This is a genomic window from Streptomyces lomondensis (genome assembly GCF_014651035.1).
Taxonomy (GTDB): Bacteria; Actinomycetota; Actinomycetes; order Streptomycetales; family Streptomycetaceae; genus Streptomyces; species Streptomyces lomondensis.
In genome coordinates this window covers 287,354-345,024 of the sequence record NZ_BMWC01000010.1, presented here as the reverse complement: position 1 = coordinate 345,024, position 57,671 = coordinate 287,354, and the positions used below count along the sequence as shown (strand labels likewise).

41 protein-coding genes (2 of these 41 running past the window's edge) are annotated in these 57,671 nt (G+C 71.9%); 14 read left to right on the top strand and 27 right to left on the bottom strand.

Annotated features, from left to right (window positions below; translation table 11 throughout):
* The 4 genes from dapB to rpsO all read right to left on the bottom strand — a co-directional run.
* Nucleotides 1-303 carry the start of a 4-hydroxy-tetrahydrodipicolinate reductase gene (gene dapB, locus IE255_RS30080; RefSeq protein ID WP_190053534.1) on the bottom strand. 450 nt of this gene lie to the left of the window's left edge, so the window shows 303 of its 753 coding nt (coding positions 1-303); the start codon lies at nucleotides 301-303; the stop codon falls past the left edge of the window.
* Between the two features lie 27 nt (nucleotides 304-330).
* Complete coding sequence (locus IE255_RS30075; protein WP_190053533.1) at nucleotides 331-1,710, bottom strand: M16 family metallopeptidase; 1,380 nt, start codon at nucleotides 1,708-1,710, stop codon at nucleotides 331-333.
* Entirely contained in the window at nucleotides 1,707-3,929 is a 2,223-nt protein-coding gene (locus IE255_RS30070) for a polyribonucleotide nucleotidyltransferase (RefSeq protein WP_190053532.1), read from the bottom strand. The genes IE255_RS30075 and IE255_RS30070 overlap by 4 nt, the downstream gene beginning before the upstream one ends.
* Nucleotides 3,930-4,242: 313 nt before the next feature.
* Nucleotides 4,243-4,530: a 30S ribosomal protein S15 gene (gene rpsO / locus IE255_RS30065; protein WP_010042739.1), complete on the bottom strand. Its 288-nt coding sequence runs from the start codon at nucleotides 4,528-4,530 to the stop codon at nucleotides 4,243-4,245.
* 264 nt (nucleotides 4,531-4,794) lie between these two features.
* On the opposite strand from rpsO, the gene IE255_RS30060 reads away from it, so the two are divergent.
* The 7 genes from IE255_RS30060 to IE255_RS30030 all read left to right on the top strand — a co-directional run bounded on the left by IE255_RS30060 (nucleotide 4,795) and on the right by IE255_RS30030 (nucleotide 15,379).
* Entirely contained in the window at nucleotides 4,795-5,091 is a 297-nt protein-coding gene (locus IE255_RS30060) for a DUF397 domain-containing protein (RefSeq protein WP_190053531.1), read from the top strand.
* A gap of 480 nt (nucleotides 5,092-5,571) precedes the next feature.
* The gene (locus IE255_RS30055) at nucleotides 5,572-9,141 is read left to right on the top strand and encodes an SCO5717 family growth-regulating ATPase (protein WP_190053530.1); all 3,570 of its coding nucleotides are present in this window, start codon (nucleotides 5,572-5,574) and stop codon (nucleotides 9,139-9,141) included.
* Nucleotides 9,142-9,436: 295 nt separating this feature from the next.
* Nucleotides 9,437-11,290, top strand: a complete 1,854-nt coding sequence (locus tag IE255_RS30050; RefSeq protein WP_190053529.1) for an ABC transporter substrate-binding protein — start codon at nucleotides 9,437-9,439, stop codon at nucleotides 11,288-11,290.
* An 18-nt stretch (nucleotides 11,291-11,308) separates the two neighbouring features.
* Entirely contained in the window at nucleotides 11,309-12,358 is a 1,050-nt protein-coding gene (locus tag IE255_RS30045; RefSeq protein WP_190053528.1) for an ABC transporter permease, read from the top strand.
* Entirely contained in the window at nucleotides 12,355-13,266 is a 912-nt protein-coding gene (locus IE255_RS30040) for an ABC transporter permease (RefSeq protein ID WP_190053527.1), read from the top strand. The genes IE255_RS30045 and IE255_RS30040 overlap by 4 nt, the downstream gene beginning before the upstream one ends.
* Complete coding sequence (locus tag IE255_RS30035) at nucleotides 13,263-14,312, top strand: ABC transporter ATP-binding protein (protein WP_190053526.1); 1,050 nt, start codon at nucleotides 13,263-13,265, stop codon at nucleotides 14,310-14,312. The genes IE255_RS30040 and IE255_RS30035 overlap by 4 nt, the downstream gene beginning before the upstream one ends.
* Nucleotides 14,309-15,379, top strand: coding sequence for an oligopeptide/dipeptide ABC transporter ATP-binding protein (locus IE255_RS30030; RefSeq protein WP_190053525.1), 1,071 nt, complete (start codon nucleotides 14,309-14,311; stop codon nucleotides 15,377-15,379). Before IE255_RS30035 ends, IE255_RS30030 begins: the two co-directional genes overlap by 4 nt.
* Here the strand turns inward: IE255_RS30030 and IE255_RS30025 are convergent.
* From IE255_RS30025 to rimP, 9 genes are all read right to left on the bottom strand, one after another.
* Complete coding sequence (locus IE255_RS30025; RefSeq protein ID WP_190053524.1) at nucleotides 15,376-16,329, bottom strand: bifunctional riboflavin kinase/FAD synthetase; 954 nt, start codon at nucleotides 16,327-16,329, stop codon at nucleotides 15,376-15,378. The two genes, IE255_RS30030 and IE255_RS30025, sit on opposite strands and share 4 nt — an antisense overlap.
* 171 nt (nucleotides 16,330-16,500) lie before the next feature.
* The gene (locus IE255_RS30020) at nucleotides 16,501-19,869 is read right to left on the bottom strand and encodes a trypsin-like peptidase domain-containing protein (RefSeq protein WP_229906643.1); all 3,369 of its coding nucleotides are present in this window, start codon (nucleotides 19,867-19,869) and stop codon (nucleotides 16,501-16,503) included.
* Nucleotides 19,870-20,203: 334 nt separating this feature from the next.
* The gene (gene truB / locus IE255_RS30015; protein WP_190053522.1) at nucleotides 20,204-21,109 is read right to left on the bottom strand and encodes a tRNA pseudouridine(55) synthase TruB; all 906 of its coding nucleotides are present in this window, start codon (nucleotides 21,107-21,109) and stop codon (nucleotides 20,204-20,206) included.
* Entirely contained in the window at nucleotides 21,106-21,558 is a 453-nt protein-coding gene (rbfA, locus tag IE255_RS30010) for a 30S ribosome-binding factor RbfA (protein ID WP_114255623.1), read from the bottom strand. The genes truB and rbfA overlap by 4 nt, the downstream gene beginning before the upstream one ends.
* A 47-nt stretch (nucleotides 21,559-21,605) precedes the next feature.
* Nucleotides 21,606-21,899, bottom strand: a complete 294-nt coding sequence (locus IE255_RS30005) for a DUF503 domain-containing protein (protein ID WP_190053521.1) — start codon at nucleotides 21,897-21,899, stop codon at nucleotides 21,606-21,608.
* 201 nt (nucleotides 21,900-22,100) lie between these two features.
* Nucleotides 22,101-25,202 carry a translation initiation factor IF-2 gene (gene infB, locus IE255_RS30000; RefSeq protein ID WP_190053520.1) on the bottom strand — a complete coding sequence of 1,034 codons (3,102 nt, stop codon included), beginning with the start codon at nucleotides 25,200-25,202 and terminating at the stop codon, nucleotides 22,101-22,103.
* A gap of 146 nt (nucleotides 25,203-25,348) precedes the next feature.
* Nucleotides 25,349-25,645 carry a YlxR family protein gene (locus IE255_RS29995; protein ID WP_190053519.1) on the bottom strand — a complete coding sequence of 99 codons (297 nt, stop codon included), beginning with the start codon at nucleotides 25,643-25,645 and terminating at the stop codon, nucleotides 25,349-25,351.
* A 103-nt stretch (nucleotides 25,646-25,748) separates the two neighbouring features.
* Nucleotides 25,749-26,759, bottom strand: coding sequence for a transcription termination factor NusA (gene nusA / locus IE255_RS29990; protein WP_190053518.1), 1,011 nt, complete (start codon nucleotides 26,757-26,759; stop codon nucleotides 25,749-25,751).
* Nucleotides 26,760-26,761: 2 nt separating this feature from the next.
* Entirely contained in the window at nucleotides 26,762-27,262 is a 501-nt protein-coding gene (gene rimP / locus IE255_RS29985) for a ribosome maturation factor RimP (RefSeq protein ID WP_190053517.1), read from the bottom strand.
* A gap of 206 nt (nucleotides 27,263-27,468) precedes the next feature.
* Between rimP and IE255_RS29980 the strand changes: the two genes are divergently transcribed.
* The 3 genes from IE255_RS29980 to IE255_RS29970 are packed head-to-tail and all read left to right on the top strand — an operon-like array spanning nucleotide 27,469 to nucleotide 29,418.
* Nucleotides 27,469-27,990 carry a hypothetical protein gene (locus IE255_RS29980; protein ID WP_190053516.1) on the top strand — a complete coding sequence of 174 codons (522 nt, stop codon included), beginning with the start codon at nucleotides 27,469-27,471 and terminating at the stop codon, nucleotides 27,988-27,990.
* A complete protein-coding gene (locus IE255_RS29975) occupies nucleotides 27,987-28,451 on the top strand; it encodes a DUF4439 domain-containing protein (protein ID WP_190053515.1) in 465 nt (154 codons plus the stop codon). Before IE255_RS29980 ends, IE255_RS29975 begins: the two co-directional genes overlap by 4 nt.
* A 46-nt stretch (nucleotides 28,452-28,497) precedes the next feature.
* A complete protein-coding gene (locus IE255_RS29970; protein WP_190053514.1) occupies nucleotides 28,498-29,418 on the top strand; it encodes an aminoglycoside phosphotransferase family protein in 921 nt (306 codons plus the stop codon).
* Nucleotides 29,419-29,457: 39 nt separating this feature from the next.
* On the opposite strand, the gene IE255_RS29965 is transcribed toward IE255_RS29970, so the two are convergent.
* The 7 genes from IE255_RS29965 to IE255_RS29935 form a co-directional block, all read right to left on the bottom strand.
* A complete protein-coding gene (locus IE255_RS29965) occupies nucleotides 29,458-31,158 on the bottom strand; it encodes a proline--tRNA ligase (RefSeq protein ID WP_190053513.1) in 1,701 nt (566 codons plus the stop codon).
* Between the two features lie 72 nt (nucleotides 31,159-31,230).
* Nucleotides 31,231-31,761: a GNAT family N-acetyltransferase gene (locus tag IE255_RS29960; RefSeq protein ID WP_190053512.1), complete on the bottom strand. Its 531-nt coding sequence runs from the start codon at nucleotides 31,759-31,761 to the stop codon at nucleotides 31,231-31,233.
* A gap of 30 nt (nucleotides 31,762-31,791) precedes the next feature.
* Nucleotides 31,792-32,640: a GNAT family N-acetyltransferase gene (locus tag IE255_RS29955; protein ID WP_190053511.1), complete on the bottom strand. Its 849-nt coding sequence runs from the start codon at nucleotides 32,638-32,640 to the stop codon at nucleotides 31,792-31,794.
* 176 nt (nucleotides 32,641-32,816) lie between these two features.
* Nucleotides 32,817-33,974 carry a flavodoxin-dependent (E)-4-hydroxy-3-methylbut-2-enyl-diphosphate synthase gene (ispG, locus tag IE255_RS29950; protein WP_190053510.1) on the bottom strand — a complete coding sequence of 386 codons (1,158 nt, stop codon included), beginning with the start codon at nucleotides 33,972-33,974 and terminating at the stop codon, nucleotides 32,817-32,819.
* Between the two features lie 168 nt (nucleotides 33,975-34,142).
* Nucleotides 34,143-35,447 carry a M50 family metallopeptidase gene (locus tag IE255_RS29945; RefSeq protein WP_505016480.1) on the bottom strand — a complete coding sequence of 435 codons (1,305 nt, stop codon included), beginning with the start codon at nucleotides 35,445-35,447 and terminating at the stop codon, nucleotides 34,143-34,145.
* On the bottom strand, nucleotides 35,444-36,700 hold the full coding sequence (gene dxr / locus IE255_RS29940; protein WP_190053509.1) for a 1-deoxy-D-xylulose-5-phosphate reductoisomerase: 1,257 nt from the start codon (nucleotides 36,698-36,700) through the stop codon (nucleotides 35,444-35,446). The genes IE255_RS29945 and dxr overlap by 4 nt, the downstream gene beginning before the upstream one ends.
* Before the next feature lie 95 nt (nucleotides 36,701-36,795).
* Entirely contained in the window at nucleotides 36,796-38,733 is a 1,938-nt protein-coding gene (locus IE255_RS29935; RefSeq protein WP_190053508.1) for an acyl-CoA dehydrogenase family protein, read from the bottom strand.
* 336 nt (nucleotides 38,734-39,069) lie between these two features.
* Between IE255_RS29935 and IE255_RS29930 the strand changes: the two genes are divergently transcribed.
* From IE255_RS29930 to IE255_RS29920, 3 genes are all read left to right on the top strand, one after another.
* Entirely contained in the window at nucleotides 39,070-40,083 is a 1,014-nt protein-coding gene (locus IE255_RS29930; RefSeq protein WP_190053507.1) for a LacI family DNA-binding transcriptional regulator, read from the top strand.
* A 103-nt stretch (nucleotides 40,084-40,186) separates the two neighbouring features.
* The gene (locus IE255_RS29925; protein ID WP_190053506.1) at nucleotides 40,187-42,229 is read left to right on the top strand and encodes a glycoside hydrolase family 31 protein; all 2,043 of its coding nucleotides are present in this window, start codon (nucleotides 40,187-40,189) and stop codon (nucleotides 42,227-42,229) included.
* Nucleotides 42,230-42,338: 109 nt separating this feature from the next.
* Nucleotides 42,339-43,526, top strand: coding sequence for a sulfotransferase family protein (locus IE255_RS29920; protein ID WP_190053505.1), 1,188 nt, complete (start codon nucleotides 42,339-42,341; stop codon nucleotides 43,524-43,526).
* Nucleotides 43,527-43,553: 27 nt separating this feature from the next.
* Here the strand turns inward: IE255_RS29920 and IE255_RS29915 are convergent, their stop codons facing one another.
* The 7 genes from IE255_RS29915 to IE255_RS29885 all read right to left on the bottom strand — a co-directional run bounded on the left by IE255_RS29915 (nucleotide 43,554) and on the right by IE255_RS29885 (nucleotide 54,488).
* On the bottom strand, nucleotides 43,554-44,267 hold the full coding sequence (locus IE255_RS29915; protein ID WP_190053504.1) for a glycoside hydrolase family 12 protein: 714 nt from the start codon (nucleotides 44,265-44,267) through the stop codon (nucleotides 43,554-43,556).
* Between the two features lie 34 nt (nucleotides 44,268-44,301).
* Nucleotides 44,302-46,491 carry a glycosyl hydrolase family 95 catalytic domain-containing protein gene (locus IE255_RS29910; RefSeq protein WP_190053503.1) on the bottom strand — a complete coding sequence of 730 codons (2,190 nt, stop codon included), beginning with the start codon at nucleotides 46,489-46,491 and terminating at the stop codon, nucleotides 44,302-44,304.
* Complete coding sequence (locus IE255_RS29905; protein ID WP_190053502.1) at nucleotides 46,488-48,455, bottom strand: beta-galactosidase; 1,968 nt, start codon at nucleotides 48,453-48,455, stop codon at nucleotides 46,488-46,490. The genes IE255_RS29910 and IE255_RS29905 overlap by 4 nt, the downstream gene beginning before the upstream one ends.
* A complete protein-coding gene (locus tag IE255_RS29900; RefSeq protein ID WP_190053501.1) occupies nucleotides 48,455-50,659 on the bottom strand; it encodes a sialidase family protein in 2,205 nt (734 codons plus the stop codon). Before IE255_RS29900 ends, IE255_RS29905 begins: the two co-directional genes overlap by 1 nt.
* Before the next feature lie 132 nt (nucleotides 50,660-50,791).
* Nucleotides 50,792-51,742, bottom strand: a complete 951-nt coding sequence (locus IE255_RS29895; protein WP_190053500.1) for a carbohydrate ABC transporter permease — start codon at nucleotides 51,740-51,742, stop codon at nucleotides 50,792-50,794.
* Nucleotides 51,739-52,776 carry an ABC transporter permease gene (locus IE255_RS29890; protein WP_190053499.1) on the bottom strand — a complete coding sequence of 346 codons (1,038 nt, stop codon included), beginning with the start codon at nucleotides 52,774-52,776 and terminating at the stop codon, nucleotides 51,739-51,741. The genes IE255_RS29895 and IE255_RS29890 overlap by 4 nt, the downstream gene beginning before the upstream one ends.
* A gap of 26 nt (nucleotides 52,777-52,802) precedes the next feature.
* The gene (locus tag IE255_RS29885) at nucleotides 52,803-54,488 is read right to left on the bottom strand and encodes a type 2 periplasmic-binding domain-containing protein (protein WP_190053498.1); all 1,686 of its coding nucleotides are present in this window, start codon (nucleotides 54,486-54,488) and stop codon (nucleotides 52,803-52,805) included.
* A gap of 371 nt (nucleotides 54,489-54,859) precedes the next feature.
* On the opposite strand from IE255_RS29885, the gene IE255_RS29880 reads away from it, so the two are divergent.
* Nucleotides 54,860-57,671 carry the 5' portion of a glycoside hydrolase family 3 C-terminal domain-containing protein gene (locus IE255_RS29880; RefSeq protein ID WP_190053497.1) on the top strand. The gene runs 26 nt beyond the window's last position, so 2,812 of the gene's 2,838 nt are visible here — the first part of the coding sequence; its start codon is at nucleotides 54,860-54,862; its stop codon lies off the right edge, out of view.

Below are 57,671 nucleotides of genomic sequence, written 5' to 3'. Positions count from 1 at the left end.
GCCCGTCTCCGGGGACTGCTTCAGCCAGCCCGTCAGCTGCGCGAGGCGCTCGTCGGTCCAGCCCGTCGTACCGACGACCGCGTGGATGCCGTGGCGTACGCAGAAGTCGAGGTTGGCCATGACCGAGTCGGGGGTGGTCAGTTCCACCGCGACCTGGGCGCCGGCTTCGGTCAGCGTCTCCAGCTTGTCGCCGCGGCCGAGGGCGGCGACCAGTTCCATGTCCTCGGCGGCTTCGACGGCCCGTACGGCTTCCGAGCCGATCCGGCCCTTGGCGCCGAGGACCGCCACGCGCAGCTTGCTCATCTCTTGTGCTTCCTTAACCAGGGATTGTCAGGCGACGGTGTCGTGCAGGCGGGCCGCCTGCTTGTCCTTCAGCGGGCCGATGACCGACAGGGAGGGCCGCCGTCCCAGGATCTCGCGGGCGACCGAGCGGACGTCGTCCGGGGTGACCGAGGCTATCCGGGACAGCATGTCGTCGACGGACATCTGCTCGCCCCAGCACAGCTCGCTCTTGCCGATACGGTTCATCAGCGCGCCGGTGTCCTCCAGGCCGAGGACCGTGGAGCCCTGGAGCTGGCCGATGGCGCGCCCGATCTCGTCGTCCGTCAGGCCGTGCTCGGCGACGTGGTCCAGTTCGTCGCGGCAGATCTTCAGCACGTCGTGCACCTGGGAGGGTCGGCAGCCGGCGTACACGCCGAACAGGCCGCAGTCGGCGAAGCCGGAGGTGTACGAGTACACGCTGTAGGCCAGGCCGCGCTTCTCGCGGACCTCCTGGAAGAGGCGGGAGGACATGCCGCCACCGAGGGCGGTGTTCAGCACGCCCAGGGCCCAGCGCCGCTCGTCCGTGCGGGACAGGCCCGGCATGCCGAGCACGACATGCGCCTGCTCGGTCTTGCGGTCGATCAGCTCGACGCGGCCCGCGGTGCGCAGGGCGCGCCGGCCGCTGCGCGGGGCGACGGGCTCGGCGGTGGGGGACTTGAAAGCGCCGGCCTTCTCGAAGGCGGCGCGGACCTGCCGTACGACCGTGGCGTGGTCGATGTTGCCCGCGCAGGCGACGACCAGGTGGGTCGGGTCGTAGTGCCTTTTGTAGAAGCGGCGGATGCGGTCGGCGGTGAGGGCGTTGACCGTCTCGACCGTGCCGAGGACCGGGCGGCCGAGGGGGTTGTCGCCGAACATCGTGTGCGCGAACAGGTCGTGCACGCAGTCGCCCGGGTCGTCCTCGGTCATGGCGATCTCTTCGAGGATGGCGCCGCGCTCGACGTCGACGTCCTCCTCGAGGATGAGCGAGCCGGTGAGCATGTCGCAGACGACGTCGATGGCGAGGGGCAGGTCGGTGTCGAGCACGCGCGCGTAGTAGCACGTGTACTCCTTCGCCGTGAACGCGTTCATCTCGCCGCCGACGGCGTCGATGGCGGAGGAGATGTCCAGCGCGGACCTGCGCGTCGTGCCCTTGAAGAGCAGGTGCTCCAGGTAGTGCGTGGCGCCGTTCAGCGCGGGCGTCTCGTCACGGGAGCCGACGTGCGCCCAGATGCCGAAGGTCGCCGAGCGGACCGAGGGCAGGGTCTCGGTGACGATGCGCAGGCCACCCGGGAGGGTGGTCTTGCGGACCGTGCCGATGCCGTTCTGCCCCTGGATGAGGGTTTGGGTACGGGCGACGGCCCGCGCCTCCGAGGAGGTGCGGGCCGTCGCCTTGGAGCCACGGGACGTCACTGCTCGGCGTCGTCCTTCTTGTCGTCGGCGGAATCTTCCTCGCCCTCGATCACGGGGATCAGGGAGAGCTTGCCGCGGGAGTCGATCTCGGCGATCTCGACCTGGACCTTCTGGCCCACACCGAGGACGTCCTCGACGTTCTCCACGCGCTTGCCGCCGGCCAGCTTGCGGATCTGCGAGATGTGCAGCAGACCGTCCTTGCCGGGGAGCAGGGAGACGAACGCGCCGAAGGTGGTCGTCTTCACGACCGTACCGAGGTAGCGCTCGCCGACCTCGGGCATCGTCGGGTTGGCGATGCCGTTGATCGTGGCGCGGGCGGCCTCCGCGGAGGGGCCGTCGGCGGCACCGATGTAGATCGTGCCGTCGTCCTCGATGGTGATCTCGGCGCCCGTGTCCTCCTGGATCTGGTTGATCATCTTGCCCTTGGGGCCGATGACCTCGCCGATCTTGTCCACGGGGATCTTGACGGTGATGATCCGCGGGGCGTTCGGGGACATCTCGTCCGGGGTGTCGATCGCTTCCATCATCACGTCGAGGATGTGGAGGCGGGCGTCGCGGGCCTGCTTCAGGGCCGCGCCCAGGACGGAGGCGGGGATGCCGTCCAGCTTGGTGTCGAGCTGGAGGGCGGTCACGAACTCCTTGGTGCCGGCGACCTTGAAGTCCATGTCGCCGAAGGCGTCCTCCGCACCGAGGATGTCGGTGAGGGTGACGTAGTGCGTCTCGCCCTCGATCTCCTGGGAGATCAGGCCCATGGCGATACCGGCGACCGGGGCCTTCAGGGGCACACCGGCGTTCAGCAGCGACATGGTGGAGGCGCAGACCGAGCCCATGGACGTCGAGCCGTTGGAGCTGAGCGCCTCGGAGACCTGGCGGATCGCGTAGGGGAACTCCTCGCGCGTCGGCAGGACCGGGATCAGGGCGCGCTCGGCGAGGGCGCCGTGGCCGATCTCGCGGCGCTTGGGGGAGCCGACGCGGCCGGTCTCGCCGGTGGAGTACGGCGGGAAGTTGTAGTTGTGCATGTAGCGCTTGCGGGTCACCGGCGACAGCGTGTCCAGCTGCTGCTCCATGCGGAGCATGTTCAGGGTGGTGACGCCCAGGATCTGGGTCTCGCCACGCTCGAACACGGCGGAGCCGTGGACCCGCGGGATGGCCTCGACCTCGGCGGCCAGGGTGCGGATGTCGGTGACACCGCGGCCGTCGATGCGCTTCTTCTCCTTGATCACGCGCTCGCGGACCAGCTGCTTGGTGAGCGCGCGGTACGCGGCGGAGATCTCCTTCTCGCGGCCCTCGAACTCCGGCAGGAGCTTCTCGGCGGCGAGCGCCTTGACGCGGTCCAGCTCGGACTCGCGCTCCTGCTTGCCGGCGATGGTGAGCGCCTGGGCGAGCTCGGGCTTGACGGCGGCGGTGAGCGCCTCCAGGACGTCGTCCTGGTAGTCCAGGAAGATCGGGAACTCGCCGGTGGGCTTGGCGGCCTTGGAGGCGAGGTCCGACTGGGCCTTGCAGAGGACCTTGATGAAGGGCTTCGCGGCGTCCAGACCGGCGGCGACGACCTCCTCGGTCGGAGCCTCGGCGCCGCCCTCGACCAGCTTGATGGTCTTCTCGGTGGCCTCGGCCTCGACCATCATGATCGCGACGTCGCCGTCCTCCAGGACGCGGCCCGCGACGACCATGTCGAAGACGGCGTCCTCGAGCTCGGTGTGCGTCGGGAACGCGACCCACTGGCCGCGGATCAGCGCGACGCGGACGCCGCCGATCGGGCCGGAGAAGGGCAGGCCGGCCAGCTGCGTGGACGCGGAGGCGGCGTTGATCGCCACGACGTCGTACAGGTGGTCGGGGTTGAGCGCCATGATCGTGGCGACGACCTGGATCTCGTTGCGCAGGCCCTTCTTGAAGGACGGGCGCAGCGGGCGGTCGATCAGGCGGCAGGTGAGGATCGCGTCCTCGGAGGGACGGCCCTCGCGGCGGAAGAAGCTGCCGGGGATCTTGCCGGCGGCGTACATCCGCTCCTCGACGTCCACCGTGAGGGGGAAGAAGTCGAGCTGGTCCTTGGGGTTCTTGGAGGCGGTGGTGGCCGACAGCACCATGGTGTCGTCGTCCAGGTACGCCACGGCGGAGCCGGCGGCCTGCTTGGCCAGGCGGCCCGTCTCGAAGCGGATGGTGCGGGTGCCGAAGGCGCCGTTGTCGATGACGGCCTCGGCGTAGTGGGTCTCGTTCTCCACTAGCGTTTTCTCCGTTACTTGTCGTCTTTCGTCCCCGCTGCCCGTGTGGCAGGGGGACGGTTGCGGAGAAGCGCGCCGTGCTGTGCGGGCCGGTCTTCGATCGAAGCACCCGGGGTTCGCTTTCCCCCGGGGGCCACTACCGAGGACCGGCGGCGGCTTGGAGCGCCTCTCCTCTTCTTGTCGTGCTGTGTCGTCCGTATTGCGTTGTGCTACCACACTACAAAGGGGTGGTGACACTCCGCACGTACAGGTACCCACGTACAGCAAAGGGAGCGGTCCCGTTTCTCCCGGGAACCGCTCCCTTCACGGCGTCTTACTTGGCGCCCGCCGCACCGCGGCGGATGCCGAGGCGGTCGACCAGCGCACGGAAGCGCTGGATGTCCTTCTTCGCCAGGTACTGGAGAAGGCGGCGGCGCTGACCCACCAGGATCAGCAGGCCACGGCGGGAGTGGTGGTCGTGCTTGTGGGTCTTGAGGTGCTCGGTCAGGTCGGAGATCCGACGCGACAGCAGAGCGACCTGGACCTCGGGGGAGCCGGTGTCACCCTCCTTGGTACCGAACTCGGACATGATCTGCTTCTTCGTAGCGGCGTCGAGCGACACGCGTACTCCTCATACTGTGGATAGCCACCGAGTGCCCCCGGTCTGCTTCTCGGGGGAGCTTCCATGACTCGGAAGGCGGGGATCCGCTGGGCGCGGCCTCCAGGGCGATGGGCTCCGGGGGTGCGTACACAAACGGCCGTCGACCAGGGTACCAGGCGGTCGGGGGCCTCTTTGCCCTGGCCCCCGAACCTCCCGGACGGGGCGGAGCGGGCCACTAGGGTGGGCGGGCTGATCGTTCGTACGTCGGGAAGGGGTCGCTGCGGCATGGCGGAGACGGCTGAGGAGATCAAGGCACGCAAGGAGCGGGAGCGGGACGAGCTCTACGCCCTCGACATCTCCGGTGTCGAGTGGCACTGCGCGCCGGGCACCGAGGAGCACGAGGAGCGGGTCGAGATCGCCTACCTGCCCGAGGGGGCCGTGGCCATGCGGTCCTCGCTCGACCCGGACACGGTGCTGCGCTACACGGACGCGGAGTGGCGGGCGTTCGTGCTGGGGGCGCGGGACGGGGAGTTTGATCTGGAACCGCGGTCGTCCGACGGAGGGCTCCAGGCCGGGCAGTAGGTGCGCGGGCTGTAGGTGCCACGGGCAGTAGGCGCGCGGGCAGCAGGCGCAGTGGTGCACGACGAGGGGTGAGCCGGTGAGCGGCCGCCCCTCGTCGCGTTTCCCGGCGCGGTCGTCAAAGCGCCCAGAGGGCAAGGCGGTTCGAGTTCTTCACGGTTATCGCCCCTTTTGTTCACCAAAGTGTGTGCTGGGTACGTCACTTCCGGGCAGCTTCTGGGCAGGTTGTGACGCGGCGGACAGCTGCTCGGGGGTGGACGGGCCTGCCGGGGCGGGGCTTGTGGTGATTAGGCTGGGACGGGGCGCGACGCCAGAACCCGTGGAGTGGGCGTCGGTGTCCCAGGGGGAGAGCGGGGGATCCGGTGGAGCGGACTGCCTCGGACGACCTCGGTACGCCTCAAACGACTTCGCACGACGTCGGACGACAAGCAAGGGTCGCCCCAGCACGGCATGAGGGTGCTCGACCACACCAGGAGGAACACTGTGAGCAGCGATCGGGACGGGATCCGCGGGGGCTGGGCGACACCCGGCGATGACCAGCCCGACGCGGAGTCCGCAGCAGAGGTGACGGGCGAGTTCACCATCGACTACGCGCCGCCTGCCTGGTACACGCAGAACGCCTCGGGGAGTTCGAGCTCGGGGCAGGGGGCGGGGGCGTCCGAGGACTCCAGTGCTTCGGGGGCGCCCGCGGGTTCAGGTGCGTCCGCGAGTTCCGGTGCGTCTGGGGCTCCCGCTGCGCCGAAGGGGCCGGTTCCGCCGCTGCCGGGGCTCACTCCGCCGCCGCACGCGAATCCCTCTGGAGGGCACTCGTCCGGTTCGCGGCCGGCCGCCACGCCCGCTCCGGCGCCCGGGGCGCCTTTCACGCCGCCCGCGCCGCCGCCCGCTCCCGGTGCTCCGTTCACACCGCCCGCGCCTGCCGCGCCCGCGCCGGGTGCGCCGTTCACCCCGCCCGCGGCGTCCACCGGGGGGCCCGCCGCCGTGCCCAGGCTTCCGGTGGGCTTCGAGCCGCAGGGGGCACAGCAGCAGGGATCGCAACCGCAGGGCGCAGAGCCTCAGGAACGGACCGAGGCGCCTGCGGCTGATCCGGCCTCCCCTACGGCCGTGCCGAACATCCCGGTCGGCGGGTATCAGGCGCAGTGGACGCCGCCGGCTCCGGCTGCTCCTGCTCCGGACACTCCGCCTGCTCCGGCTTCCGACGAAGCGGAGTCCGGGAACGGTGATCTGGAGAGCGGCGCCACCATGCGTTTCTCCGCCGTCGCCCTGAAGCGGGAGATCGCGGAGCGTGCCGCGGCGGTCGAGGCGCGGCTGGAGTCGACCGACGACGACCAGGACGAGGACAGGGCCAAGACCGAGGCCCAGGACGAGGACGAGGCCGAGGGCCAGGTCAAGGACGAAGACGACTCGGTCGTGCCGGACGAGGACTCCGGTGGTGACGTCGAGGGCGCGCCCGTCGATGCCGACGAGGACGGCGACAGTGGTTCCTCCGAGGCCAATGATGCCGATGACGTTGCGGACGCCCCTGCCTCGGATGTCGCCGACCCGGAGGACGTGGAACCTGCCGTGTCGGCGTCGGAGGACGCGGCTTCGGAGGTGAAGGCGGAGGCTGACGACGCCGAGCCGCAGGACGCCGAACCTCAGGATGCCGTGCCCGCGGATGCCGCCCCGGCTGCTCCCGAGCCGGCCGACGCCCCGTCGCCCGTGGACGCCGTGCCCGCCACCGACGCCGCACCTGAGGACAGCACCCCGCAGGATGCCCCCGTGCCGGGCCCGTCCGACGCCCAGCCCGCCTGGACTCCCCCGGCACCGCAGGGCGTGCCGCCGCTGCCGCCGTCGTACCAGCCGGCCGCCCCTGCGCCCGCGAGCCAGTGGCCCGCGCAGCCGCAGCACCAGCCACAGCCGCAGACACAGTCCACGGACCCGAACGCGCCCGCGCAACCGCAACCGCAGCCGACGGCCGCCCAGGGGCAGCCGCCCGTGCCGCCCCAGCCGTCGGTACCGGCCCAGCAGCCGCCGTTCCAGCCGCAGGTGCCGCAGCCCGCGCCCGCCGCGTGGAACCCGCAGGCCGCACCGACGCCGCCGAACCAGCCGCCCGCCCAGCCCGCGCCGCACTCCGGCGGCTACGGCTTCCCGCACCCCGGCGCCCCGGCACCGAACGCGCAGGGCGGCTACGGCTTCCCCCACCCGGGCGCACCCGCCCAGCAGCCTCCGGTCCAGCAGCCTCGGATCCAGCAGCAGGACGGCCCGCAGAGCGGCTACGGTTTCCCGCACCCCGGCGCCCCGGCCCCGGCCCCAGCCCCGGCTGCACAACAGTCCCCCGCCCGGCAGCCCGACACCCCGCCCGCCCCCGCGCCCGACCCGCAGGGCGGCTACGGCTTCCCGCAGCAGGGCGCCCCCGCCCCGGCCGCCCCCAACCCCCAGGACGGTTACGGCTTCCCCCACCCCGGCGTCCCCAACGCCCAAGGCGGATACGGCTTCCCGCAGCCGTCCGCCCAGCAGTCCCAGGCCCAGGCCCACCCCGGCGTGCCCCCGCAGGCCCAGCCGCAGCCCGGTGGGCAGCCCGCGCATCCCGGGCAGCCGCAGCAGCCCGTGGATCCCCGCACCGGTGCCGCCTGGCCGCAGCCCATGCAGCACGACCAGCGGCAGCCGACCAACCCCGGTGCCGCGCCGCTCGGTTACACCGCCGCCGTGGAGCTGTCGTCCGACCGGCTGCTCAACAGCAAGAAGCAGAAGGCGAAGAGCAGCCGTCCGGTGGCCGGCGGCGGTCGGTTCAAGATCGGTGGGAAGAAGGAGGAGGCCGAGCGGCAGCGGAAGCTGGAGCTGATCCGTACGCCCGTGCTCTCCTGCTACCGGATCGCCGTGATCAGCCTCAAGGGCGGTGTCGGCAAGACGACGACCACCACCGCGCTGGGCTCCACACTCGCCACCGAGCGGCAGGACAAGATCCTCGCGATCGACGCCAACCCGGACGCGGGCACTCTCGGGCGCCGCGTGCGGCGCGAGACGGGGGCCACCATCCGTGACCTCGTGCAGGCGATCCCGTACCTCAACTCGTACATGGACATCCGGCGGTTCACCTCCCAGGCGCCGTCCGGGCTGGAGATCATCGCCAACGACGTCGACCCGGCCGTGTCCACGACCTTCAACGACGAGGACTACCGGCGCGCGATCGACGTGCTGGGCAAGCAGTACCCGGTGATCCTCACCGACTCCGGCACCGGTCTGCTCTACAGCGCCATGCGCGGTGTGCTGGACCTCGCCGACCAGCTCATCATCATCTCGACGCCGTCCGTGGACGGGGCGAGCAGCGCGAGCACGACGCTGGACTGGCTGTCGGCGCACGGGTACTCCGACCTCGTCTCGCGGTCCATCACCGTCATCTCCGGAGTGCGCGAGACCGGCAAGATGATCAAGGTCGAGGACATCGTGGCGCACTTCGAGACGCGCTGCCGGGGTGTCATCGTCGTGCCGTTCGACGAGCATCTGGCCGCCGGTGCCGAGGTCGACCTCGACATGATGCGGCCGAAGGTGCGGGAGGCGTACTTCAACCTCGCGGCGATGGTCGCCGAGGACTTCGTCCGCCACCAGCAGATGCACGGCCTGTGGACGTCCGACGGCAACCCGCCGCCGGTGGCCGCCCCGCCGCTGCCCGGCCAGCCCGTCCCGGGCCAACCCCAGCCTCCGTATCCCGGCCAGCAGCCGGGCCCCGGCCAGCCGGCTCCGGGCCAGCAGATCCCCGGGCAGCCCGGCCCGTACCCGCCGCAGCCGCAACCGCAACCGCAGCCCGGCCAGCCGTACGCCCAGCCGGGCCAGCAGCCCCCGGCCCAGCCGGGTCAGCCGTATCCGCAGGCCGCGGGCCAGCCCTACCCGCAGCAGCCGGGACAGCCGGGGCAGCCGCCGTTCCAGCCCGGGCAGCCGTATCCCCAGCCCGGACAGCCCCCGGCCGCGCCCCCGCAGCCGGGCTACGGCTATCCCCAGCCCGGTCAGCACGGGCAGCCGGGATACCCGGCCCAGCCCGACGGGCAGACCCCGCCGCCCCCGCCTCCGACGCAGTAATCAGCTCACCCGATCGGCCCCTTTCGAGGGGCCGGTCCCTTTGTGGCCCGCGCCGTTCCGTCTCGGCGCGGGCCGCGGCGCGTCCATGGGCGAAATCCGTTGCCAGGCCCTGGCCAGGAGCGCGTCAGTGGTCTCCACCAATGGGCACGAAAAGCTCGCCAATTCGTTATTTCCGCAGGCCACAAGGGGTGAATGCGCCGTTGACGGGTGGAGACGGCCGCTGATACACACTCAGCATCCACTGACAGCTGATCAACCCGTCCTTCCCGTCCGAGCGATGACGCGAGGTCCGACCATGGGCACGAACGATCAGACACGCAGCCTCCCGCGCGGCCTCCGGCTCGTCGCCGTGGCCGGGGCGGCCGCGCTCACCCTCACCGCCGGTCTCGCGACCCCGCTCGATCCGGCGCCCCGGCAGGCCCGGGCGGCCGACGACGGCAAGAAGGTGCTGACCGTCGCGGTCGCGCAGAGCGTGGACTCGCTCAGCCCGTTCCTGGCGGTCCGGCTGCTCAGCACGAGCATCCACCGGCTCATGTACGAGTACCTGACCAACTACGACCCCAAGGACAACCACGCCATCCCGGGCCTGGCCACCAAGTGGGAGTCGTCGCCGGACAAGCTGACCTGGACGTACACGATCCGCTCCAACTCGACGTGGTCGGACGGCAGGCAGGCCACCGCCGAGGACGCGGCGTGGACGTTCAACAAGATGATGACCGACGACGGGGCGGCCACGGCGAACGGCAGCTACGTCGGGAACTTCAGGAAGGTGACGGCCCCGAGCCCCACCAAGCTGGTCATCGAGCTGAAGAAGCCGCAGGCCACGATGACCGCGCTCGACGTGCCGATCGTCCCGAAGCACGTGTGGGAGAAGGTCTCGGACTTCTCCGAGTTCAACAACGACAAGAGCTTCCCGATCGTGGGGAACGGGCCGTTCGTGCTCACCGGCTACAAGGCCGACAGCTACGTCCGCCTCAAGGCCAACAAGAGCTTCTGGCGCGGGGCGCCGAAGTTCGACGAGCTGGTCTTCCGCTACTACAAGGACCAGGACGCGGCCGTGTCCGCGCTGCGCAAGGGCGAGGTGTCCTTCGTCGCCGGGTCCCCGTCCCTGACGCCCGCTCAGGCGGCGTCGCTGGAGGGCGCGGAGAACATCAAGGTCAACGACGCCCCCGGCCGCCGCTTCTACGCCCTCGCCACCAACCCGGGCGCGAAGGCCAAGAACGGAAAGAAGTTCGGCGACGGCCATCCCTCCCTGCTGGACCAGCGGGTGCGCAACGCGCTGTTCATGGCCGTGGACCGCAAGGCCATCATCGACAAGGTGTTCCAGGGGCACGCCGTCGAGGGCGAGGGCTACATCCCGCCGCGCTTCTCGCAGTACTTCTGGAAGCCGACGGCGAGCCAGAAGCTGGCGTACGACCCGGCCGAGGCGGCCCGGCTGCTCGACCAGGCGGGTTACAAGAAGAACGGCGACGGCAAGCGCGTCGGCAAGGACGGCAAGCCGATCACCTACCGCGTCCTGTGCCACGCCACCGACCCGAACGACAAGGCGGTCGGCAAGTACCTCCAGGAGTGGTGGGGCGACCTCGGCATCGGCGTCCGGCTCAACTGCCTGGACAACGTGACCGACCCCTGGCTCGCCGGCAAGTACGACCTGGCGTTCGACGGCTGGTCGGTCAACCCCGACCCGGACTTCGTGCTGTCCATCCACACCTGCGGGGCGCTCCCGGCGACCCCGGAGGACACGGGCGCGACCGACAACTTCATCTGCGACAAGACGTACGACGAGCTCTACGCCCGGCAGCTCGCCGAGTACGACCCCGCCAAACGGGCGGACATCGTCAAGCAGATGGAGTCGCGGCTGTACGACCTCGGGTACATGAACGTCATGGCGTATCCGAACGCGGTCGAGGCCTACCGGACGGACCAGATCAAGTCGATCACGACCATGCCGGCGAAGGCGGGCAACATCTACGGCCAGGACGGCTACTGGAGCTGGTGGTCGGCGGTCCCGGCGGACTCCGGCGGTTCCTCGGACAACGCGTCGTCCACGGGGGTCGTGGTCGGGGTCGTCGCGGGGGTCGTGATCCTGGGCGGGCTCGGCGCCTTCGCGGCGATGCGGCGGCGGGCCACCGCCGAGGACCGCGAGTAGAGCGGCGAACGGGCACTCATGACCGCTGACGCGACCCCCGCGCTGGTCGAGGACAAGCAGCAGACGGCGGCCGGGCCGCGGGTACGCAAGGGCTCCGCGTACCCGCGGTACCTGGCCGGCAAGGTGGCCGGTGCGGCCGTGTCGCTGCTGGCCGTCCTCGTGACCAGCTTCTTCCTCTTCCGGCTGATCCCCGGCGACCCGGTGAAGACCATGACCGGTGGCCGTCAGGTGTCGGCCGAGCAGCTGGCCGCCTATCGCCGCGAGTTCGGGCTCGACCTGCCGCTGTGGCGGCAGTTCACGGACTACTGCGGCAAGGCGCTCACCGGCGACTTCGGGACGTCGTACCAGTTCCGCGCGCCCGTCGTCGACAAGATCACCGAGGCGCTGCCGAACACCCTGCTGCTCACCGGGACCGCCTTCGTCCTCTACACCGCGCTCGGCATCTTCCTCGGCACCCGCTCGGCGTGGCGGCGCGGCGGGCTCGGCGACCGGGTCAACACCGGCCTGGCGCTGACGCTGTACTCCATCCCGTCGTTCTGGCTCGGGCTGCTGCTGATCATCGTGCTGTCGGTGGGCATCGGGCCGATCCCCGGGATGTTCCCCACCGGCGGCATGGAGTCGGGCGGCAAGGAGGGCTTCGCGTACGTCGTCGACGTGGCGCACCATCTGGTGCTGCCGGTGGTGACGCTGGTGGCCGTGGAGTACGGGCAGACGCTGCTGGTCACGCGGTCGGCGCTGCTGGACGAGATGGGCAGCGACTATCTGACGACCGCCCGGGCCAAGGGGCTGCGGGACGACCTGGTGCGGCGCCGGCACGCCGTGCCGAACGCGCTGCTGCCGACCGTGACACTGATCTTCATCAACCTCGGCCGGACGGTGGCGGGCGTGATCCTGGTGGAGACGGTGTTCTCCTGGCCGGGGCTCGGCGGGCTGTTCTACCAGGCGCTGAGCGTGCCCGACCTGCCGCTGGTGCAGGGGTTGTTCTTCGTGTTCGCCGCCGCGGTGATCGTGATGAACACCCTCGCCGACCTGGTCTATCCGCTGCTGGACCCCCGGGTGGCCCGATGACGACGACCGATCCGGCCCTGAGCCCGCGCACCCTCGCCCGGCAGCGGCGCCGGGCCTCCGTCGCCCGCTTCTGGCGGCAGTACCGCGCGGAGCGGGCGGGGCTGTACGGACTGGCCGTGCTCGCCCTGTGCGCACTGCTGGCGTTGTTCGCACCGCTGTTCGTGGGCTCCGACGTGAGCAGTGTGACCGACGCGCCGGGGCGTCCGATGCAGAGCCCGAGCGCCGGGTTCCCGCTCGGCACCGACCAGTTCGGGCGGGACCTGCTGGGCCTGGTGGTCTGGGGCTCGCGGGTGTCGCTGCTGGTCGGGCTGCTCGCCGCCGTGCTGTCGGTCGCGATCGGCACCCTGATCGGAGTGACGGCCGGGCACTTCAAGGGCTGGTACGCGACCGTGATGATGCGGATCACCGACTGGTTCCTGGTCATGCCGACGCTGGTGCTGGCGATCGCCCTGGCCACCGTGATGTCCCGCTCGCTGACCACGACCGTCGTCGCGATCGGCGTCACCACCTGGCCGACCACGGCCCGGCTGGTGCGCGCGCAGACCCTCGCCGTGGAGACCCGGCCGTACATCGAGCGGGCGAGGGCGCTCGGCGGCGGGCACTGGCACATCATGTCCCGGCACGTGCTGCCCAACGTCATGCCGCTGGTGCTGGCGCAGACGACCCTGATCATCTCCACCGCGATCCTCGCCGAGGCGACGCTCGCCTTCCTCGGCCTCGGGGATCCGACGGTCGTGTCGTGGGGCGGGCTGCTCCAGGACGCGCGGGAGGCGGGCGCGGTCAGTGCCGGGGACTGGTGGTACCTGGTGCCGCCGGGCATCGCCATCGCCGTGGTGGCGCTGGCGTTCACGCTGTGCGGGCGGGCCGTGGAGTCCGTCCTCAACCCCAGGCTGGGGGTGTCGCGTTGAGTCTGCTCGACGTCAGGAACCTGACCGTGACGTATCCGGGCGGGGCCGCCGCCGTGCGCGGGGTGGACCTGCGCCTGGACGCGGGCCGCAAGCTCGGTCTGGCCGGCGAGTCCGGCTGCGGCAAGTCCACGCTGGCACTGGCCCTGCTGCGGCTGCTGCCGTCCGGGACCCGCGTCACCGGGGAGGTCCTGCTCGACGGCGAGGACGTGCTGACGATGAAGTGGGGCCGGGTGCGGGCGGTCCGCTGGGCCGGGGCGTCCGTCGTCTTCCAGGGCGCGATGCACTCCCTGAACGCCGTGCACCGCATCGGCGACCAGATCGCCGAGCCGATCCTGCTGCACCGGAAGGCGACCCCGGCCGGGGCGAAGAAGAAGACCGGCGAGTTGCTGGAGCAGGTCGGCCTGCCCGCCGCCCGCGCGGACGCCTACCCGCACGAGCTGTCCGGCGGGCAGCGCCAGCGCGTCATGATCGCCATGGCGCTGGCCTGCGACCCGCGGCTGATCATCGCCGACGAGCCGACCACCGCGCTCGATGTGATGATCCAGGCCCAGATCCTGCGGCTCATCGAGCAACTGGTCGCCGACCAGGACCTCGGCCTGATCATGATCAGCCACGACCTGGCCGTCCTGGCCGACACCTGCGACCGGCTGGCGGTGATGTACGCGGGCCGGGTGGTCGAGGAGGGCCCGGCCCGGCAGGTGTACGAGGACGCCCGGCACCCGTATGCCAGGGCGCTGTCGGCCGCGTTCCCGCGCATCGGCGACCCGGCGTCCCGGTTCGCGCCGCAGGGGCTGGCGGGCGACCCGCCCGATCCGGCCGCGCTGCCGTCCGGGTGCACGTTCCATCCGCGCTGTCCGGTGGCCTTGGAGACCTGCCCCGAGGAGGACCCGGCCCTGCGCGCGGCCGGTCCGGAACGCCGGGCGGCGTGTGTGCTGGTCGGGCCGCGGCCGGACGAGGGGCCGTCGGCCGAGACCCCGGCGGCCCAAGGGGACCGGCCGGCCGAGGACCCGGAGGCCCTGGAGGAAGCGAGGCCCAGCACGCCATGACCATCTCCCCCACGGCCCCCGAGGTCACCACGGCCCCGCTGCTGAGCGCCCAGGGCCTGTACGTCACCTTCCCCGGCCGGCACGGCGGCCCCCGGGCCCGCGCGGTGGACGGCGTGGACCTCGACATCCGGCCCGGCGAGATCGTCGCCCTGGTCGGCGAGTCCGGCTGCGGGAAGACGACCCTGGCCCGCTGTCTGCTGGGCCTGGTCGAGCCGACGGCGGGCCGGGTCGCCTTCGACGGCCGCCCGCTGGACTACTCCGGCCGGTCCCTCAAGGCCTACCGCAAGCGCGTCCAGCTGGTCCTCCAGGACCCGAGCGGCTCGCTCAACCCGCGGCACACGGTGTACGACGCGGTCGCCGAGGGCCTGCGCATCCACGGCTACGGCGGCGACGAGCGGACAGCGGTCGCCGAGGCCCTGGCCCGGGCCGGTCTGCGCCCACCGGAGCGCTTCTTCCTGCGCTACCCGCACGAACTGTCCGGCGGACAGCGCCAGCGCGTCGTCATCGCGGGCGCACTCGTCCTGGAACCGGAACTCCTCGTCGCCGACGAGCCGGTGGCGTCCCTCGACGCCTCCGTACGCGGCGAGATCCTCGCCCTGCTGCTCCGGCTGCGCACCGACCTGGGCCTGTCCGCGCTGGTCGTCACGCACGATCTGGGCCTGGCCTGGAACATCGCCGACCGGGTGGCCGTGATGTACCTGGGCCGGATCGTCGAGACGGGCGCGGTGGAGCAGGTCCTCACGGCACCCAGGCACCCCTACACCCAGGCCCTGCTGTCGGTGCTCCCGGAGGCCCCGGGCACGCCGGTGGTCCTCACCGGCGAACCCCCGGACCCCTCCCGCGTCCCCTCAGGCTGCCGCTTCCACGCCCGCTGCCAGATCCTGTCGAGCGGCGAGGCGGAGACAGCGGGCGTGGCAGACGCATGCAGGAACCAGGACTTGAAGATCCTCGACGGCAGCGCCACGTCCCAGGTCGCCTGCCACTGGGCAACTGCGTCCTCACCCAGGGGCGCGGGGAACTGCGCGACAAGCCACAACCCACCCGCAGACGGCCCACAAGCGAACTAGGCAGCCTCGTCAGCCGCCACCAACTCCCTGCACTTCTCGACGTCCCGCCCCATCTGCTCCAACAAGGCATCCACCGACTCGAACTTCGCCTGCCCCCGCACGAACGCCAAGAAGTCGACCGCGACATGCAACCCGTACAGATCGAGCCCGACCCGGTCGATGGCATACGCCTCCACCGTCCGCTCGGTCCCCTCGAACTGCGGATTCGTGCCCACGGAGATCGCCGCCGGCATCGCCTCGCCCTGCGCGTGCAGCCAGCCGGCGTACACACCGTCGGCCGGGACGGCCGTGTGCGGCAGCGTCTCGACGTTGGCCGTCGGGAAGCCCAGTTCGCGCCCGCGCTGGGCGCCTCGGACGACGACGCCCTCCACCCGGTGCGGCCGGCCGAGGATCTCGGCGGCGCCCTCGACGTCGCCCTCGGCGACCAGGCGCCGGGTCAGGGTCGAGGAGAACGGCTCACCGCCGCCCGCCTCACCCGTCACGTACAGGTCGACGACGTCGACCTCGAAGTCGTAGGTCTTGCCCTGCGTGGCGAGGAACTCCACGTTGCCCGCGGCCTTGTGGCCGAAGCGGAAGTTGGGGCCCTCGACGACCACCTTGGCGCGCAGCTTGTCGACGAGCACCTTGACGACGAAGTCGGCCGGGGACAGCTTCGAGAACTCGGTCGTGAAGGGCAGGATGAGCACCGCGTCCACGCCCAGGTCCGCCATGAGTTCGGCGCGGCGGTGGTGCGGGGCGAGGAGCGGCGGGTGGCTGCCGGGGCGGACGACCTCGCTGGGGTGCGGGTCGAAGGTGACGACGACGGCGGGCACGCCCAGCTCCCGGGCGCGGTTCACGGCATGCCGGATGATCAGCTGGTGTCCGCGGTGGACGCCGTCGTAGGAACCGATGGTGACGACGCTGCGCCCCCAGTCCTGGGGGATGTCCTCCAAGCCACGCCAGCGCTGCACTGTGCCTGCTCCTTGTCGAAAGCTCGTCGAACCCGTGTCCGGCCGGTTGTCCGGGGTTGCCTCGTGCGCAGGTCTAAGGGTGCCATGCCGGGTGCTTCCGCCCCGCATCGGCATGGGGGCTGTGACAGGGCGCACGGGCACCGTACTCCGGCCCGGCCGCCGGGGACCGTGTCACGCGGGGACGCGTACGCCCGCCAGGTTCTCGATCGTCCGGTGGGCGCTCGGCCCGACCAGCGCCGCCCACTCCCCCGGCGCGTCGGCCAGCCAGCCGGCCACGCGGGCGGCGAAGCCGGGCACGTGCCGGCCGAGGTCGACCAGGGCGCGGTCGAAGCGGCCCGCGCCCTCCGGGGTGTTGGCGAGGCGCAGGCCGATGCGGTGGACGAGGTCGCGCAGGTCGTCGCCGCCGTTGCGGGCGGCGGCGTGCAGCAGCGCGTCGAGGACGTCCGTGTCGTGCTCGCGGTCGAGGAGCGCGTCGCGCAGTTCGCGGCGCAGCGGGCGGGAGGCGGGGATGCCGGGCGGGGTGAGGACGGCGGCGAGGGCGCACCGCAGCCGTACCGGGCCGCCCTCCAGCAGGCCGGTGACCAGCGGCAGCAGCACGGCCCGGGCGGCGGGACCCCGGTCGAGCCGCTGGTCGACGTACGCGGCCACCTGCCCGGCGAGTTCCGGCCGCCGCTGCGCCGCCTCCCGGACCAGCACGGCGACCCGGCGGGCCAGGCCGGGCGGGGTGGCGTCGGCGAGCGCCCGCAGGGGCTCCTCCGGGTCCGGCCGCTCCAGCCGCGCGGCGAAGGCACCGAGGACCGGCTCGGGGCAGGCCGGGAGGGCACCGGCCAGCGCGTCCGGCGGGAGCTGCGGATCACCCGCCGCGAAGTGCTCCAGCGCCCGCGGGAGGTATCGGGCCCGGGTCTGCGGGTCCTGGACGAGGAGGGCGAGCGCTCCACCGTGCAGGGCGCGGTCGGCGGGGCGGGCGAGCAGGGTACGGGCGGCGTAGCGCAGGAGGGCGCGGTCGCCTCCGGTGCTCACGTGCGGCGCGACGCGCAGTCCGTGCGTCACCGCGGCGCTCCGGCGCGCCGGCCGCTCGTCGCGCGCCCACCGGTCGACGGCCCGGCACACGGCCGACGGTTCCTCCTCGGCCAGTACGGCGAGCAGTTCCCTCGCCCGCCGGTGGGCGCGGTCGACGAGCACGTCCGTCAGGTCGTCCAGGGCGCGATGGCGGTGGGTGTGCAGCAGCGCCTGCGCGGCGGTGGCCACGGTCGCGTGCGGGGTGGCGGGCAGGGGCTGCTCGTCGTCGAACCAGTCGGTGAGCAGCGGTTGCACGGCGGCGGGGTCGGCGGTGAGCAGCCCGGCGACGGCGTCCAGGAAGCGCGGGCCGGCCTCGCACGGCGGGCCGTCGGCGTGGACCAGCCGCCTGAGCAGAGTGAGGCGCACGTCCTCCGGCAGCCGCAGACCGGTCCAGAAGGCGGGCCCGAACTCCCCCGGCACGGGCCGCTCCTGTCGCCGCCAGGCCACGATCCGGTCGGCCAGCAGCCGCAGCACCTCGGTGTAGGGCGTCGCGTCGGGCACGGCCGTCAGGGTCTCGGCGAGCAGCCGGGCGGCCCACCAGGAGTGCGGGCCGGTGTCCAGGGCGTGCACCAGCTCCGCGAGTCGGGAGGCCGACCGGTCCGTGCCGTGCTGGCGGGCGAGGCACAGCAGGGCCTGGACGACGGGCCCGATGCGATGGTGCGGGACGGGTTCGGACCGCGGGTCCCGGCGGCGGTGGACGAGGGCGTGCAGGGCCTCGTCGAGGTCGAGGTGCGTGCCCTGGAGCCAGTCGGCGAGTTCCTCGTGGGCGAAGCGGTAGCCGGGCCCGGCGGGCACGAGCAGGCCCTCGGCGAGGACGGCCGACGCCCAGCCGGTGCCGCCGCCGAGCCGCGCCGGGGCGGGCCCCCACGGGAACACCGCCTCGAACGCCTCCCGGTCCAGATCCCCCGGCCCCGGTCCGAGGCTGCGCCGGGCGGCCTCGTGCACCTGCCCGGCGACCTTGGCGGCCAGCCGGCGTACGGCACTGCCGCGCAGGCCGTTCCCGGCGGCCAGCCGGAGGGCGATGCGCAGGGACATCAGGTCCAGGTAGGCGGCGAAGACCTCGTGCCGGTCGACGGCGGCGACCTCCGGGGTTCCGGGGTCGTCGGCGAGGGCGGCTCTGACCTCGGCGAGCAGCCGGAGGGTGAGGGGGTGCCGGGCGTCGGCCGGGACGAGGGCGCTCTCCGGGACGCCGTGACGCAGGCGGGCCTCCCGGGCCTCGTCCTCGGTGAGGTCGCCGAGGTGGACGCACGCGGGCCGGTGCAGCAGGTCCGCCACCTCCTCCCAGTACTCCGTCCGGCACGCCACGACCAGTCGTACGCCCGTCTCCCGCAGCCAGCGCAGCGTCCCCTCCGTCCAGTCGGCCAGGCGGCGTGCCAGGGCCGGCGGCATCTCCTCCGGGCCGTCGAGGAGGAGCAGCAGGGGACGCCCGAGGGCACCGGCGAGGCGGGCGAGGCGCTCGGGCGTGATCTCGCCCGGCTCGGCGGGGAAGGGAACTCGTGCGGCTGCCACCACGGGGACGGCCCGGTTCAGGGCCCGGTAGGCCGCGTCCGCCACCGACGCGTCGCCGTCCCGCAGGTCGCAGCCGCGCAGCCACAGGGTGGGTTGCCCGCTGCGGGCGCGGCGGGCGGCGAGCGCCGCGAGTTCCGTCGTACGCCCGCTGCCGGGCGCCCCGACGAGGCCGAGCACGGCCGCCGGACCCGCCGTGAAGGCGTGGAACCCGTCGGCCACAGCCGCCCGTTCGACCGGTTCCGGGACACCGGTCCCGCCGGGCGGGCCGTCCAGCCCCACCGACGTGCCGGTCAGCTCCAGCACCCCGGCCAGGTTGAGGTCGGCGCCGTACGCGGGGACCGTCGCCGCGTTCTCGACGAGCAGGTCGGCGAGCGGGCCCGCCACGCCGGGTGCACCGGGGTGCAGCGGTACGGCGAACCCGACGTCGCGGTGGCCGGAGCTGAGCGCCGTGCCGAGCACACCGACGACGGCGCCCGTCCGGGCGTCGAGCACCGGGCCGCCGGCCGCTCCGCCGCCCAGTCGCAGCGCGTCCCGCCCCGCCGTGCCGACCGCCAGTTCCAGCGCGTTGTCGAGGTGGTGGAAGCGGTCCGTGGCCGCGTACGTCACGGCCGTCCGGCCCAGCACCCGCGCCTCGCGCCAGCCCCCGGCGGCGATCCGCACATAGGCACCGGTCCCCGCCCCCTCCCGCACGGTGACGGGCAGCGGCGGCACGCCCAGCCCCTCCGTGCGGACGAGGGCGAGGTCGAGCGCGGGCAGCGGGGTGACCGCGTCGGCGGTCACGACCCGGTGCCGGTCCCCGGCCCCGTGCAGGACGAGCCGGGACAGTCCGTCGACGGCCTCGTGGCTGGTGACGAGCGTGCCGTGGTGGTCGGCCAGGAAGCCGGTGCCGCGGGGGCGGCCGGCCAGGTCGTGGATGCGGACGAGCGCCTCGCCGGGGGTCGCCCGGTCTCCGTGCTCCGCCGCTGCTGTCATCCGTTCCGTTGTTCCGGGGTGGTCCTGGGAGCCTGGTGCGCTGTCGTGTGTCTCCCGGGACCGGTTCCGCGACGTCATCGTCGAGCCTCCCCGCCGTACACCCGTGCCCTTGTGTTCGACGGTAGGGGCGAGATGATCAGCGGGACAGATCGCTCTGCGAAAGCGCCCCCTTCCGCTCCCCCGGTTCACTCCGAGCGCCTGCACAGACGGGTGAAGGAAGCGGGGCTGCTGGATACACCCTAGGGGTGGGGGAACCGAGGGGGGACCGTGGAGCGGCGGCAGTGGAGGTACCCCGTGGTCGCCGCTCCACGGGCGGACCGCCCCGGGCGGGCGGTCAGCCGAAGACGGCCAGGCTCTTGGCCTTGCCCCGCTGCTCCTCGACGAGGGCGAGGAAGCGGCCCTCCGGGTCGAAGACGGCGACGGGGCCGGAGCCCGCGTACTGGTCGGGCATCTCCAGCCGTACGCCGTTGGTGAGCAGCCGGGCGCGCCGGGCGTCGACGTCCCAGCGGGGGAACGCGGCCGCGGCGGCCTCGGCGACCGGCATCACGGTCAGCTCCTGCTGGAGCTGGTCGAGGGTGCGGGCCGCGTCCAGCTTGTAGGGGCCGACGCGGGTGCGGCGCAGGGCGGTGAGGTGCCCGCCGACACCGAGGTCCGCGCCCAGGTCGCGGGCGAGGGCCCGGATGTAGGTGCCGGAGGAGCAGACGACCGACACGACGAGGTCGAGTACGGGCGTGCCGTCCTCGGCGACGGCGTCCCGGACGTCGTACACGCCGAAGGAGGAGACCGTGACGGGCCGGGCCGGGATGTCGAACTCCTCGCCCTCGCGGGCCCGCTTGTAGGAGCGCACGCCGTTGATCTTGATGGCGCTGACCTTGGACGGCACCTGCATGATGTCGCCGGTCAGCTTGGCGATGCCGGCGTCGATGGCGTCGCGGGTGACCTTGGAGGCGTCGGCGGCGGAGGTGATGTCCCCCTCGGCGTCGTCCGTGAGGGTGTTCTGCCCGAGCCGGATGGTGCCCAGGTACTCCTTCTCGGTCAGCGCGAGGTGGCCGAGGAGCTTGGTGGCCTTCTCGACGCCGAGGACAAGGACGCCCGTCGCCATCGGGTCGAGGGTGCCGGCGTGCCCGACGCGTCGTGTCCTGGCGATGCCGCGCATCTTGGCGACGACGTCGTGCGAAGTGAAGCCCGACGGCTTGTCGACGATGACGAGGCCGTCGGGCGTGGTGTGCTTCTGGGTCATTCGGCGGTGTCGTCCGTCTCGTCGTCCTCGTCCGGCTTGCGGTACGGGTCGGCGTCACCGGCGTACTTGGCGCCCGCCGAGACCTCGCGCACCTTCTCGTCGGACTGGCGGGCCTTGTCGAGGAGGTCCTCGATGGTCCGGGCGGTGTCGGGCAGCGCGTCGGCCACGAAGGTCAGCGTCGGCGTGAACTTCACGCCCGCCGCCGCGCCGACCGCGGAACGGAGCACGCCCTTGGCGCTCTCCAGACCGGCGGCGGCCGCCGCGCGCTCCTCGTCGTCCCCGTACACCGTGTAGAAGACGGTCGCCTCCCTGAGGTCACCCGTGACCCGGGTGTCCGTGATGGTGACGTGCGAGCCGAGCCGCGGGTCCTTGATCCCGCGCTGCAGCTTCTGGGCCACCACCTCTCGGATGAGGTCCGCCAGCCTTTTAGCCCGCGCGTTGTCGGCCACTGGTCCGTCTCCCGTTCTTTCCTGTCTGGGTCGTTCTTGGTCGGTCGTCAGTCGTCTTCGCCGTGGAAGCGCCGCCGGACGGACAGCAACTCCACCTCGGGGCGGCCGGCGACCAGCCGTTCGCACCGGTCGAGCACATCGCTCAGGTGCCCCGCGTCGCCGGACACCAACGCGAGGCCGATGACGGCCCTGCGATGGAGGTCCATGTGGTCCACCTCGGCCGCGCTCACCGCGTACTTGCGCTGGAGCTCGGCGACGATCGGGCGGACGACGGAGCGCTTCTCCTTCAGCGACCGTACGTCGCCGAGGAGCAGGTCGAAGGACAGCGTCCCCACGTACATGTGTGTATCCGGATGACCCGCCGGTACGGGATCGAAGGCCCTGCCGGTGTCGGGTGGCGGGGACATCAGGAACGTTACCCCGAATCGGGTGGGGGCTCGATCGGGTTTCCCTGCCCACCGAGGCTCCTCGGTGGGATGGGCGAACGGCCGACCGGCCGACGCGGCGGGTGCCGCGTCGGCCGGTCGGTGGCGAACCGTGGGTTACACCCGCGGCTTCTCGCGCATCTCGTACGTCGCGATGACGTCGTCGACCTTGATGTCGTTGAAGTTGCCGAGGTTGATACCGCCCTCGAACCCTTCGCGGATCTCGGTGACGTCGTCCTTGAAGCGACGCAGGCCCTCGATGTTGAGGTTCTCCGCGATGACCTTGCCGTCGCGCAGCAGGCGGGCCTTGGTGTTCCGCTTGACCTCGCCGGAGCGGATGAGCACACCCGCGATGTTGCCCAGCTTGGACGACTTGAAGACCTCGCGGATCTCCGCCGTACCGAGCTCGACCTCCTCGAACTCCGGCTTGAGCATGCCCTTGAGGGCCGCCTCGATCTCCTCGATCGCCTGGTAGATGACCGAGTAGTAGCGGACGTCCACGCCCTCGCGCTCCGCCATCTGCTGGGCACGCCCGGCAGCGCGGACGTTGAAGCCGATGACGATCGCGTCCGAGCCCATCGCCAGGTCGATGTCGGACTCCGTGACCGCACCAACACCGCGGTGCAGGACGCGGATGTCGACCTCTTCGCCGACGTCCAGCTGGAGCAGGGAGGACTCCAGAGCCTCGACCGAACCAGAAGCGTCGCCCTTGATGATCAGGTTCAGCTGCTGGACCTCGCCGGCCTTCAGCACCTTGTCCAGGTCCTCCAGCGACACACGGCGCGTGCGCTTGGCGAACGCCGCGTTCCGCTCGCGGGCGGCGCGCTTCTCCGCGATCTGACGGGCCGTACGGTCCTCGTCGACCACGATGAAGTTGTCGCCCGCGCCCGGGACGTTGGTCAGGCCCAGGACCTGGACCGGCGTCGACGGGCCCGCCTCGGTGACGTTGTTGCCGTTGTCGTCGTGCATGGCACGGACCCGGCCGTAGGCGTCGCCCACGACCATCGTGTCGCCGACCCGCAGGGTGCCTCGCTGCACGAGGACCGTCGCCACGGCACCGCGGCCGCGGTCGAGACGGGACTCGATCGAGATGCCCTGCGCGTCCTGGTTCGGGTTGGCCCGCAGGTCGAGCGAGGCGTCGGCGGTGAGGATCACGGCCTCCAGCAGGGAGTCGATGTGCAGACCCTGCTTGGCGGAGATGTCGACGAACATCGTGTCGCCGCCGTACTCCTCGGCCACCAGCCCGTACTCGGTGAGCTGACCGCGCACCTTGGTCGGGTCGGCGCCCTCGACGTCGATCTTGTTGACCGCGACGACGATCGGGACGTCGGCCGCCTTGGCGTGGTTGAGCGCCTCGACCGTCTGCGGCATGACGCCGTCGTTGGCCGCGACGACCAGGATCGCGATGTCGGTCGACTTCGCACCACGGGCACGCATGGCGGTGAACGCCTCGTGACCCGGGGTGTCGATGAAGGTGATCTTGCGCTCTTCGTCGTTGACCTCGGTCGCGACCTGGTAGGCACCGATGTGCTGGGTGATGCCGCCGGCCTCGCCCGCGATGACGTTCGTCTTGCGGATGGCGTCGAGCAGTCGGGTCTTACCGTGGTCGACGTGACCCATGACGGTCACCACCGGCGGACGGACCACGAGGTCTTCCTCGGTGCCCTCGTCCTCGCCGAACTCCAGGTCGAAGGACTCGAGCAGCTCGCGGTCCTCCTCCTCGGGGCTGACGATCTGAACCGTGTAGTTCATCTCGTCGGCGAGGAGCTGCAGCGTCTCGTCGGAGACGGACTGCGTGGCCGTGACCATCTCGCCGAGGTTCATCATGACCGCGACGAGCGACGCCGGGTTGGCGTTGATCTTCTCCGCGAAGTCGGTGAGCGACGCACCGCGCGACAGGCGAATGGTCTCGCCGTTGCCGCGAGGCAGCATCACGCCGCCGACCGACGGGGCCTGCATGGCCTCGTACTCCTGGCGCCTCTGCCGCTTCGACTTACGGCCACGACGCGCGGGACCGCCGGGACGGCCGAAGGCGCCCTGCGTGCCACCACGGCCACCCGGACCACCGGGACGACCACCGAAGCCGGGACGGCCACCGCCGCCACCGGGACCACCGGGACGACCGGCGAAACCGCCGCCACCGCCACCGGGACCGCCGGGACGACCGGCGAAACCGCCACCGCCGCCACCGGGACGACCGGCGAAACCGCCGCCACCGGGACGACCGGCGCCGCCACCCGGACGACCGCCGCCACCGGGACCGCGGCCGCCGGGGCCACCGCCACCGGGACGCGGGCCGGCAGCCGGACGCTGCGGCATCATGCCGGGGTTCGGACGCGGACCGCCGGGACCGCCGCCGGGACGCGGACCGCCGCCCTGCGGACGGGGCATGCCGCCCGGCGTGGGACGCGCGCCGCCCGGAGCCTGCGGACGGGGACCGCCCGCCGCACCCTGGGGACGGGGACCGCCCTGGCCCTGGCCCTGCGGACGCGGGGCACCGCCGGGGGCACCGGGGCCGCCCGGACGCGGGGCGCCGCCCGGACGGGGCGCCTGCGGGCGCGCCATGCCGGTGGAGCCACCAGAGGTGAACGGGTTGTTGCCCGGACGGGGACCCGCCGGACGGGCACCGGGACGCGGCGCGCCGCCACCCTGACGCGGAGCGCCGGGACGGTCGCCACGCTCACCACGGCCCTGGCCGCCCTGGCCGGGACCACCCGGACGGGGAGCACCCGGACGCGGCGACTGGCCGGCCGGACGCGGGGCGCCCGGACGCGGGCCGGAACCCTGGGACGAGGCCGGCGCGGCGGGAGCCGACGGCGGCGCCGTGAACTCGGGCGTCGTCGGAGCCGGGGACGCCGGGGCGGGCCGCGGCGCGGGCTTCGGGCCCGGGGTGGGACGGGGGCCGGGAGCGGCCGGCGCGGCGGGAGCCGCGGGCTTCTCGGCGGCCGGCTTGGGGGCCGGCGGGCGCGGGGCGGCCGGACGGGCAGCCTGCGCGGGAGAGGGGGCGCCCGGCTTCGCCGGGGCAGCCTTGCGTGCGGGGGCGGACTTGCCGCCTCCGTTGCCCTGCTGGAGGGCGTCCGTCAGCTTGCGTACTACAGGCGCTTCGATCGTCGAAGACGCCGAACGGACGAATTCACCGAGTTCCTGGAGCTTGGCCATGACGACCTTGCTCTCGACGCCGAACTCCTTGGCGAGTTCGTAGACCCGGACCTTAGCCACTTCGCTCCTTTGAGGTCCGGGTTGCGTCCGGACCGTCGCTAGTTCATGGGCGTACTCATCGCGTACTCATCGAGTGCTCATCGCAATCTCGACCTGCTTTCGACTCGCGAGGTACCTACACCGCACGGGGTTCCGTACGGCACGTCTTACGGTGTTGCCTTCTCGGCAACTGTTGTCTGCTCGACGTATCGGCGCAACGCCTTTGTGTCGAGCGCTCCTGGGGCGCGCAGTGCCCTCGTGAACGCCCGGCGGCGTACCGCCTGGTCGAGACAGACCGGGGCGGGGTGAACGTACGCACCCCGGCCGGGCAGCGTACCGCGAGGATCAGGGACGCATGCGCCCTTGATCGCCACGATCCGCAGCAGTTCCGCCTTGGCCGCTCGCTCCCGACACCCCACACAGGTGCGTTCAGGGCATGCGCGGGCGCGCGTCCGGCCAGACACTGCTAAGTCTACCTCCCCGTACGCGCCTCACCCCTTTTAGGGCAGGACTCGAACAGTTGCCGCGCAAGAACCTGTCGTGATCTGAACGGCCTGCGGCTTGGATCTATTCCCCGGATCGGTCCCGGACCTGTTCCGCGGCCGGTTCCGTGTCCGGGCGGATGTCGATCCGCCAGCCGGTCAGCCGGGCCGCGAGGCGGGCGTTCTGCCCCTCCTTGCCGATGGCCAGGGACAGCTGGTAGTCGGGGACGGTCACCCGGGCGGACCGGGTCGCCATGTCCACGATCTCGACCTTCGAGACGCGGGCCGGGGAGAGCGCGTTCGCCACCATCTCGGCCGGGTCGTCCGACCAGTCGACGATGTCGATCTTCTCACCGTTCAGCTCGCCCATCACGTTGCGGACCCGGCCGCCCATGGGGCCGATGCAGGCGCCCTTGGCGTTCAGGCCCGAGCGGGTGGACCGTACGGCGATCTTCGTGCGGTGACCGGCCTCACGGGCGATCGCGGCGATCTCCACGGAGCCGTCGGCGATCTCCGGCACCTCCAGGGCGAAGAGCTTCTTCACCAGGTTGGGGTGCGTACGGGAGAGCGTCACGGACGGGCCGCGGACGCCCTTGGCCACCCGGACGACGTACGACCGCAGGCGCATGCCGTGCGGATACGTCTCGCCCGGCACCTGCTCCTGCACCGGCAGGATGGCCTCCAGCTTGCCGATGTCGACGAGCACGTTCTTCGGGTCGCGGCCCTGCTGGACCACGCCGGTGACGATGTCGCCCTCGCGGCCGGCGTACTCGCCGAGCGTGGCGTCGTCCTCGGCGTCGCGCAGGCGCTGGAGGATGACCTGCTTGGCCGTGGTGGCGGCGATCCGGCCGAAGCCGGACGGGGTGTCGTCGAACTCGCGGGGCTCCTGGCCCTCCTCGAGGTCGTCCGGGTCCTCCTTCGCCCAAACGGTCACATGGCCGGTCTCCCGGTTGAGCTCCACGCGCGCGTGGCGGCGGCTTCCCTCGGTGCGGTGGTAGGCGATGAGGAGGGCCGACTCGATCGCCTCGACCAGCAGGTCGAAGGAGATCTCCTTCTCCCGAACCAAGCCCCGCAGGGCACTCATGTCGATGTCCACGGCTACGCCTCCTCTTCCTTCTTGTTGTCCTTGCGGCTGAACTCGACCTGGACGCGCGCCCGGGCGATGTCGTCGAAGGCGAGTCTGCGCGCGGTGGCCTTGCGGCCCTTGACCCCGGGCACCTCGGTGTCGACGCCGTCGTCGTCGACCTTCAGGATCCTGGCGACCAGCTCGCCGCCCTCGGCCAGCTGGAACTTCACCAGCCGGTCCGTGGCGCGGACGAAGTGCCGGTGTTCCGTGAGGAGGCGCTCCGCGCCCGGGGTGCCGACCTCGAGGGTGTACTCCCCCTCGCCCATCGCGTCCGTCTCGTCGAGCTTCGCCGAGAGCGCGCGGCTCACATCGGCGATCTGGTCCAGGTCCGCCCCGGTGTCCGAGTCGACGACGACGCGCAGCACACGCTTGCGTCCGACGGAGTCCACGGCGATCTCTTCGAGGTCCAGGCCCTGGGAGGTGACGAGCGGTTCCAGCAGTTCTCGCAGCCTCTCGCTCTGGGTGGTGCTCATCCGGGTGACTCCTCGGCCGCGTGTGCTGTTGTGGGATGGGTCGCGTGTCTGGTCAAAGGGTATCCGGTCGCGGGGAGTGTTGCCGTCCACCCGGTCACCGACGGTGCCGCTGAGTGGTCCCGGGCGGGGGCCCGGGTACCGTGATCACGGGCGTGCAGCCCTGCCATGCGCATCTTTCTCGAAACGAGCCCCCGAGGACGTCTGACGTGCCGTTGCCCTCATCCCCGCGCGCCCGCTCGGGGCCCCGCAGAAGGAGTCTGCTCGCCCTCGGCCCGACGGCCCTAGCCCTGGCGGGCTGCACCGCCGGCGGCAAGGACCCGGCCGGCCCGGGCGACGGCCCGTCGGCCGCCGAGCGCCGGGCACGCGCGCGTGCGGCGCGGGACAGCGAGGGACTGGTGGAGCGCTACGACGCGGTGATCGCGGCCCGGCCGGCGCTGGCGGAGCGGCTGGGACCGCTGCGGGAGAACGTCGTACGGCACGCGCAGGCGTTCGGGGGTGGCCGGAAAGCGTCCCCCTCGGTGTCGGGCTCGGGGTCGGCCTCGCCGTCGGCCGCCGTACCGGGGAACGACAAGGACGCCCTGGCCGGGCTCGCCGCCGCGGAGCGGGAGCTTGCCGACCGGCGGTCCGAGGAGTTGCTGGGCGCGCCGGGCGAGCTGGCGCGGCTGCTGGCCTCGGTGGCGGCGGCCGGGGCGGCGCACGTGTATCTGCTGACGGAGGGTGGCGCGTGAGCGAGGCGAAGGACCGGGAGCTGCGGGCCCTCCAGGCGGCGCTGGCGGCCGAGCACGCGGCGGTGTACGGGTACGGCGTCGTCGGCGGGAAGATCGGCGGCGGGCAGCGCGTCGAGGCACGGACGGCGTACGACGCGCACCGGGCGCGCCGGGACGCGCTGGTGCGCGAGGTGAAGGACCTGGGGGGCAGGCCCGTGGCGGCGGCCGCCGGGTACGCGCTGCCGTTCCCGGTGCCGGACGCGGCGGCGGCCGTGCGGCTCGCGGCCGAGTTGGAGGACCGGGTGGCCGGGGTCTACGCCGACCTGGTGCGCGCGGCGGGTGGCGGGCGGCGGGCCCTGGCCGCCGAGGCGCTGCGGGAGGCGGCGGTGCGGGCGGTGCGCTGGCGCGGGGAGAGCGTAGCCTTCCCTGGGCTCGCCGAGCGGGCCGGCACGGCCCCGCCCTCGGCGGCGCCGACGGCGTGACCCGCTGGGCACGCACCGCGGACAGCACGAAGGGAACGACTCGCGCATGGCTTTCGAACCGCCGAAGCGCCTGGTCAGGGCGCTCGGTGAGACGGCACCGGAGGGTGACGACTGGCTGGAGCGGCTGCCCGAGGCGGCGCGGCGGGCCGTCGCGCTACGCGAGTTGACCGTGGAGCGGGTGCAGGTGCCGGGCGGGCGCAGCAGCCTGGTGGTGCTGGTGCGCAGGGCCGACGGGACGCCCGCCGTGCTGAAGCTGGCGCCGGGCCGGGCCCGCCCCGAGGCCGAGCGGGCCGCGCTGGCGCACTGGGCCGGACGGGGTGCCGTACAGCTGCTCGAGACTCCCCCGAGCGGGGAGGCACCCGCATCGGACGAGGGGGTGCTGCTGCTGGAGCGGCTGCATCCGGATGTGTCGGTGCGGTCGCTGCCGGAGGCGAAGGCGCTGCTGGAGGCGGCGGGGACGCTGCGGCGGCTGTGGGTGGAGCCGCCCGCCGGCTTCCCCTTCGAGACCGTGGCCGAGCGGACCGGGCGGCAGGCCGAGGCGATGCGGACCCGGGCGCGGACCGAGCCCGAGGTGGCCCCGCTGGTCGACCTGGCGCTGGCGGCGCGCGAGGAGTTGCTGGCCGCGCCGCCCGAGCACCGGCTGCTGCACGGCACGTTCCGGCAGAGCAAGGTGCTCGCCGGGGAGCGGATGCCGTGGCTGGCCGTGGGACCGGACCCGGTGGTCGGCGAGTGTGCGTTCGATCTGGCCCGGCTGGTCCGGGACCGGGTGGAGGACCTGATCGCCCAGCCGTCCGGCGCGGCCACGACCCGGCGCCGGGTGAAGCGGCTGGCCGAGTCCCTGGACGTGGACCAGGAGCGGCTGCGCGGGTGGACGCTGTTCCGGGCCGTGGAGTCGGGCGTGCGTGCGGGGCGGGTGGGGCGGCCCCGGGACGCGGAGTTGCTGCTGGAGTTCGCGGGCTGGCTGTGAGTGCTCCGCAGGGCCGGAGCACTCACAGAGCACGGGAACTCAGGCCGTGAGACGGGCCACGGCCTCCTCGACCGTCAGTTCCTCGCGTTCGCCGGTGCGGCGGTCCTTCAGTTCCACCACGCCCTCGGCGGCGCGCCGTCCGGCGACCAGGATCTGCGGTACGCCGATGAGCTCGGAGTCCGTGAACTTCACGCCCGGGGAGACGCCGGCGCGGTCGTCGACCAGGACGCGGACACCGGCCGCGGCCAGCTTCCCGGAGATGTCGAGGGCCAGTTCGGTCTGGAGGGCCTTGCCGGCGGCGACCACGTGGACGTCGGCCGGGGCGACCTCCTTGGGCCAGCACAGGCCCTTGTCGTCGGCGCTCTGCTCGGCGAGGGCGGCGACCGCGCGGGAGACGCCGATGCCGTAGGAGCCCATGGTGACGCGGACCGGCTTGCCGTTCTGGCCGAGGACGTCGAGCTTGAGGGCGTCGGCGTACTTGCGGCCCAGCTGGAAGATGTGGCCGATCTCGATGGCCCGGTCGAGGACGAGGCCCGTGCCGCACTTCGGGCAGGGGTCGCCCTCCTGCACGACCACGACGTCGACGTACTGGTCGACCTCGAAGTCGCGGCCGGCGACGACGTTCTTGGTGTGCGTGCCGGCCTTGTTGGCGCCGGTGATCCAGGACGTGCCGGGGGCGACGCGCGGGTCGGCGAGGTAGGTGACCTTGTCCAGGCCCTGCGGTCCGACGTAGCCGCGGACCAGGTCGGGGCGGGCCGCGAAGTCCGTCTCGGTGACCAGTTCGACGGTGGCCGGGGCGAAGTGCGCCTCGACCTTGTCCATGTCGACCTCGCGGTCCCCGGGGACGCCGACGGCGACGATCTCGCCGTCGACCTTGACGAGGAGGTTCTTCAGCGTGGCCGAGGCCGGGACGCCGAGGGAGGCGGCGAGGGTCTCGATGGTCGGGGTGTCGGGGGTGGGGATGTCCTCGGCGGCCGGCACGTCCGAGGCGTCGACGGGCTTCAACTCGTACGTGATCGCCTCGGTGTTGGCGGCGAAGTCGCAGTTCGGGCAGTCGGCGAAGGTGTCCTCGCCGGCCTCGGCGGGGGCGAGGAACTCCTCGGACTTGGAGCCGCCCATCGCGCCGGCGGTCGCGGCGCAGATGCGGTAGTCGAGGCCGAGGCGCGCGAAGATCCGCTGGTAGGCCTCGCGGTGCAGGGCGTAGGACTGCGCGAGGCCCTCGTCCTCGGTGTCGAAGGAGTAGGAGTCCTTCATCAGGAACTCGCGGCCGCGCAGGATGCCCGCGCGGGGCCGGGCCTCGTCGCGGTACTTGTGCTGGATCTGGTAGAGGATCACGGGCAGGTCCTTGTAGGAGGACGCCTGGTCCTTCACCAGCAGCGTGAAGATCTCCTCGTGGGTGGGGCCGAGGAGGTAGTCGCCGCCCTTGCGGTCCTGGAGGCGGAACAGCTCCGGTCCGTACTCGTCCCAGCGGCCGGTGGCGTCGTAGGGCTCGCGCGGCAGGATGGCGGGGAGCAGTACCTCCTGGGCGCCGATGGCGTCCATCTCCTCGCGGACGATGCGCTCCACGTTGGCGAGGACCTTCTTGCCGAGGGGCAGCCAGCTCCAGATGCCGGCGGCCGTACGGCGAACGTACCCGGCGCGGACGAGGAGCTTGTGGCTGAGGACCTCGGCGTCCGCCGGGTCGTCGCGCAACGTCTTCGCCAACAACTGGGACATGCGCTGGACCGGTGCGTTCGCCATGGCTTTTCTGCTCCTGCTGCGTGTAGGTGATGGCAGGAGGTTATCCGGGGGGTACCGGGCGGTGGAAATCGGTTAGCGGCGCAGGAGCGGGAGCGGTGCGCCCATCACCGCGTACGGCTTCGGGGCGCTCGGGAAGAGGACCTGGCGGGCCAGGTCCCGGTAGCCCAGGGAGCGGTAGAGGGCGCGGGCGGGGCTCTCGGTGTCGATCGCGGAGAGGATCGAGCGGGGCTCGGCGGCGTCGTCGGTGATCGTGGTGATCAGGGAGCGGCCGATGCCGCGGTTCTGGTGGGCGGGGTGGACGTGCAGCTCGGTGATCACGAAGGAGTCGTCGAGCCAGTGGTCGTGGCCCTGGGCGCGGAGGTAGGGCTCCACGACGGTGGACCACCAGTGGGTGCGGTCGTTGGGCATGCCGTAGACGAAACCCACGAGTTCGCCGCCGGCTGTCGCACCGAGGGCGCGGGCGCCGGGGTAGGTCATGTGGCGGAGGACGATCTGGCGGCGGACGGCGACTTCGTCGGGACCGAGACCGAAGGCCACGGCCTGGACGGCCAGGGCCTCGTCGACGTGGGCGGAGAGGTCGAGGGGGCCGATCACCAGGTCCATGGCGGGGAGCCTACAGGGGCGTTTGCGTTGTCAGAACAGCACGCTCATGAAGGCGCCGACCTCCTGGAAGCCCACTCGCTGGTACGTCCTCCTGGCCGCCGTGTTGAAGTCGTTCACATAGAGGCTGGCCACCGGGGCCACGTCGGCCAGGGCGTAGCGCAGTACGGCCACCATGCCGGGGGCCGCCAAGCCGGTCCCCCGGTATTCGGGGGCCACCCACACGCCCTGGATCTGGCAGGCGCGGTCCGTCGCGGCGCCGATCTCGGCCTTGAAGACGACCTTGCCCTCGGCGTCGAAGCGGGCGAAGGCGCGGCCGGAGCCGACGAGTTCGGCGACGCGGGCCTGGTAGAGCAGGCCGCCGTCGCCGGCCAGCGGGGAGACGCCGACCTCCTCGGTGAACATCGCCACGCACGCCGGCATGATCGTCTCCATCTCGTCCTTGCGGACGCGGCGGACGTAGGGGTCCGGGGCGATGCCGGCCGGCAGCCTGTCGGCGACCATGAGCGGCTGGTGGCGGCGGACCTCGCGGGCCGGGCCCCAGTGCGGTTCCAGCAGTCGCCACAGGTCGGAGGTGGCTCCGGCGGGGCCGACGATGGAGGAGCAGCGGCGGCCGGCCCGGCGGGCACGGTCGGCGAAGGCCCGGACGGCGCGCGGGCCGGCGCAGATCGGGACGAGGTTGGCGCCCGCGTAGCACAGGGACGTCAGCATGCCGTCCTCGTACCAGCCCCACATCTCGCCGCCGAGCCGCCACGGGTCGAGACCGGCGATCTGCACCCGGGACGTCACGAAGGCGTTCGCGACCGGCTCGCGGTCGAGTACGGCGAGCGCGGCGTCCAGGTCGCTCGGTTCGAGGACCCGTGAGGTGGTCTGCGTCAACACGTGGCGGGGCCTCACACACTGGGGTCGGCTGATTCCCCGCACTATAGCTGCGCTGCCCGGGCGGGGCGCCTCGGAGCCCGGGGTTCTCGTTGCCGGGCGGCTGCGGGTCCGTTGTGGCCTGTCGCGCAGTTCCCCGCGCCCCCAAAAGCGCGATCCCGCCGACGACGTGGAAAGGCTCAGCCCGCGACCGCCACCGACGGCTCGCCCGAGGCCACGCCGTCCTTCTCCATCTGCTCGGCCAGCTTCATGGCCTCCTCGATGAGGGTCTCCACGATCTTGGACTCGGGGACGGTCTTGATGACCTCGCCCTTGACGAAGATCTGGCCCTTGCCGTTGCCGGAGGCGACGCCGAGGTCGGCCTCGCGGGCCTCGCCGGGGCCGTTGACGACGCAGCCCATGACGGCGACGCGGAGCGGGACGTCCATGCCGGTGAGGCCCGCGGTGACCTCTTCGGCGAGCTTGTAGACGTCGACCTGGGCGCGGCCGCAGGAGGGGCAGGAGACGATCTCCAGGCCGCGCTGGCGCAGGTTCAGCGACTCCAGGATCTGGATGCCGACCTTCACTTCCTCGGCGGGGGGCGCGGAGAGCGAGACGCGGATCGTGTCGCCGATGCCCTGGCTGAGCAGCGCGCCGAAGGCGACCGCCGACTTGATCGTGCCCTGGAAGGCGGGGCCCGCCTCGGTGACGCCGAGGTGCAGCGGGTAGTCGCACTGCTCGGCGAGCTGCTTGTAGGCCTCGATCATGATGACCGGGTCGTTGTGCTTGACGGAGATCTTGATGTCGCGGAAGTCGTGCTCCTCGAAGAGGGACGCCTCCCACAGGGCCGACTCGACCAGCGCCTCGGGGGTCGCCTTGCCGTACTTCTGGAGGAGGCGCCGGTCGAGGGAGCCGGCGTTGACGCCGATGCGGATCGGGGTGCCGTGGTCCCGGGCCGCCTTGGCGATCTCCTTGACCTTGTCGTCGAACTGCTTGATGTTGCCGGGGTTGACGCGGACCGCCGCGCAGCCCGCCTCGATCGCGGCGAAGACGTACTTGGGCTGGAAGTGGATGTCGGCGATGACCGGGATCTGCGACTTGCGGGCGATGGTGGCCAGGGCGTCGGCGTCGTCCTGGGTCGGGCAGGCGACGCGGACGATCTGGCAGCCGGAGGCGGTGAGTTCCGCGATCTGCTGGAGGGTCGCGCCGATGTCGGACGTGCGCGTGGTGGTCATCGACTGCACCGAGACAGGGGCGTCTCCGCCGACGGCCACGGACCCGACCTGGATCTGGCGGCTCTTCCGGCGCTCGGCGAGCTTGGTCGGAACGGACGGCATGCCGAGAGAAATCGCAGTCATCTGCTGTGCAACCCCAAGTCGTGGATCAAGGTCCGGTCCCGTGAGCAGCGGGCTCCGAGCTTCGAGATTACGGCACAGGCACGGGCGGGGGCACATCCCACCCGCGGTGACACCCGATGGGAGGCGGCCCGGCGGAAAGCCTGCCGGGCCGCCGCGAACTCCGTATGACTACGAGATTCTCACCGGGTTAACCACGTCCGCGATCAGCACGAGGATCGTGAAGCAGATGAAGATGCCCGCGACCACGTAGGCGACCGGCATGAGCTTCGCCACGTCGAAGGGGCCGGGGTCGGGCCGGCGCAGCACCTTGGCCGTGTTGCGGCGCAGGGACTCCCACAGGGCGCCCGCGATGTGGCCGCCGTCGAGTGGCAGCAGCGGGAGCATGTTGAACAGGAACAGGGAGAGGTTGAAGCCGGCGACCAGCATGAGGGCCATGGCCAGCTGCTGGGTGGGCGGGATGTCGAGCGTGAAGATCTCGCCGCCGACGCGGGCCGCACCGACCACGCCCATCGGGGAGTCGGCCTCACGCGGGGCGCCGTCGAAGGCCGCGTTCCACAGGGCCGGGACCTTGCCGGGGAGGGCGGCGAGGGAGTCGACGGCCTCGCCGATGCGGTCGCCCATCCAGGTCACGGACTCGCCGAAGTCCTGCTTGACCACGCCCGTGGCGGCGCTGAAGCCGAGGAAGCCGGCCTGGACGTACTGGCCCTCGACGATCTGGCCGCTCGAGTCCTTCTTGGCGACCTGGTTGGTGGCGATCTTCGCGTGCAGGGTGACGTCCTGGCCCTTGCGATCGACGACGATCGGCACCTCCTTGCCGGGGGCGGAGCGGATGAGGTCGGACAGCTGGTTCCAGTCGTCCGTCTTCACGCCGTCGAAGGAGACGATCCGGTCGCCCGCCTTGAGTCCGGCCGCGGCGGCCGGGGAGGCCGGGTCGCCCTTCTCGCACTTGTCGCGGTTCTCGCTCTGCGCGATGACGCACTGGGAGACCGAACTGACCGCGGTGGTCTGCTGGGTGATGCCGAAGCCCATGAGGACGGTGAGGAACAGCACCACCGCCAGGACCAGGTTCATGAAGGGGCCCGCGAACATCACGATCACGCGCTTCCAGGGGGCGCGCGTGTAGAACATGCGGTTCTCGTCGCCCGGCCGGAGCTCCTCGTACGCGGCGGTGCGGGCGTCCTCGATCATGCCGCGCCACGGGGAGGTGGAGCGGGCCTCCAGGCGGCCGTCGGGGCCGGGCGGGAACATGCCGATCATGCGGATGTAGCCGCCGAACGGGATGGCCTTGATGCCGTACTCGGTCTCGCCCTTCCTGCGCGAGAAGAGCGTCGGGCCGAAGCCGACCATGTACTGCGGCACGCGGATGCCGAACAGCTTGGCGGTGGACAGGTGCCCCAGCTCGTGCCACGCGATCGAGAACAGCAGGCCGACCACGAAGAGACCTATGCCGAGGATGAACATCAGGGTCGTCATGCACGGGCCTCCGCCGTCTGTGCCGCCAGTTGCCGGGCCCGGGTCCGCGCCCAGGTCTCCGCTTCGAGGACGTCCGACACGGTGAGTGAGGTTCCCGTACGCGGGGTGCCGTGCTCCTCGACGACCCGCGTGACGGTCTCCATGATCCCGTTGAAGGGCAGTGCGCCCTGGCGGAACGCCTCCACGCACTCCTCGTTGGCCGCATTGAACACCGCCGGGGCGGTGCCCGCGAGCTCGCCGACGTGCCGCGCCAGGTTCACCGACGGGAAGGCCTCGTTGTCGAGCGGGAAGAACTCCCAGGTCGAGGCCTTGCTCCAGTCGAAGGTGGGCGCCGCGTCGGGGACGCGCTCGGGCCAGCCGAGGCCGATGGCGATGGGCCCGCGCATGTCGGGCGGGGTCGCCTGGGCCAGTGTCGATCCATCCGTGAACTCAACCATCGAGTGGACATACGACTGGGGATGCACGACCACCTCAATGCGGTCGAAGGGAATGTCGTAGAGGAGGTGCGCCTCGATGACCTCCAGGCCCTTGTTGACGAGGGTCGCGGAGTTGATCGTGATGACCGGGCCCATGGCCCAGGTGGGGTGCGCGAGGGCGTCCTCGACGGTGACGCTCGCCAGCTCGGCCTTGGTGCGGCCGCGGAAGGGGCCGCCGGAGGCGGTGACGACCAGCTTGCGGACGTCGGCGCGGGTGCCGGCGGCCAGGGCCTGGAAGAGGGCGGCGTGCTCGGAGTCGACCGGGATGATCTGCCCGGGCTTGGCGAGGGCCTTGACCAGCGGGCCGCCCACGATGAGCGACTCCTTGTTGGCGAGCGCGAGGGTGCGGCCCGCCTCCAGGGCGGCCAGGGTCGGGGCGAGTCCGATGGAGCCGGTGATGCCGTTCAGGACGGTGTGGCAGTCGGACGCCGCGACCTGGGTGGCCGCGTCCGGGCCGGCGAGGATCTCGGGGAGCGGCTCGCCCGTGCCGTACTGCGCGGTGAGCGCCTCGCGCAGGGCCGGTACGACGTCCTCGCGGGCGACCGCGACCGTGCGGACCCGCAGCCGGTAGGCCTGCTCGGCGAGGAGGGCGACCCGGCCGCCGTTGGCCGAGAGGCCGGTGACCCGGAACCGGTCGGGGTTGCGCAGCACGAGGTCGATGGCCTGGGTGCCGATGGACCCGGTGGAGCCGAGGATCACCACGTCCTTCGGGCCGTCGCCCGCTACGGGGTCGTACACCAGGTGCGGGTCGGCGAGGGGGGCTGGACTGTCGCTCATTCCTCCATTGTTGCCGTAAGCACCGTGTGTGAGGACAGCGCGTCCCTCTCCTGGGGGCGCGCGCCGCACCGGCTCGCGCCCCCACGAGGGCCGGGTTACCGGATCGGCCGGTGGACGTTCTCCTTCTGGGACGGTCCCGGTGTCGCGTCCGCGATCCACGGGCCCTCGCCCGACGGGTCGACGATGCCGCGCTCCAGCCACTCGTACGTGCCCGACAGGACGCCCTTGACGACCTTGCGGTCGAGGTCGTCGGTGTTGGTCCACAGGCGGGTGAAGAGCTCCTCGATGCGGATCCGGGACTGGCGGCAGAAGACGTCGGCGAGCTGGTAGGCCTCGCGGCCGTGGTCGCCCTGGCTGCGCAGCAGTTCCGCCCGGACGCAGGCCGCGCTCATGGCGAACAGCTCGGCGCCGATGTCGACGATCCGGCCGAGGAAGCCCTGCTTGGACTCCATCCGGCCCTGCCAGCGGGACATGGCGTAGAACGTGGAGCGGGCGAGCTTGCGGGAGGTGCGCTCGACGTAGCGCAGGTGCCCGGAGAGGTCCACCTCGCGCTTGAACTCGCTGTAGGAGGTGGGCAGCTGGCCCGAGCCCGCGACCAGTTTGGGGAGCCACTTGGCGTAGAAGACGCCCGCGTTCGCGCCCGCCTTCGCCTTGTCGCCGAGGGACTTCTCGGGGTCGATGAGGTCGCCGGCGACCGAGAGGTGGGCGTCGACGGCCTCGCGGGCGATGAGGAGATGCATGATCTCCGTCGAGCCCTCGAAGATGCGGTTGATGCGCAGGTCTCGCAGCACCTGCTCGGCGGGGACGCCGCGCTCGCCGCGGGCCCGCAGGGACTCGGCCGTCTCGAAGCCGCGGCCGCCGCGGATCTGGACGAGCTCGTCGGCCATCAGCCAGGCCATCTCGGAGGCGTACAGCTTGGCGAGGGCGCCTTCGATGCGGATGTCGTTGCGGTCCTCGTCGGCCATCTGCGAGGCGAGGTCCGTCACGGCCTCCAGGGCGAAGGTGGTGGCCGCGATGAAGGAGATCTTGGAGCCGACCGCCTCGTGGTGCGCGATGGGCTTGCCCCACTGCTCGCGGGCCGCCGACCACTCCCGGGCGATCTTCAGGCACCACTTGCCGGCCGCGACGCAGGACGCGGGCAGGGAGAGCCGCCCGGTGTTGAGCGTGGTCAGGGCGATCTTCAGGCCCTGGCCCTCCTCGCCGACGCGGTTGGCGGCCGGGACGCGGACCTGGTGGAAGCGGGTGACGCCGTTCTCGATGCCCCGCAGGCCCATGAAGGCGTTGCGGTTCTCGACGGTGACGCCGGGCGAGTTGGTCTCCACGACGAAGGCCGTGATGCCGCCCTTGTGGCCCTCGCTCCTCGGCACCCGGGCCATGACGACCAGCAGGTCGGCGACCACGCCGTTGGTGGTCCACAGCTTCACGCCGTCGAGGACGTAGTCGTCCCCGTCCGGCACGGCCGTGGCGGCGAGGCGGGCCGGGTCGGAGCCGACGTCGGGCTCGGTGAGCAGGAAGGCGCTGATGTCCGTGCGGGCGCAGCGCGGCAGGAAGCGCTCCTTCTGCTCCTGGGTGCCGAACAGCTTCAGGGGCTGGGGCACGCCGATCGACTGGTGCGCGGAGAGCAGCACGCCGATCGCCGGGCTGGCGGAGCCGGCCAGGGAGAGCGCCTTGTTGTAGTACACCTGCGTGAGGCCGAGGCCGCCGTACTTGGTGTCGATCTTCATGCCGAAGGCGCCGAGCTCCTTCAGGCCGTCGATCACCTCGTCGGGGATCCGGGCCTCGCGCTCGATGCGGGCCGCGTCGACCTTCGTCTCGACGAAGTCGCGGAGCTTGGCGAGGAACTCCTCGCCGCGCTCGGCGGCGTCGTCGGCCGGGAGGGGGTGGGGGTGGATGAGGTCGAGCCGGAAGCGGCCGAGGAACAGCTCCTTGGCGAAGCTGGGCTTGCGCCAGTGCTGTTCCCGGGCGGCCTCCGCCACCTCGCGGGCCTCCCGCTCGGTGACGGCGGGACGAGAAGAGGGGGTGGAAGCGGACATGAGGGGCACCTCGCCGCATCTAGGATGTTGAGGACCGTACGTTACCGACCAGTGCTACTGGATCGTTGGTACCCGAAACCGGACGGTCCCACCAGTCCTCGCGCGTCCGTTCAGCCGAAGGGGGCGGAGCGCGCGCAGTACTTGTCGCGCGCCTGACGACGGTGTTGCATCGAGGTGCCTCCCAGGAGTCCGGCCGCCGCCCTGGGAATTCGGTATCGAAGCGCTTCGACAACCTATGGACACCCACGACCGCTGGAGCTACTGTCGAACCACCCTCACTCGCCGTTATCAGCACTGCGCGCTGTCGAAGCGCTTCACTAAAGCTTGGAGAGCTGGATGGTCACCCTCGCCGAGGTCGCCCAGCACGCCGGAGTCTCGGCGAGCACGGTGAGCTATGTCCTCAGCGGCAAGCGGTCCATCTCCGCGACCACCCGGCAGCGGGTCGAGCGGAGCATCCGCGAGCTCGGGTACCACCCGAACGCCGGGGCCCGCGCCCTGGCGAGCAGCAAGTCGAACATCATCGCGCTGATGGTCCCGCTGCGCACGGACATGTACGTGCCCGTGATGATGGAGATCGCCATCGCGGTGGCGACCTGCGCGCGCACGCACGGGTACGACGTGCTGCTGCTCACCGGCGAGGAGGGGCCGGACGCGGTGCGCCGCGTCGCGGGCAGCGGGCTCGCCGACGGGATGATCCTGATGGACGTCGAACTCGACGACGAGCGGCTGCCGTTGCTGCGCGCGACGGACCAGCCGTCCGTGCTGATCGGGCTGCCCGCCGACACCACCGGGCTGACCTGCGTCGATCTGGACTTCCGGGCGACGGGCGCGCTGTGCGTGGAGCACCTGGCGAAGCAGGGCCACCAGGACATCGCCGTCATCGGGGAGGCACCGGCCGTCTACGAGCGGCACACGGGCTTCGCCGAGCGCACCCTCGACGGGCTCCGGTCCCGCTCGCGGGAACTGGGCGTGCGGCTGCTGCACCGGCCGTGCGAGGGCGGGTACGACGCGATGGCGGTGACGCTCGCCCGGATCCTCGACGAACGCCCGGGGACCTCGGGGATCATCGTGCAGAACGAGTCGGCGGTCGAGCCGCTGCTCGCGCTGCTGCGGCAGCAGGGCCGGGCCGTGCCGGAGGACGTGTCGGTGGTCGCGATCTGCCCCGACCAGGTGGCGATGCAGGCCTCGGTGCGGCTCACGTCGGTCGCCATCCCCGCGCAGGAGATGGGCCGGCACGCGGTGGAGCACCTGGTCGCCAAGCTGGAGGGCCGCGGCAGCGACGACGTCGTGCTGATCGCCCCCGAGCTGACGGTCCGGACGAGCACGGGGCCGGCGCCCAGCCGGTCGTAGGCACCCCTCCTCCTCGCTGCGTTTCTCACCACCGCCCTCCTCCCAGGGCGCCCCCATGTCCGCACACCTCTGTCCGCACTCCTCCAGGAGCACAGGAGCCCGCGTGAACCAGCCTGCTGAAACCCAGCCCCAGGTGAGCCTGGCGCAGTCCTCCCCCACCGTCGGCACGTTCCGCGAGCGGGACGGCGCGCTGGAGTGGAGCGGCCGCCAGGAGACCGTACGGATCGAGCCGTGGGGGCCGGACGCGGTCCGGGTGCGTGCCCGGCTCGGCGGCCCGGTCCTCGAAGGGCTGCCGGGTGCCCTGCTCGACGCGGCTCCCCCGACGCCGTCCACGGTGAAGATCGAGGACGGGAGCGGCCGGCTGACCGTCGGCGCGCTCACCGTCGAGGTGAACGCCGAGGGCCTGATCCGCTTCCTGCGCACCGAGGACGGCGGCGAGATCCTCGCCGAGGACCGCGCCCACTTCTGGTGGCCCGGCTCCCGCCTCTACACGGCCGTCGGCAACGGCCACCACCGCCTGGAGCAGCGCTTCGCCGCCTACGACGACGAGAAGCTGTACGGCCTCGGCCAGCACCAGCACGGGCGGCTCGACCAGAAGGGCCTGGTGCTGGACCTGGTCCAGCGCAACGCCGAGGTCGGCATCCCGGTGCTGACCTCCAGCCGGGGCTACACCCTGCTGTGGAACAACCCGGCGATCGGCCGCGTGGAGCTGGCGCACAACGGCACGCGGTGGGTGGCCGACTCGGCGCGGCAGATCGACTACTGGATCACCGCGGGCGACCCGGCCGGCGCCCAGCGCCGCTACAGCGCGGTGACCGGCCGGACGCCGATGCTGCCGGAGTGGGCGGCGGGCTTCTGGCAGTGCAAGCTGCGCTACCGCACCCAGGACGAACTGATGGCGGTGGCCCGGGAGTACAAGCGGCGGGGGCTGCCCATCTCGGCGATCGTCTGCGACTTCTTCCACTGGACGCACCTCGGCGAGTGGAAGTTCGACCCGAAGGAGTGGCCGGACCCGGCGGCGATGGTGCGCGAGCTGGCGGAGCTCGGCATCAAGCTGGTGGTGAGCGTCTGGCCGTCGGTGTCGCCGCTGAGCGAGAACCACCCGGTCATGGAGCAGCGCGGCTACTTCATCGGCACCCAGTACGGGCCGATGGCGCACGCCGACTGGCCCGACAAGGAGGTCGCCTCCACGGTCCAGGTGGCCTTCTACGACGCCACCAACCCCGACGCCCGGGAGTTCGTGTGGTCGAAGGTGAAGGAGAACTACCTCGACCCGTACGGCATCACCGCGTTCTGGCTGGACGCCTGCGAGCCGGAGCTGAAGCCGGGCTTCTCCGAGAACCTGCGCTACTGGGCGGGCCCGGGCCTGGAGGTCGGCAACATCTACCCGGCCGAGAACGCCCGCACGTTCTACGAGGGCCTGACGGCGTCCGGCGAGGACGAGGTCGTCACGCTGAACCGCTCGGCGTGGGCGGGCAGCCAGCGCTACGGCGCCGCGCTGTGGTCCGGGGACATCGGCACGGACTTCCCGACCCTGCGCCGCCAGATCGCGGCCGGCCTCAACACGGCCCTGTCGGGCATCCCGTGGTGGAACACCGACATCGGCGGCTTCCACGGCGGCGACCCGGACGACCCGGCGTACCGGGAGGTGATGGTCCGCTGGTTCCAGTTCGGCGCGCTGTCCCCGCTGATGCGCCTGCACGGCTTCCGCGACCCGGGCATGCCGCTGGGTCCGGAGATGACCGGCGGCCCGAACGAGGTGTGGTCGTACGGCGAGGAGGCCGGGGCCGTCCTGGAGAAGTACCTGCGGCTGCGCGAGCGGCTGAAGCCCTACGTCCTGCGCGTCATGCGGGAGGCGCACGAGGAGGGCCTGCCCGTGATGCGGCCGCTGTTCCTGGAGTTCCCCGGCGACCAGGCGACCTGGTCGGTCGACGACTCCTACCTGTTCGGCCCGGACCTGCTGGTCGCCCCGGTGCTGACCGCCGGCGCCACGGCCCGTACGGCGTACCTGCCCGCGGGGGCGACGTGGACGGACGCGTGGACGGGTGAGACGTACGAGGGCGGTCAGGCCGTGACGGTCGACGCCCCGCTGGACCGGATCCCGCTGTTCCTGCGGGACGGGGCGCGGCTGCCCGTAGCGGAGTAGCCGTGCCGGACGGGGTGGCCGGATCGATGGAGGTCTTCCGGCCACCCCTTCCACTTCTTCGGCCAACTTCCGTGCGGCGCGGGCGGGTTGGACGGGATAGGTTCCCTGCGTGTCCTCGTCTCCGCTCGCCCTCACTCTGGCCAACCTGCTGCTGCGGCCCGCCTTCGGCTCCCGCCGCGACCCCGGCCGGATCTTCGACCGCATCGCGGCCGAGGCCGGTCAGGCCCCGGGAGACCGGGAGTTCACCGACGACTTCCGGGCCCTGCTGGGCTGGTGGGCGAAGGCCGAGAACCTCACGCCGGTCGGCTGGCAGTCCGCGCAGGCGCACGTCCGGCGGCACCTGGCCAACCGGGCCCGGGTGCGGCGGCTGATCGCCGAGCACCCGGAGATCGAGCGGGAGCCGATCGAGCGACCCGTGTTCGTGGTGGGACTGCCGCGCACGGCGACCACGGTCACGCACGCGGTGCTGTCGATCTCGGACGAGCACCGGTGTCCCCTGCTGTGGGAACTGCTGGGACCCGACCTGGAGCTGCCGCCCCGGCAGCGGCGCAGGGCGGTCGCGGCCGGGCGCCGGCTGGTCCAGGGCACGGACCTGTTCGCGCCCCGCTTCCGCGACATCCACGCGATGGCCGCCGAAGGCCCCGAAGAGTGCACGTTCGCGCTGCCCCACGCCCTGATGCCGTTCTCCCAGGCCCGGATCCCCGAGTACCTGGCGTGGCACTGCGCGCGGGACTTCACCGCCGACTACCGGTACCTCAAGCAGGTCTACCAGGTGCTCCAGTACGGCCGTCCGCGGCGGCGCTGGATGCTGAAGTCGCCCATGCACCTGGAGAACCTGGACGCGTTGCTGAGGGTCTTCCCCGACGCCACGCTCGTGTGGTGCCACCGCGACCCGGTCACCGTCGTCGCGTCCTTCTGCAGCCTGATCGAGCACGGCATGGCCGTCAGCACCCGCCCCCTCGATCTGGCCGGCATCGGCACCACCTGGCTGGGTCTGCTGAGCCGGGCCATGACGCGCGGTCTCGCGGCCCGGGCCGCCGTCCCGGCGGAGCAGCTGGTGGACGTCCCGTACTCCTGGCTCGGCTCCGACCCGGCGACCGGCGCCCCGAAGCTCTACGCGGCCGTCGGCGCCCCCTGGACCGAGGCCGACGCGGCCCGGCTGCCCGCGGCCGTCGCCCGCCCCAAGGGCACCCGCAAGCACACCTACGACCTGTCCCGCTACGGCCTGACCCGGGCCCGGGTCGAGTCGGCCTTCGCCGAGTACAACGCGCTGCGGGCCGAGGTCGACCGCGCCTGACGGCACGGCCGGCCCCGGCCCTTCGGGTCAGCTGCTGCTGACCGTGAGGTTGTTGGTGGTGAAGTTCAGACCGCCGGACGACGAGGTGACCTCGTAGCCGAACTGCACATCACCGATGGTCTCGTTGCCCATCCACTTCTTGGTGTCCTTGATCCACTTCAGGATCGGCAGGATGTTCACGGTGCCGGAGTTGGAGTTGGAGGTGCGGATGAACGAGAACACCTCGTTGGCGCCGTTGGTGCCCTTGAAGACGTTCCAGGTGTGGCCGCCGAGCGTCACGCTGCCCTGCGAGCTGCCGATCGGGCCGACGGCTCCGGTCTTGTTGACCCAGAGCATGATCTCGTAGTCGTGGTCCGTGTCCCAGATGTCGTACGACGTGTTGTACGCGCCGGACGACGGGACGCTGACGTTGTAGCTGCTGGACAGCGAGCCCAGCGAGGTGATCGACTTGTTGATCGCCTTCGTCTGGTTCGGGTAGGACTTGATGCCGCCGGTGTTGGGGTGGTTGGCCCAGACGCCCCAGTTGGTGCCGGAGTTGGCCCAGATGCACTGGCTGCCGGCGCCGGAGCCCCAGATGTTGTTGTAGAGCGTGTAGCCGTTCAGGCTGGTGTTGCCCCACTGGTCGCAGGAGTTCCAGACGGCGGCGGAGGCGGGGGCGGAGCCGAGGCCGACGGTGACGCCGAGGGCCAGAGCGGGGGCCAGCAGGGCCTTGGTGACCCTGCTCAGCGTGCGTGATGCCATGGTGTCCCTTCCATGGGTGGGGGGGTGGGGGGAACTACCACGCCCTCAGGGTGAGGACGTGGTCTTCTCCGGCGACCAGGTGGAGGGATTCTGCGCCGGAGGAAGTCCGGAGTTCGACGCGGTGAGTGCGGCCCGGCCTGATGACCGCGGTGGCGCGGTCCCGCGTCCAGGTGAGGTCGATCTCGGCCCCGAACCGGGTGCGCACACCGCGCAGCGCCCCGCTGGGATACGCCGCCGGGAGCGCGGGGAGCAGCACCAGCCGGTCGGGGGTGGACTGCACGAGCATCTCGATCAGCACGGCGGGCAGGGTGTGCGCCGCGTCGGCGTTGTAGACGTCGCGCTTGGGGTAGTGCGCGCTCATCAGGGAGGCGTGGAAGAAGTCGCCGTCCAGGACCTGGCCGAGGGCGTGGGCGACGCGGTCGGCGTCCCTGAGCCGGGCCGCTATGAGGGCGTGGTGCAGGTGGCCGTGCGCGGAGTCGTTCTCGGCGCCGCGCAGTTCGAGGGCGCGGTGGGCGGCGGCCGCGAGGTCGGGGGTGTCGTAGGGGGTGATCTCGTCGAGCGGCCAGACGCCGTAGAGGTGGCTGAGGTGGCGGTGGTCGTAGGAGTCCGCAAGGCCCGGCCAGGCCCATTCGGCCAGGGCCCCGTCCTCGTTGACCCGGTGCGGCGGCAGCCGGTCGGCCAGGGCGCGCCAGCGGTCGGCGTCGGGGCCGGGGTGGTAGGCGGCGGCCGTGCGCAGGGCGTGGCGGGCCGCGGAGAGGTCCATCGCGGCGTTGATCGTGCCCCAGCTCGCGTTGGCGGGGCGGTTCTCGGGTGAGTAGGACGGGACGACGACGAGGTGGCCGTGCTCGTCCGTCCTGGTGAGGAAGTCCTCGTAGAAGAGGGCGACTTCGGCGAGGGCCGCGGCGGTGCGCGGGTCGCGGGTGCCGTGGGTCTCGTCGTGGTCGACGAGGGGTTTGAGCAGCCAGTCGGCGCCGGCGGTCCACAGGTGCAGGGGGTATTCGCGGCTGTAGTGGTAGGCGTGGCCGGACTCGCCGTCGGTGTGGGCGGGTGCGACGGCGCCCCGGGTGCCGAAGATTGTGCGGGCGTTGTCGCGCCAGTCGGGCAGCTGGCGGTGGATCAGGTTCGCGTGGGCCTCGGTGACCTCGGGGAGGGCGGCGGCAGCGGCCGAGGCGGTCTGGAGGTTGAGGTTGGCGTCGTTGGTGAACGCCCCCGACCAGGCGGTGTTCCAGTCGCCGGTCCACAGGCCGGTCAGGCGGGGCGGGCAGAGGCCGCTCGCGGAGAGCAGGTGGTAGCGGCCGGCGGCGAAGAGGCGCTCCAGCAGGGCGGCGCTGCGCGGCCGGGTCAGCAACTCGGAGCCGGGCAGGGCGCGTTCGGCGGGGTCTGCGGCGAGGTCGAGGGTGACGCGCTCGTAGGCGGTGCGGTGCGGGGCGGCATGGCGGTCGAGGAGTTCGTCGTACTCCGGGGGCAGGGCGCGCAGGGCGCGGCCCTCGGCGACCACGTCGAGTTCGCCGGTGTGCCGGCGCACCCGGGTGAGGAGCAGCACGGACCGGGCGCCCTCGACGCGCACGCCGGGCGGTACGAGGGTCGTCGTGCCGCCGGTGACGGTGACCTGGGTGACGCCGGTGAAGGCCCGGTCGCTGTCCGGGTAGCGGGAGCGCAGGCTGAGCAGGGCGCCCTCGGGGGTGAGGACGGCCCCGTGGCCGATGCCGAGTCCGGCGGGGGCGCCGGGCAGCCGGTGGTCCAGGTCGATGTCGAGGGTGAGGCCGGGTCCGGTGACGTGCTGGACGATCACGTCGTCGGCGCGGGAGACGAAGACGCGGCCGGTCCAGCCGGTGCAGGTCGCGCTCACCACGCCGGTGGTGAAGTCGACGTCGCGGCGGTAGTCGCGCAGGTCGCCGGACGCCCGGTTCAGCCGGATCTGGAAGGCGGGGTGGAAGGGCTGGACCCACTGGTGCGGGCGGCCGTCCGTGAAGCTCTCGGCGGCCGCCCGGTCGCCCGCCAGGAGGCGGTCCTGGAGGGCGGGGAGGTCGGCGGCGAGCTGCGGGGGCCGGGTGTCGCTGCCGTTGGGCCGCACCAGGGTGTGATGCGTGACGATGACCCGCTCACTGTTCGGATCACCGAACACAAGGGCGCCGTGGTGGCCGTTGCCGCTCAGGAAGGCGTCCTCCCAGCGGGCGGCCGGCCGCGGTTCCCAGGTGCCGTGGACGGGTGCGGTGGCGGTCATGGCCGGAGCACCGCCGCCCCGTAGCGGCCGAGGGTGATCCGGTCGGTGACGGCCGTGTCCGTCAGCAGGTCGTGGTGGGTGCCGGGCACCTCGACGGTCACCGGCTCGCGGCCGTGGTTGAGCACGAACAGCACCTCGCCCCGGCGTACGGCCTCGACCTGCTCGGGGAGGCCGTCCAGCACCGGGCGGACGCCCGCGCCCTCGGCGATCCGGGCCAGCAGGTCGCGCAGCGCCTCGGGCTCCGGGAGCGTGGAGACGTACCAGGCCCGGCCCTTGCGCAGGACGGCGGGCAGTCCGTCGAGCTCGCCGCCCTTGTACGGGACGGTCTCCTCGGCGGTGCCGTCCGCCTCCAGCTCCTCGGACCACAGGGTGCCCCGGAAGCCCTCGCACGCGGCGGTCTCCCCGGCGTCCAGCGGCCACCACTCGTGCAGCGTGCGGATGCCGAACAGCTCCCGCAGCCGGGCGTCCATGCCGCCGGGGCGCACCCGGTCGTCCTCGTCGGCGACGCCGGTCAGGAAACCGCAGACCAGGGTGCCGCCCTGCCGTACGTAGGCGAGGAGGTTCTCGGTCGCCGCGTCGGTGAGCGCGTACAGCTGGGGCACGACGACCACCGAGTACGGCGTGAGGTCGTGCTCGGGGTGGGCGAAGTCGGTGGTGAGGTGCGCCTGCCACAGGGCCCGGTGCCAGGCGCGCAGCACGTCCGGGTACTCCACCTGGCTGGACAGGCGGCCGTCCTGGGCGCCGGCCCACCAGGCGTGCCAGTCGTGCAGGACGGCGACGTCGGCGGTGAGGTGCCGGCCGGTCACCTGCGGAGCGATCCGCGCCAGGTCGGCGCCGAGCTGCTTGACCTCCTGGTACGTCCGGCCCGCCTCCCCCGCGTGGCTGACCATGCCGGAGTGGAACTTCTCCGCGCCCTGCCGGGACTGCCGCCACTGGAAGTAGCAGACGGCGTCGGCGCCGCGGGCCACGGCCTGGAGCGACCAGAGCCGGTTGAGGCCGCGGGGCTTGGGGTGGTTCACGCCCCGCCAGTTGACCGGCCCGGCCGCCTGCTCCATGAGCATCCACGGCCCGCGCGCCTGGGAGCGGGTCATGTCCTGGACCAGGGCGCCGTTCTGCGCGCCGAGCGGGTCGCGCGGGTCGGGGTAGAGGTCGACGGAGACGACGTCCTCCTCCTCGGCCCAGCGCCAGGCGTCCTGCCCGAACCACAACGGCATGAAGTTGCTGGTGACCGGGAGGTGCGGGGTGTGCCGGCGGACGATGTCCCGCTCGGCGGTGTAGCACTCCAGGAGCATGTCGGAGGTGAAGCGCCGGAAGTCCAGGACCTGGGTGGGGTTGCGCATGTAGTGCGGCAGGCGGGGCGGCAGGATGCCGTCCCAGGTGTCGTAGCCCTGGCTCCAGAAGGCGGTGCCCCAGGCCTCGTTGAGGGCGTCGAGGGTGCCGTACTTCTCCCGCAGCCACCGTCGGAAGGCGGCGGCCGCCTCGTCGCCGTAGTCGAAGGTGCAGTACTCGTTGTTGATGTGCCACATCATCAGGGCCGGGTGGCCGCCGTAGCGGGCGGCCAGGTCCTCGGTGATGGCGGCGGCGTAGCGCCGGTAGGTGGCGCTGGAGTGCGAGAAGTGCTGGCGGCCGCCCCACCACTCGGTGCGGCCCTCCTCGGTGACGGGCAGGGTGTCGGGGTGCAGCCGGCCCATCCAGGGCGGGGGCGCGGAGGTCGGGGTGGCGAGGACGACGCCGATGCCGCTGTCGTGCATCAGGTCCATCAGCGTGTCCAGCCAGCCGAACTCCCGTGCACCCGGCTCCGGTTCCAGCGTCGACCAGGAGAAGACGCCGAGCGTGACGGAGTTGACGCCGGCGGCCTTCATCAGCCGGACGTCCTCGTGCCAGGTCTCCTCGGGCCACTGCTCCGGGTTGTAGTCGCCGCCGTAGAGGAGGCGGCCCCGGGTGGCGTCGCTCAGGTCGGGCATCAGGCGGGCTCCCCGTACTGCACACCGCGTCCGTTGGTGGCGATGTAGACCCGGCCGTACACGCGCGGGTCGCCGGTGATGGCGGCGCCGATCCAGCCCCACTGGTGCTGGTCGTCGTTGACGCGCACCCAGCTCTTCGCCTCGTCGTCCGAGCGGTACACGGCCGTGATGCTCTCGGTGGAGCCGACCATGTAGACCGCCGGGTAGGAGGCGCCCTCGGCGGCCTTGCCGAAGCCGAGGGTGTACGAGGCCCAGCAGCTGGCGACCTTGGTGAAGGCCGCGCCGCCGTCGGTGGAGCGGTACAGCCCGTTCCACTTGAGGCTGAGCCACAGGTCGCCGGAGCGGCCCGGGGCGGCGACGAGCTGGAACTCGGTGTCGCCCGAGCTCAGGCCGGTGGCCCGCGCGGTGAAGGTCTCTCCGCCGTCCGTACTGGCGAACAGGGTGCCGGTGGTGGTGTCGAAGGCGTAGAAGCGCTTCGGGTCGACCGGGTCCGCGACCGGGGCGGCGCCCTTCGGGAAGGAGGCGACCTCCGACCAGGTGGCGCCGTTGTCCGCCGAGCGGAAGCCCGGGTTGCTCGTGCCGAAGGACCACAGCAGGACGCTGCCGTCGGCATTGGTGGCGATCGGCCCCGGCGCGCTCTTGGCCATGCTCGGCTGAGCCTGGAACGGGGCCCACGTCTTGCCGCCGTCGTTCGACCAGGCCCCGTTGCCGTTGTCGCCCCAGCCCGCGCGGACCACGTACGACGGCTTGGCCGCGGCCAGCGACAGGCCCGTCGACGTGCCGAACACCGGATTCGAGGCCATGCCGCGCGACGGGGACGCCGTGAGCCGCTCGTGGTACATCACACCGATGTCCCCGGACCCGCTGATCAGGTGCGCCTCACCGGTCGGAGGCGAAACGAGCTGGCGGATGGACGCCTCCTCCAGGCCGCGGATCTGCGGGGCCCAGTTCCTGAGGTCGCGGGTGCCGTAGAGGGTCGCGCCCGTGCCGTACACGACGTGCTCGGAGTCGTACGGGTCGAGGGCGAGGGCCTGGATCCACCAGCCGAACTTGGGCTTGTCGCCGCCCCACTTGAGGTAGGGCGTCTCGGAGACGTCGAAGACGGCCGTGTCCTTCAGGGAGGTCCAGGTGCGGCCGCCGTTCGTGGAGCGGAACACGGTGTCGATCTCGGCCCAGCGGTTGTTGGTGGAGACGACGAGCGTGCCCGGGCGGCGGGCGTCGACGGCGACACCGCCGTAGCCGAAGGCGTCGGTCCCGCCGTCGCTCGTCGTCCCGCCGGGCTTCACCGGCGTGACTTCGGTCCACTTCCCGCTGCTGGTGCGCAGCTTGTGCACGCTGCCGTCGGACTGGCCGTTGGGGCCGGGGGCGTTGGCGTACGTCACGTACAGCTCGCACGTGTGCCGGTCGTACGCGGCGCGGATCGGCACCTTGGCGGCGGCGCCGGTGGGCTGCCCGGGGACGGCCTCCCAGGTGGTGCCGTCGGAGGTGCGGTACAGGTTCGGCTTGCCGGCCGTGCCGTCGGAGTCGCCCCAGCCGGCGTAGACGGTACGGCCCGCGGCGACCAGGAACGTGATGCCCTGGCCGGTGGCGCTCGGAGTCGCCGGGAAGCTCGCGGCCTGCCAGGTGGCGCCCCGGTCGGTCGACTTGAGCAGCCCGTCGTGCCGGGTGCCGAGCCACAGGGTGTCGCTGTCGCGCGGGTCGACGAGCAGCCGCTCGCCGCACCCGCGCCCGTCCTCGTTGGCCCCGAGCTTCACGGTCAGGTCGGTGCGCTTCCAGGTGGCCCCGCGGTCCTCGGACCGCAGCACGGCCCCGTTGCCGGCCCAGGACTGCGCGTACGTGCCGAGGGCGAGGTACACCCGGTTCGGGTGCGCCGGGTCGACGGCCATGGCCTCCACCCCGAGCAGGTTCCAGTCGTCCCAGCCGAGGTGGTCGGTCAGCGGGCTCCACCGGCCGGTCCGGTCGTCCCAGCGGTAGGCGCCGCCGATGTCGGTACGGGCGTAGGCGAGGCCGCGGGCGGTGGGGTGGAACAGGACGCCGGTGATGAAGCCGGTGCCGCCCTGGACGGCGTTGCGCCAGCGGTAGGCGGCCCCTGCGGCGGGGACGGCGGCCTGGGCGTGCCCCTGGAGGACCGGAAGGGCGGCGACGGCGGCGGTGGCGGCGGTCCCGGCCAGCACGGCGCGTCTGCTGAGGTGGAACGTGCTCATGACATACCTCGGTTCATGCAAAGGGAGGAAGTGGATGCCCTCAGGGGCGCGGGGAACTGCGCGACAAGCCACGACGCAGCGGCACACGACAAACAACCGACAGCCCTACGGGGAGAACTCATCCAGGGGTCATCACCCCTTGACGGCCCCGGTGAGCATGCCCTTCTTGAAGTGCTTCTGGACGAACGGCGAGATCACGGCAACCGGCAGCAACGCCATCACCATCACGGCCATCTGGATGGCCAGCCCGGAGATCTGCCCTGTCTTGATCGCCTGGCTCACCCCCACCGGCGCCTCCTGCTTCTGCACCAGCTGGATCATGACGTTCTGCAACGGCATCATGTCCTGGTCGCTGAGGTAGATCGACGCGTTGAACCACGCGCTCCAGTACCCGACCGCGTAGAACAACGTGATCACCGCGACCACGGCCCGCGAGAGCGGAAGCACGATCTGCCACAGGATCCGCCAGTCCCCCGCCCCGTCGATCCGCGCGCTGTCGATCAGCTCCGGGGAGATCCCCATGAAGAACGCGCGCAGGACCAGGATGTTGAAGACACTGACCGCGCTCGGCAGGATCAGCGCCAGATAGGTGTCCGTCAGCCCCAGCGACTGCACCAGCAGATACGTCGGAATGAGCCCGGCCCCGAAGAACATCGTCGCGAGCAACGTCATCAGGAACCAGCGATGCCCGAGCGACCCGCTCCGGGACAGCCCGTACGCCGCGAGGACCGACACCGCCATCGAGAAGAGCGTGCCGGCCAGCGTGACGCCCACGCTGACGATCGCCGCCCGGGTCACCTGCCCGCCGCTCAGCAGCTCCTGGTAGGCGATGAAGGTGATGTCCTTCGGGATCATCACCAGCCCGCCGGCCTCGGTGATGGTCTTCTTCGAGGACAGGCTCGTGACGATGACGATCCACAGCGGGAACAGCACGGCGAGACAGGCGCCGGCCAGGACGATGCCCTTGCCCGCGACCCCGGCCTTGCTGGGCTCCTCCTCCCAGACGGGCCTCGGCGGCGCCTCCCACCAGCGGGGTTCACGCGCCGCCTCCTCGATGGCGGCCTTGTCGATGACGGCGGTCACTTCTTGTACACCCCCTGCTCGCCCATGAAGTGGGCCACCTTGTTCGCGGCGAGGACGAGCGCCACACTCACCAGGCCCTTGATCAGCCCCGCGGCCGCCGCGTAGCTGAAGTCCTGGTTGCGGACGCCGTTCCACCAGACGTAGGTATCGAGGACCTCCGCCGCCCCTGGTCCCACCGCGTCGCGTTGCAGCAGGATCTGTTCGAAACCGACCGTGAGCGCGTCACCGACGCGCAGCACCAGCAGCAGGGCGATCACGGGCCGCAGCGCGGGCAGCGTGACGTGCCACATACGGCGCCAGCGCCCGGCCCCGTCCATGGCCGCCGCCTCGTAGAGGTCGGGGCTCACCGAGGCGAGCGCCGCGAGGAAGACGATGATGCCCCAGCCCGCGTCCTTCCAGACGCCCTCGGCCGTCACCAGGAACTTGAAGATCCCGGGGTCGGTCATGAGGTCGAAGCCCTCGTACCCGCGCTGCCGCAGCGTCTGCGCGATGATGCCCGCGCCGCCGAAGATCTGCTGGAAGACGGTGATGACGAGCACCCAGGAGAAGAAGTGCGGCAGGTAGAGGATCGCCTGCGAGACCGCCCTGATCCGGGGCCTGATCACGCTGTTGATGAGCAGCGCGAGCAGGATGGGGACCGGGAAGAACAGCACCAGCTGGAGGAAGAACAGCACGAGTGTGTTCTGCACGGCGTCCCAGAACGCCGAGTCCGCAAAGACCCGCTGGAACTGCTCGAAGCCCACCCAGGGGCTCTCCAGCATCGCGATGAAGCCGTTGTCGCTGACGTACGGGTCGTACTCCTGGAAGGCGACGACGTTGCCCAGGATCGGTATGTAGTTGAAGACCAGGACCAGCGCGACGGCCGGCAGGGTCATCAGGATCAGTGTGCGGTCGCGGCGCAGCCGCAGCCGGAGGCTCAGCTTGCCGGAGGGCTTCTTCTTCCCCGGCCGCCCCCCTGGAGCGTCCGCCGCCCGGGAAGCCGTCTCACTCGTCTCCGCCTCGGCCCTGCTGCGAGGCACCGTGCTGTTGGACACGGCCGTCTCCTTGCCTCGGGCCCGGGTTACTGCGCGGAGCCGTTGTCGTCGAGCAGCTTCTGGTACCAGTCGCGAAGCTTGTCGCCGCCCTGCCTCTTCCAGTCGGAGACGGCCTGCTGCATGTCACTGATCTTCTTGCGGCCGCGGACGACGTCGTCCTCCAGCTGCTCGAAGTCGTTGGAGAGGTTGGTGTAGCGGGCCGGTTCGGTGATCTGCATGCCCCAGAAGGCGGACTTCTTGGTGAAGGCGCCCATCCGCTGCTGCCACTCCACCTGCTCCTTCGCGATGTCCGGGAAGTCCGGGTGCGCGATGGTCGGGGCGGGGCTGGCGAGCATCACGTAGGCGTTGATGACCTCCTGGTTGCCCTTGTCGTTCTTGGTGGGCACCCCGTCCTTGACGGTGTAGTGCGTGCCCTCCACCCCGTAGTTGGTGAGCATGTACTCCTTGGTGCCGTACGGGGCGGCGGTGACGTTGGCGGCGGCCAGGACGTCCTCGATGACGGCCTTGGAAGCCTTCTTGTTGACGAAGGCGAAGATGCCCGCGGGGGATCCCGCCCACAGCGTGGGGTCTCCGCCGTCCGCGCCGAAGATGTCCATGCCGGAGATGCGGAAGTCCCTGTTCTGGGCGGCCTGTTCGGCCATCTTGCCCCACCAGTCCGAGATGTTCTGGTTGTACATCAGGACCTGGCCGGAGGTGAAGCGGTCGCCCGCGGTGCCCTGGTTCACCGCCTTGGCGTCCGGGTGGACCACGCCCGCAGCGTAGAGCTTGCGCGTCCACTCCAGGGCCTCGAGGAATTCCTCGGTCTCCACGCGGTAGACCAGCTTGCCGTCGACCTGGTTCCAGCCGAGCGGCTTCTCGCTGCCGGACAGCACGCCGAAGATGTTGAAGGCCGTCCACTTCATGTCGTCACAGGCCCACACCTTGGCCTTGGGCCGGGTGATCTCCTTGGCGAGGGCGAGGAACTCGTCCGGCGACTTGGGGAGCTCGTAGCCCTCCTTGTCGAAGACGTCCTTGCGGTAGAAGGGCACGATGCCGACGACGGAGGGGGCGGGCTGGGGCAGGCCCCGCAGCTTGCCGCCGAAGATGGAGTACTGCCAGGCCTCGCTGGGGATGGCGGCGAGGTTCGGGTACTTCTTGACCGCGTCCCCGGACAGGTAGGGGCCGAGGTCGGCGAACTTGCTGATGATGGCGCTGGGTATCTTGCCGCCCATGTTCCAGCTGGGGATGACCACGACGTCCGGCACGTCGCTGGAGGCGAGGACCGCGCCGAGCTTCTCGTCGTAGGTGATGCCGTCCTGGTTCTGCCAGGTGATGTCGACGCCGATCAGGTCGTTCATCGCCTTGTAGTAGGGGTTGTCGCCCTTCGGCGGCGTCCCCCAGAACGGCGACATGATCTTGATGGAGCTGCCCTTGCCGAGCTTCTTCGAGACCGAGGTCTTGAGGTCGGCGAGGTCCAGCTTGCTCGTGAAGCCGATCGCGGAGCCGTTCTTGGACGGGATGTCCGGCGTCACCACGTTGCTGGCGACGTACGCCGGCAGCAGCTTCTTGGCGCTCTTGCCGGACGTGGTGCCGTCCTTGGACCCGCTGTCCGACCCCCCGCACGCGGCGAGCAGCGGCATCCCGCCCGCCACCGCTGCGGTGGCGACCGCCGTGGAGGCGAGGAAACTTCTCCGGCTCGGTCCGGAGGAGGCGGAGGCGGCGTTCGGCGTCATTGCGTCAACCCTTCATGGCGCACCAGGACACCCGGCGGAGGGCCGTCGGCTGTGGTGTCTCGAGTGGAACTGGCTGAGCCGAAGCGATACTCCGACGCGTGACGAGGCATGCACACCAGCAGGTGGCGGACTTCACAGTCGAAGCGCTTCGATGTTGCTGCGAGGTTAAGTGAAGGCCCAGGGGTGCACAAGGGGCGATTACAAGATTCCTCCGGGCTGTGCGCGATCGCGACCGGACGCATATGTCGCTTGGAATGGCGCCGATGGGTCGGAGTTGTTGCATCGAGGTGTCTTGACACCCGCCCCCACGTCGAATGAGCATCGAAGCGCTTCGAAAGGGCCTTGCCGCTCCATTGCAAAGGGAATCCCACGTGACCGCACCCACGCCGCCCGTGCCGCCGTTCCGCGATCCGCGCCTGCCGTTCGCGAACCGCGTCGACGACCTCCTGTCGCGGCTCACGCTGGAGGAGAAGACCGCGTTCCTGCACCAGTTCGCGCCCGCCGTCGAACGGCTGGGCGTCGCCGCCTTCCGCACCGGCCAGGAGGCCCTGCACGGCGTGGCGTGGATGGGCCCGGCGACGGTGTTCCCGCAGGCGGTCGGCCTCGGCGCCACCTGGAACCCGGAGCTGGTGCGGCGCGTCGGCGACGCGGTGTCCAAGGAGGTCCGGGCGATGCGCGCCAAGGACGAGCGCGTCGGCCTCAACGTCTGGGCGCCGGTCGTCAACCTGCTGCGCCACCCGCTGTGGGGCCGCAACGAGGAGGGCTACTCGGAGGACCCCAAGCTCACCTCGGCGATCGCCACCGCCTACACGCACGGCCTGCGCGGCGACCACCCCACCTACTGGCGCACCGCGCCCGTGCTGAAGCACTGGCTCGCCCACAACAACGAGACGGACCGGGCCACGACGTCGAGCTCGGTGCGCCCGCGCGTGCTGCACGAGTACGACCTGCGGGCCTTCCGCGAGACCGTCGAGGCGGGCGCGGTGGCCGGCGTGATGCCGGCGTACAACCTGGTCAACGGCCGGCCCAACCACGTCTCCCCGTATCTGCGCGAGCACCTGCGGGCCTGGACCGAGGAGGATCTGCTGGTCTGCTCGGACGCGGGCGCGCCGAGCAACCTGGTCGACTCCGAGCACTACTACGACACCCACGAGGAGGCCACCGCCGCCTCCCTCGTCGCAGGGGTCGACAGCTTCACCGACCACGGCACGGACTCCGCGCAGATGATCGGGCGCCTGCGCGGCGCCCTGGAGCGCGGCCTGCTGACGGAGGCCGACGTCGACACGGCCGTCCGCCGCCAGCTCTCGGTCCGCTTCCGGCTCGGCGAGTTCGACCCGGAGTACGACCCGCACGACGCGACCAGCGAGTTCGACACCCCGGCGCACCGCGCCCTCGCGCAGGAGGCCGCCGAGCAGGCGATCGTGCTGCTGAAGAACGACGGCGTGCTGCCGCTCGCCCCCGACACCCGGATCGCGGTGGTCGGGCTGCTCGCCGACGAGTGCAAGCTCGACTGGTACAGCGGCACGCTCCTGCACCGCTCGACCCCGCTGGAGGGCCTGTACGAGCGGTTCGGCGCGGAGCGGGTGGAGTTCGCCGAGGGCGTGGACCGGGTCCGGCTGAGGACCTCGGCGGGCGCGTTCCTGCACGTGCCGGCGGCCGAGGACGCCGACGACGCGGTGCGCGGCGCCGAGGGCGCGCTCGACCCGGCGCTGCTCGCGGGCCGCACCGACCTGCCCGCGCTCACCACCGACGCGACCGGCACCGAACTGGCCCTGGCCGACTGGGGCGAGGGCGTCCTCACCCTGCGCGCGCCCGACGGCCGCTACCTCTCGGTCGCCGACGACGGCTACGTCCGCGCCTCCGCCGACCAGCCGGGCGGCTGGGTCGTCCAGGAGACGTTCAGCCTGGAACCGCACGGGAACGGGCACCTCCTGAAGCATCTGGGGACGGGTCGCCATGTCTGTGTCTCCGCCGACGGCCTGAAGGTTGCCGACGAAGATCCCGAGGTCTTCGAACTGGTCGTCACCGAGCGGGGCGAGGAGGCGGTGGCGCGTGCCGCCGCGGCGGCCGACGTGGTCGTGGTGGTCGCGGGCAACGACCCGCACATCAACGGCCGCGAGACCGAGGACCGCACGACCCTGCGCCTGCCCGGGCAGCAGGAGCGGCTGCTGCGGGCGGCAAGGGCGGCGAACCCGGCCACCGTGCTCGCGCTGGTCTCCGCCTACCCGTACGCCGTCGACCCGTCCGATCTCCCCGCCGTACTGTGGACCGCGCACGGCGGCCAGGCGGCCGGCACCGCCCTGGCCCGCGTGCTGGCCGGCGACGTCTCCCCCGCCGGCCGCCTCCCGCAGACCTGGTACGCCGACGACGCCGACCTGCCCGGCCTCCTCGACTACGACGTGATCGGCAGCCGCCAGACGTACCTCTACTTCGAGGGCACGCCCCTGTTCCCCTTCGGACACGGCCTGTCGTACGCGTCCTTCTCCTACGGCGACCTGACGGCCAGCGTCGAGGACGGGGCGGTGCGTGTCGCCTTCTCCGTCACCAACACCGGTGAGGTCACGGCCGACGAGGTCGCCCAGCTGTACACGAGGGCCGTCGCCCCGTCCGTGCCGCGTCCGCGCCGCGAGCTGCTGGACCACCGCCGCGTCACCCTCGCCCCTGGCGCGACGGCCGAGTTGAGCTTCGACGTCCCGCTGTCCGCCTTCGCGTTCTGGGATGTCGCCCAGGACCGGTGGCGCGTGGAGCCCGGGGCCTACGAGCTGCTGGCCGGAGCGTCCAGCGAGGACGTCCGGCTGCGGACGACCGTCACGCTCGACGGCGAGCCGGCCGGGCCGCGCCCGGTCCTGGCGCACGGTCTGGCCGCGGCCGGCTTCGACGAGCAGCGCGGCATCGACATCGTGGACCGGACGAAGGTGTCGGGCGACGCGGTGACGCCGGCGGACGCGGCTTCCGGCGAACTGGTCTACGGCGCCTGCGACTTCGGGCGCGGCATCTCCGGGGTGACGGTGGAGGTGGCGGGCGAGGGCACGGTCGAGCTGTCCCTCGACGGCGGCCCGGCGCTCGCGGTGCTGTCGACGGCCGCACCGACATCAGGCCCGTACGACTACGTCTCCCTCGGCGCGTCCGTCGCCGCCGCGGGCGTCCACGACGTGCACCTCAGGCTGCGCGGCCCGCTGCGGC

Bases quoted from the DNA above. Each gene is read 5' to 3' on its own strand.
- IE255_RS30060 (WP_190053531.1), top strand. From the start codon at position 4,795: ATGGCGGAGACGGCTGAGGAGATCAAGGCACGCAAGGAGCGGGAGCGG.
- IE255_RS30050 (WP_190053529.1), top strand. From the start codon at position 9,437: ATGGGCACGAACGATCAGACACGCAGCCTCCCGCGCGGCCTCCGGCTC.
- IE255_RS30045 (WP_190053528.1), top strand. From the start codon at position 11,309: ATGACCGCTGACGCGACCCCCGCGCTGGTCGAGGACAAGCAGCAGACG.
- IE255_RS30040 (WP_190053527.1), top strand. From the start codon at position 12,355: ATGACGACGACCGATCCGGCCCTGAGCCCGCGCACCCTCGCCCGGCAG.
- IE255_RS30030 (WP_190053525.1), top strand. From the start codon at position 14,309: ATGACCATCTCCCCCACGGCCCCCGAGGTCACCACGGCCCCGCTGCTG.
- IE255_RS30020 (WP_229906643.1), bottom strand. From the start codon at position 19,869: ATGACAGCAGCGGCGGAGCACGGAGACCGGGCGACCCCCGGCGAGGCG.
- truB (WP_190053522.1), bottom strand. From the start codon at position 21,109: ATGACCCAGAAGCACACCACGCCCGACGGCCTCGTCATCGTCGACAAG.
- IE255_RS30005 (WP_190053521.1), bottom strand. From the start codon at position 21,899: ATGTACGTGGGGACGCTGTCCTTCGACCTGCTCCTCGGCGACGTACGG.
- rimP (WP_190053517.1), bottom strand. From the start codon at position 27,262: ATGAGCACCACCCAGAGCGAGAGGCTGCGAGAACTGCTGGAACCGCTC.
- IE255_RS29970 (WP_190053514.1), top strand. From the start codon at position 28,498: ATGGCTTTCGAACCGCCGAAGCGCCTGGTCAGGGCGCTCGGTGAGACG.
- IE255_RS29965 (WP_190053513.1), bottom strand. From the start codon at position 31,158: ATGGCGAACGCACCGGTCCAGCGCATGTCCCAGTTGTTGGCGAAGACG.
- IE255_RS29960 (WP_190053512.1), bottom strand. From the start codon at position 31,761: ATGGACCTGGTGATCGGCCCCCTCGACCTCTCCGCCCACGTCGACGAG.
- ispG (WP_190053510.1), bottom strand. From the start codon at position 33,974: ATGACTGCGATTTCTCTCGGCATGCCGTCCGTTCCGACCAAGCTCGCC.
- IE255_RS29945 (WP_505016480.1), bottom strand. From the start codon at position 35,447: ATGACGACCCTGATGTTCATCCTCGGCATAGGTCTCTTCGTGGTCGGC.
- dxr (WP_190053509.1), bottom strand. From the start codon at position 36,700: ATGAGCGACAGTCCAGCCCCCCTCGCCGACCCGCACCTGGTGTACGAC.
- IE255_RS29935 (WP_190053508.1), bottom strand. From the start codon at position 38,733: ATGTCCGCTTCCACCCCCTCTTCTCGTCCCGCCGTCACCGAGCGGGAG.
- IE255_RS29930 (WP_190053507.1), top strand. From the start codon at position 39,070: ATGGTCACCCTCGCCGAGGTCGCCCAGCACGCCGGAGTCTCGGCGAGC.
- IE255_RS29915 (WP_190053504.1), bottom strand. From the start codon at position 44,267: ATGGCATCACGCACGCTGAGCAGGGTCACCAAGGCCCTGCTGGCCCCC.
- IE255_RS29910 (WP_190053503.1), bottom strand. From the start codon at position 46,491: ATGACCGCCACCGCACCCGTCCACGGCACCTGGGAACCGCGGCCGGCC.
- IE255_RS29905 (WP_190053502.1), bottom strand. From the start codon at position 48,455: ATGCCCGACCTGAGCGACGCCACCCGGGGCCGCCTCCTCTACGGCGGC.
- IE255_RS29900 (WP_190053501.1), bottom strand. From the start codon at position 50,659: ATGAGCACGTTCCACCTCAGCAGACGCGCCGTGCTGGCCGGGACCGCC.
- IE255_RS29885 (WP_190053498.1), bottom strand. From the start codon at position 54,488: ATGACGCCGAACGCCGCCTCCGCCTCCTCCGGACCGAGCCGGAGAAGT.